General features: G+C 35.8%; 67 protein-coding genes and 2 riboswitches (1 of these 69 cut by a window edge). Of the genes, 22 read left to right on the top strand and 45 right to left on the bottom strand.

All coding sequences use genetic code 11. The annotated features are described in order from the left end of the window. Window positions 1-935: the 5' portion of an S-methyl-5-thioribose kinase gene (mtnK, locus tag NSS97_RS20565; RefSeq protein WP_105589699.1), read on the bottom strand. 244 nt of this gene lie to the left of the window's left edge; 935 of the gene's 1,179 nt are visible here — the first part of the coding sequence; it begins with the start codon at window positions 933-935; the stop codon falls past the left edge of the window. Between the two features lie 88 nt (window positions 936-1,023). Further along, a riboswitch (SAM riboswitch) is annotated at window positions 1,024-1,164 on the bottom strand. A gap of 71 nt (window positions 1,165-1,235) precedes the next feature. After that, complete coding sequence (locus NSS97_RS20570) at window positions 1,236-2,099, bottom strand: carbon-nitrogen family hydrolase (protein WP_341114668.1); 864 nt, start codon at window positions 2,097-2,099, stop codon at window positions 1,236-1,238. 14 nt (window positions 2,100-2,113) lie between these two features. Here NSS97_RS20570 and NSS97_RS20575 point away from each other — a divergent pair, with 14 nt between their 5' ends. The 6 genes from NSS97_RS20575 to NSS97_RS20600 all read left to right on the top strand — a co-directional run bounded on the left by NSS97_RS20575 (window position 2,114) and on the right by NSS97_RS20600 (window position 7,147). Continuing rightward, complete coding sequence (locus tag NSS97_RS20575) at window positions 2,114-3,304, top strand: aminotransferase class I/II-fold pyridoxal phosphate-dependent enzyme (RefSeq protein ID WP_107886391.1); 1,191 nt, start codon at window positions 2,114-2,116, stop codon at window positions 3,302-3,304. 52 nt (window positions 3,305-3,356) lie between these two features. Beyond that, a riboswitch (SAM riboswitch) is annotated at window positions 3,357-3,462 on the top strand. A 64-nt stretch (window positions 3,463-3,526) separates the two neighbouring features. Then, entirely contained in the window at window positions 3,527-4,771 is a 1,245-nt protein-coding gene (mtnW, locus tag NSS97_RS20580) for a 2,3-diketo-5-methylthiopentyl-1-phosphate enolase (protein WP_341113931.1), read from the top strand. Beyond that, window positions 4,768-5,427 carry a 2-hydroxy-3-keto-5-methylthiopentenyl-1-phosphate phosphatase gene (locus NSS97_RS20585; RefSeq protein WP_002128925.1) on the top strand — a complete coding sequence of 220 codons (660 nt, stop codon included), beginning with the start codon at window positions 4,768-4,770 and terminating at the stop codon, window positions 5,425-5,427. The genes mtnW and NSS97_RS20585 overlap by 4 nt, the downstream gene beginning before the upstream one ends. Beyond that, window positions 5,424-6,062, top strand: coding sequence for a methylthioribulose 1-phosphate dehydratase (locus NSS97_RS20590; protein ID WP_002128926.1), 639 nt, complete (start codon window positions 5,424-5,426; stop codon window positions 6,060-6,062). Before NSS97_RS20585 ends, NSS97_RS20590 begins: the two co-directional genes overlap by 4 nt. Continuing rightward, complete coding sequence (locus tag NSS97_RS20595; RefSeq protein ID WP_107886390.1) at window positions 6,040-6,552, top strand: cupin domain-containing protein; 513 nt, start codon at window positions 6,040-6,042, stop codon at window positions 6,550-6,552. The genes NSS97_RS20590 and NSS97_RS20595 overlap by 23 nt, the downstream gene beginning before the upstream one ends. A 319-nt stretch (window positions 6,553-6,871) precedes the next feature. Next, complete coding sequence (locus tag NSS97_RS20600) at window positions 6,872-7,147, top strand: hypothetical protein (protein ID WP_002014891.1); 276 nt, start codon at window positions 6,872-6,874, stop codon at window positions 7,145-7,147. Window positions 7,148-7,258: 111 nt separating this feature from the next. On the opposite strand, the gene NSS97_RS20605 is transcribed toward NSS97_RS20600, so the two are convergent. The 4 genes from NSS97_RS20605 to NSS97_RS20620 all read right to left on the bottom strand — a co-directional run bounded on the left by NSS97_RS20605 (window position 7,259) and on the right by NSS97_RS20620 (window position 11,052). Further along, on the bottom strand, window positions 7,259-7,591 hold the full coding sequence (locus NSS97_RS20605) for a DUF3909 family protein (protein WP_002014892.1): 333 nt from the start codon (window positions 7,589-7,591) through the stop codon (window positions 7,259-7,261). A 5-nt stretch (window positions 7,592-7,596) separates the two neighbouring features. Further along, window positions 7,597-8,475 carry an NAD(P)-dependent oxidoreductase gene (locus NSS97_RS20610; protein ID WP_044442761.1) on the bottom strand — a complete coding sequence of 293 codons (879 nt, stop codon included), beginning with the start codon at window positions 8,473-8,475 and terminating at the stop codon, window positions 7,597-7,599. Between the two features lie 4 nt (window positions 8,476-8,479). Beyond that, window positions 8,480-9,610 carry a serine hydrolase domain-containing protein gene (locus NSS97_RS20615; protein WP_044442759.1) on the bottom strand — a complete coding sequence of 377 codons (1,131 nt, stop codon included), beginning with the start codon at window positions 9,608-9,610 and terminating at the stop codon, window positions 8,480-8,482. Window positions 9,611-9,759: 149 nt separating this feature from the next. Further along, on the bottom strand, window positions 9,760-11,052 hold the full coding sequence (locus tag NSS97_RS20620) for a GGDEF domain-containing protein (protein ID WP_341113935.1): 1,293 nt from the start codon (window positions 11,050-11,052) through the stop codon (window positions 9,760-9,762). Window positions 11,053-11,362: 310 nt separating this feature from the next. On the opposite strand from NSS97_RS20620, the gene NSS97_RS20625 reads away from it, so the two are divergent. From NSS97_RS20625 to NSS97_RS20635, 3 genes are all read left to right on the top strand, one after another. Continuing rightward, a complete protein-coding gene (locus NSS97_RS20625; RefSeq protein ID WP_002192616.1) occupies window positions 11,363-11,980 on the top strand; it encodes a nitroreductase family protein in 618 nt (205 codons plus the stop codon). A gap of 237 nt (window positions 11,981-12,217) precedes the next feature. Further along, window positions 12,218-12,436, top strand: coding sequence for a hypothetical protein (locus NSS97_RS20630; RefSeq protein ID WP_002088422.1), 219 nt, complete (start codon window positions 12,218-12,220; stop codon window positions 12,434-12,436). A gap of 196 nt (window positions 12,437-12,632) precedes the next feature. Continuing rightward, window positions 12,633-13,007: a DUF3915 domain-containing protein gene (locus NSS97_RS20635; protein ID WP_002192615.1), complete on the top strand. Its 375-nt coding sequence runs from the start codon at window positions 12,633-12,635 to the stop codon at window positions 13,005-13,007. A 96-nt stretch (window positions 13,008-13,103) separates the two neighbouring features. Here NSS97_RS20635 and ptsP read toward each other — a convergent pair whose 3' ends face one another. The 4 genes from ptsP to glcT all read right to left on the bottom strand — a co-directional run bounded on the left by ptsP (window position 13,104) and on the right by glcT (window position 18,467). Continuing rightward, on the bottom strand, window positions 13,104-14,816 hold the full coding sequence (gene ptsP / locus NSS97_RS20640) for a phosphoenolpyruvate--protein phosphotransferase (RefSeq protein ID WP_107886389.1): 1,713 nt from the start codon (window positions 14,814-14,816) through the stop codon (window positions 13,104-13,106). After that, window positions 14,816-15,079: a phosphocarrier protein HPr gene (gene ptsH / locus NSS97_RS20645; protein ID WP_002033915.1), complete on the bottom strand. Its 264-nt coding sequence runs from the start codon at window positions 15,077-15,079 to the stop codon at window positions 14,816-14,818. The genes ptsP and ptsH overlap by 1 nt, the downstream gene beginning before the upstream one ends. Window positions 15,080-15,214: 135 nt before the next feature. After that, window positions 15,215-17,278: a PTS glucose transporter subunit IIABC gene (gene ptsG / locus NSS97_RS20650; RefSeq protein WP_002014901.1), complete on the bottom strand. Its 2,064-nt coding sequence runs from the start codon at window positions 17,276-17,278 to the stop codon at window positions 15,215-15,217. Window positions 17,279-17,618: 340 nt separating this feature from the next. Then, window positions 17,619-18,467 carry a glucose PTS transporter transcription antiterminator GlcT gene (glcT, locus tag NSS97_RS20655; protein ID WP_002033914.1) on the bottom strand — a complete coding sequence of 283 codons (849 nt, stop codon included), beginning with the start codon at window positions 18,465-18,467 and terminating at the stop codon, window positions 17,619-17,621. A gap of 165 nt (window positions 18,468-18,632) precedes the next feature. Here glcT and NSS97_RS20660 point away from each other — a divergent pair, with 165 nt between their 5' ends. Continuing rightward, window positions 18,633-19,451 (top strand): Cof-type HAD-IIB family hydrolase, encoded by an 819-nt coding sequence (locus tag NSS97_RS20660; RefSeq protein WP_002014903.1) that lies wholly within the window; start codon window positions 18,633-18,635, stop codon window positions 19,449-19,451. 73 nt (window positions 19,452-19,524) lie between these two features. Here the strand turns inward: NSS97_RS20660 and phnF are convergent, their stop codons facing one another. The 6 genes from phnF to NSS97_RS20690 form a co-directional block, all read right to left on the bottom strand. Next, entirely contained in the window at window positions 19,525-20,256 is a 732-nt protein-coding gene (gene phnF / locus NSS97_RS20665) for a phosphonate metabolism transcriptional regulator PhnF (protein WP_078172874.1), read from the bottom strand. Then, entirely contained in the window at window positions 20,186-20,974 is a 789-nt protein-coding gene (nagB, locus tag NSS97_RS20670; RefSeq protein ID WP_002033913.1) for a glucosamine-6-phosphate deaminase, read from the bottom strand. The genes phnF and nagB overlap by 71 nt, the downstream gene beginning before the upstream one ends. A gap of 4 nt (window positions 20,975-20,978) precedes the next feature. Beyond that, a complete protein-coding gene (gene nagA, locus NSS97_RS20675) occupies window positions 20,979-22,121 on the bottom strand; it encodes an N-acetylglucosamine-6-phosphate deacetylase (RefSeq protein ID WP_002088433.1) in 1,143 nt (380 codons plus the stop codon). Window positions 22,122-22,327: 206 nt separating this feature from the next. Further along, complete coding sequence (locus NSS97_RS20680; protein WP_002143023.1) at window positions 22,328-23,230, bottom strand: ComEC/Rec2 family competence protein; 903 nt, start codon at window positions 23,228-23,230, stop codon at window positions 22,328-22,330. A 78-nt stretch (window positions 23,231-23,308) separates the two neighbouring features. Then, the gene (scpB, locus tag NSS97_RS20685) at window positions 23,309-23,881 is read right to left on the bottom strand and encodes an SMC-Scp complex subunit ScpB (RefSeq protein WP_002128944.1); all 573 of its coding nucleotides are present in this window, start codon (window positions 23,879-23,881) and stop codon (window positions 23,309-23,311) included. A gap of 156 nt (window positions 23,882-24,037) precedes the next feature. Then, window positions 24,038-24,781 carry a segregation/condensation protein A gene (locus tag NSS97_RS20690; protein WP_002143025.1) on the bottom strand — a complete coding sequence of 248 codons (744 nt, stop codon included), beginning with the start codon at window positions 24,779-24,781 and terminating at the stop codon, window positions 24,038-24,040. Window positions 24,782-24,950: 169 nt separating this feature from the next. Here NSS97_RS20690 and NSS97_RS20695 point away from each other — a divergent pair, with 169 nt between their 5' ends. Together NSS97_RS20695 and NSS97_RS20700 are read left to right on the top strand one after the other, a co-directional pair. Then, entirely contained in the window at window positions 24,951-25,046 is a 96-nt protein-coding gene (locus tag NSS97_RS20695) for a YjcZ family sporulation protein (protein ID WP_000510194.1), read from the top strand. Window positions 25,047-25,145: 99 nt separating this feature from the next. Then, entirely contained in the window at window positions 25,146-25,664 is a 519-nt protein-coding gene (locus tag NSS97_RS20700) for a DUF309 domain-containing protein (RefSeq protein ID WP_044442747.1), read from the top strand. Between the two features lie 20 nt (window positions 25,665-25,684). Here the strand turns inward: NSS97_RS20700 and ribT are convergent, their stop codons facing one another. Both ribT and NSS97_RS20710 read right to left on the bottom strand, forming a co-directional pair. Further along, entirely contained in the window at window positions 25,685-26,053 is a 369-nt protein-coding gene (ribT, locus tag NSS97_RS20705; RefSeq protein WP_000908403.1) for a GNAT family N-acetyltransferase RibT, read from the bottom strand. 485 nt (window positions 26,054-26,538) lie between these two features. Then, complete coding sequence (locus tag NSS97_RS20710) at window positions 26,539-26,976, bottom strand: peptidylprolyl isomerase (protein WP_000853785.1); 438 nt, start codon at window positions 26,974-26,976, stop codon at window positions 26,539-26,541. A 187-nt stretch (window positions 26,977-27,163) separates the two neighbouring features. Here NSS97_RS20710 and NSS97_RS20715 point away from each other — a divergent pair, with 187 nt between their 5' ends. Beyond that, entirely contained in the window at window positions 27,164-28,030 is an 867-nt protein-coding gene (locus tag NSS97_RS20715) for a DUF1002 domain-containing protein (protein ID WP_107886387.1), read from the top strand. A gap of 31 nt (window positions 28,031-28,061) precedes the next feature. Here NSS97_RS20715 and NSS97_RS20720 read toward each other — a convergent pair whose 3' ends face one another. The 14 genes from NSS97_RS20720 to dacF all read right to left on the bottom strand — a co-directional run bounded on the left by NSS97_RS20720 (window position 28,062) and on the right by dacF (window position 38,679). Next, window positions 28,062-28,865: a Cof-type HAD-IIB family hydrolase gene (locus NSS97_RS20720; protein ID WP_002014913.1), complete on the bottom strand. Its 804-nt coding sequence runs from the start codon at window positions 28,863-28,865 to the stop codon at window positions 28,062-28,064. 95 nt (window positions 28,866-28,960) lie between these two features. Beyond that, complete coding sequence (gene spoVAF, locus NSS97_RS20725) at window positions 28,961-30,433, bottom strand: spore germination protein SpoVAF (RefSeq protein WP_105589647.1); 1,473 nt, start codon at window positions 30,431-30,433, stop codon at window positions 28,961-28,963. After that, complete coding sequence (locus tag NSS97_RS20730; RefSeq protein WP_002088445.1) at window positions 30,420-30,989, bottom strand: stage V sporulation protein AE; 570 nt, start codon at window positions 30,987-30,989, stop codon at window positions 30,420-30,422. Before NSS97_RS20730 ends, spoVAF begins: the two co-directional genes overlap by 14 nt. Window positions 30,990-30,994: 5 nt before the next feature. Then, complete coding sequence (gene spoVAE / locus NSS97_RS20735) at window positions 30,995-31,345, bottom strand: stage V sporulation protein AE (protein WP_002014916.1); 351 nt, start codon at window positions 31,343-31,345, stop codon at window positions 30,995-30,997. A 3-nt stretch (window positions 31,346-31,348) separates the two neighbouring features. Beyond that, window positions 31,349-32,365, bottom strand: coding sequence for a stage V sporulation protein AD (gene spoVAD, locus NSS97_RS20740; RefSeq protein ID WP_002165116.1), 1,017 nt, complete (start codon window positions 32,363-32,365; stop codon window positions 31,349-31,351). Window positions 32,366-32,378: 13 nt separating this feature from the next. Continuing rightward, window positions 32,379-32,837, bottom strand: coding sequence for a stage V sporulation protein AC (gene spoVAC, locus NSS97_RS20745; protein WP_002128953.1), 459 nt, complete (start codon window positions 32,835-32,837; stop codon window positions 32,379-32,381). 12 nt (window positions 32,838-32,849) lie between these two features. Then, window positions 32,850-33,266 (bottom strand): stage V sporulation protein SpoVAB, encoded by a 417-nt coding sequence (gene spoVAB / locus NSS97_RS20750; RefSeq protein ID WP_016092269.1) that lies wholly within the window; start codon window positions 33,264-33,266, stop codon window positions 32,850-32,852. Further along, entirely contained in the window at window positions 33,259-33,879 is a 621-nt protein-coding gene (locus NSS97_RS20755) for a stage V sporulation protein AA (protein ID WP_002067040.1), read from the bottom strand. Before NSS97_RS20755 ends, spoVAB begins: the two co-directional genes overlap by 8 nt. A 115-nt stretch (window positions 33,880-33,994) precedes the next feature. Further along, window positions 33,995-34,093, bottom strand: coding sequence for a methionine/alanine import family NSS transporter small subunit (locus NSS97_RS20760; RefSeq protein ID WP_000016829.1), 99 nt, complete (start codon window positions 34,091-34,093; stop codon window positions 33,995-33,997). Beyond that, on the bottom strand, window positions 34,093-35,619 hold the full coding sequence (locus NSS97_RS20765; protein WP_002143036.1) for a sodium-dependent transporter: 1,527 nt from the start codon (window positions 35,617-35,619) through the stop codon (window positions 34,093-34,095). The genes NSS97_RS20760 and NSS97_RS20765 overlap by 1 nt, the downstream gene beginning before the upstream one ends. A 141-nt stretch (window positions 35,620-35,760) precedes the next feature. After that, window positions 35,761-36,519, bottom strand: a complete 759-nt coding sequence (gene sigF, locus NSS97_RS20770) for an RNA polymerase sporulation sigma factor SigF (protein ID WP_002014922.1) — start codon at window positions 36,517-36,519, stop codon at window positions 35,761-35,763. A gap of 12 nt (window positions 36,520-36,531) precedes the next feature. Further along, window positions 36,532-36,972, bottom strand: a complete 441-nt coding sequence (gene spoIIAB / locus NSS97_RS20775) for an anti-sigma F factor (protein WP_001243400.1) — start codon at window positions 36,970-36,972, stop codon at window positions 36,532-36,534. Beyond that, window positions 36,973-37,323, bottom strand: coding sequence for an anti-sigma F factor antagonist (gene spoIIAA, locus NSS97_RS20780; RefSeq protein WP_002128957.1), 351 nt, complete (start codon window positions 37,321-37,323; stop codon window positions 36,973-36,975). It lies immediately after the preceding gene. Between the two features lie 165 nt (window positions 37,324-37,488). Then, window positions 37,489-38,679 (bottom strand): serine-type D-Ala-D-Ala carboxypeptidase DacF, encoded by a 1,191-nt coding sequence (gene dacF, locus NSS97_RS20785; RefSeq protein ID WP_002088461.1) that lies wholly within the window; start codon window positions 38,677-38,679, stop codon window positions 37,489-37,491. Window positions 38,680-38,845: 166 nt separating this feature from the next. Between dacF and NSS97_RS20790 the strand changes: the two genes are divergently transcribed. From NSS97_RS20790 to NSS97_RS20805, 4 genes are read left to right on the top strand one after another with little or no spacing between them, the layout of a single operon-like run. After that, window positions 38,846-39,265, top strand: coding sequence for a GntR family transcriptional regulator (locus tag NSS97_RS20790; protein WP_061689300.1), 420 nt, complete (start codon window positions 38,846-38,848; stop codon window positions 39,263-39,265). Beyond that, entirely contained in the window at window positions 39,231-40,112 is an 882-nt protein-coding gene (locus NSS97_RS20795; RefSeq protein WP_341113946.1) for an ABC transporter ATP-binding protein, read from the top strand. Before NSS97_RS20790 ends, NSS97_RS20795 begins: the two co-directional genes overlap by 35 nt. Beyond that, window positions 40,102-41,142, top strand: a complete 1,041-nt coding sequence (locus NSS97_RS20800) for an ABC transporter permease (RefSeq protein ID WP_341113950.1) — start codon at window positions 40,102-40,104, stop codon at window positions 41,140-41,142. The genes NSS97_RS20795 and NSS97_RS20800 overlap by 11 nt, the downstream gene beginning before the upstream one ends. Window positions 41,143-41,154: 12 nt before the next feature. After that, on the top strand, window positions 41,155-42,225 hold the full coding sequence (locus NSS97_RS20805) for an ABC transporter permease subunit (protein ID WP_107886384.1): 1,071 nt from the start codon (window positions 41,155-41,157) through the stop codon (window positions 42,223-42,225). 42 nt (window positions 42,226-42,267) lie between these two features. On the opposite strand, the gene NSS97_RS20810 is transcribed toward NSS97_RS20805, so the two are convergent. Further along, a complete protein-coding gene (locus tag NSS97_RS20810) occupies window positions 42,268-42,813 on the bottom strand; it encodes a hypothetical protein (RefSeq protein ID WP_002033896.1) in 546 nt (181 codons plus the stop codon). 100 nt (window positions 42,814-42,913) lie between these two features. Continuing rightward, complete coding sequence (locus NSS97_RS20815; protein ID WP_002088468.1) at window positions 42,914-43,333, bottom strand: MarR family winged helix-turn-helix transcriptional regulator; 420 nt, start codon at window positions 43,331-43,333, stop codon at window positions 42,914-42,916. Window positions 43,334-43,493: 160 nt separating this feature from the next. Here NSS97_RS20815 and NSS97_RS20820 point away from each other — a divergent pair, with 160 nt between their 5' ends. Both NSS97_RS20820 and NSS97_RS20825 read left to right on the top strand, forming a co-directional pair. Next, a complete protein-coding gene (locus tag NSS97_RS20820; RefSeq protein ID WP_107886383.1) occupies window positions 43,494-44,165 on the top strand; it encodes an SIMPL domain-containing protein in 672 nt (223 codons plus the stop codon). A 134-nt stretch (window positions 44,166-44,299) separates the two neighbouring features. Further along, window positions 44,300-45,589, top strand: a complete 1,290-nt coding sequence (locus NSS97_RS20825; protein WP_002143039.1) for an NCS2 family permease — start codon at window positions 44,300-44,302, stop codon at window positions 45,587-45,589. 33 nt (window positions 45,590-45,622) lie between these two features. On the opposite strand, the gene corA is transcribed toward NSS97_RS20825, so the two are convergent. The 9 genes from corA to spoIIM form a co-directional block, all read right to left on the bottom strand. Further along, window positions 45,623-46,585, bottom strand: coding sequence for a magnesium/cobalt transporter CorA (corA, locus tag NSS97_RS20830; RefSeq protein ID WP_341113953.1), 963 nt, complete (start codon window positions 46,583-46,585; stop codon window positions 45,623-45,625). A gap of 209 nt (window positions 46,586-46,794) precedes the next feature. Beyond that, window positions 46,795-48,099 (bottom strand): pyrimidine-nucleoside phosphorylase, encoded by a 1,305-nt coding sequence (locus tag NSS97_RS20835; protein WP_044442729.1) that lies wholly within the window; start codon window positions 48,097-48,099, stop codon window positions 46,795-46,797. A gap of 7 nt (window positions 48,100-48,106) precedes the next feature. Then, complete coding sequence (locus NSS97_RS20840) at window positions 48,107-48,928, bottom strand: purine-nucleoside phosphorylase (RefSeq protein WP_001078443.1); 822 nt, start codon at window positions 48,926-48,928, stop codon at window positions 48,107-48,109. 12 nt (window positions 48,929-48,940) lie between these two features. Next, window positions 48,941-50,125, bottom strand: coding sequence for a phosphopentomutase (gene deoB, locus NSS97_RS20845; protein ID WP_002014935.1), 1,185 nt, complete (start codon window positions 50,123-50,125; stop codon window positions 48,941-48,943). Between the two features lie 364 nt (window positions 50,126-50,489). Beyond that, complete coding sequence (locus NSS97_RS20850) at window positions 50,490-51,218, bottom strand: FixH family protein (RefSeq protein WP_002088470.1); 729 nt, start codon at window positions 51,216-51,218, stop codon at window positions 50,490-50,492. Window positions 51,219-51,362: 144 nt separating this feature from the next. Further along, entirely contained in the window at window positions 51,363-52,253 is an 891-nt protein-coding gene (gene xerD / locus NSS97_RS20855) for a site-specific tyrosine recombinase XerD (RefSeq protein WP_002014937.1), read from the bottom strand. A 6-nt stretch (window positions 52,254-52,259) separates the two neighbouring features. Continuing rightward, on the bottom strand, window positions 52,260-52,490 hold the full coding sequence (locus NSS97_RS20860) for a YqzK family protein (RefSeq protein ID WP_002088473.1): 231 nt from the start codon (window positions 52,488-52,490) through the stop codon (window positions 52,260-52,262). A 103-nt stretch (window positions 52,491-52,593) separates the two neighbouring features. Beyond that, complete coding sequence (fur, locus tag NSS97_RS20865) at window positions 52,594-53,049, bottom strand: ferric iron uptake transcriptional regulator (RefSeq protein ID WP_000392654.1); 456 nt, start codon at window positions 53,047-53,049, stop codon at window positions 52,594-52,596. Window positions 53,050-53,155: 106 nt separating this feature from the next. After that, on the bottom strand, window positions 53,156-53,803 hold the full coding sequence (gene spoIIM / locus NSS97_RS20870; RefSeq protein WP_107886382.1) for a stage II sporulation protein M: 648 nt from the start codon (window positions 53,801-53,803) through the stop codon (window positions 53,156-53,158). Between the two features lie 126 nt (window positions 53,804-53,929). Here spoIIM and NSS97_RS20875 point away from each other — a divergent pair, with 126 nt between their 5' ends. Further along, window positions 53,930-54,481, top strand: a complete 552-nt coding sequence (locus tag NSS97_RS20875; RefSeq protein ID WP_002033881.1) for a GNAT family N-acetyltransferase — start codon at window positions 53,930-53,932, stop codon at window positions 54,479-54,481. Window positions 54,482-54,504: 23 nt separating this feature from the next. On the opposite strand, the gene NSS97_RS20880 is transcribed toward NSS97_RS20875, so the two are convergent. Beyond that, window positions 54,505-55,044: an NUDIX domain-containing protein gene (locus NSS97_RS20880; protein ID WP_002014941.1), complete on the bottom strand. Its 540-nt coding sequence runs from the start codon at window positions 55,042-55,044 to the stop codon at window positions 54,505-54,507. A gap of 74 nt (window positions 55,045-55,118) precedes the next feature. On the opposite strand from NSS97_RS20880, the gene mciZ reads away from it, so the two are divergent. After that, the gene (gene mciZ / locus NSS97_RS20885; protein ID WP_000870295.1) at window positions 55,119-55,247 is read left to right on the top strand and encodes a Z-ring formation inhibitor MciZ; all 129 of its coding nucleotides are present in this window, start codon (window positions 55,119-55,121) and stop codon (window positions 55,245-55,247) included. Window positions 55,248-55,300: 53 nt separating this feature from the next. Beyond that, the gene (locus NSS97_RS20890) at window positions 55,301-56,215 is read left to right on the top strand and encodes an aldo/keto reductase (RefSeq protein ID WP_016096157.1); all 915 of its coding nucleotides are present in this window, start codon (window positions 55,301-55,303) and stop codon (window positions 56,213-56,215) included. Between the two features lie 57 nt (window positions 56,216-56,272). Here NSS97_RS20890 and NSS97_RS20895 read toward each other — a convergent pair whose 3' ends face one another. Further along, window positions 56,273-57,100, bottom strand: a complete 828-nt coding sequence (locus NSS97_RS20895; protein WP_341113956.1) for an aldo/keto reductase — start codon at window positions 57,098-57,100, stop codon at window positions 56,273-56,275. Between the last annotated feature and the right edge of the window lies 1 nt (window position 57,101).

Raw genomic sequence — 57,101 nt, forward strand, 5'->3', positions numbered from 1 at the left:
GGTAACCATTGTTTTTCTTTCGTATATGCTTCTACACCTTCTCCAATCCATAACTTCGTAAAGTTTTCTACAAAATAACTCCATGTCTTTTCTATATGGAAAAATAGTACACTTCTCTTTTCTTCTTCTCTAGATAAAGCATTTAATAATAGATTTGCAATAAATTGACCGATATCAAATCCAAATGGACCGTACGTTGCAAATTCTGGATCGATCACTTTCGTTTCAGAAGGTGATGAAAAAATACTACCAGTATGTAAATCACCATGAATAAGCGCTTCTTTTCTCGTTAAAAACTTATATTTATATTGTGCTACTTTTAGCTTTAAAGTTTTGTCACTCCAAAGTTCATCAATCACTGACTGTAAATCTGACTCATAATCATTCGTATCATAATGTCCAAATGGATCCGTAAAAACTAAATTTTCTGTAATTTTACTAAGGTCTGGATTTACAAATGTACCTTCTAGTACCCTTTTCTCTTCTGACTGTAAACCGAAATCTGAAGTATAAAACAAAACATGTGCTAGAAAACGACCGATATGCTGGGATAAAAGTGGATATCCTTCTCCATCTATTAATCCTTTTCTTGTAATTGTTAGTCTTGATAAGTCTTCTATTACTGTAACTGCTAACTCTTCATCATGACTGTACACTACCGGAACATAATCTGGCACATACTTCGCAAAAATTTGTAATGCTTTACTTTCAATCGTCGCTCTTTTTATAGACAGTGGCCAGCTCTCACCAACTACTTTCGCATATGGCAGTGCTTGTTTTATTATAATAGACTTCTCTCCATCATCTAATTTGAACACGTAATTTAAATTTCCATCTCCAATTTCATGACAATCTACATTTGCTTTCTTTTCAAAATAACCGTGTTCTTTCGCATATTGTATAGCTGTTGTTTCAGTTAATGAATAATATCCCATCGTCTTCTCCTCCTTTTCATTCAGAGGTTTTTCTAAAATAGAAAAACCCCTTTCCACAAAGAAAGAGGTTTGAAGTTTATCTTCTCCCCTCTTATCTGCCAGAAAGTTTACTTTCTGCTGGAATTAGCACCGTGCCTTTTGGCGTCATAAACGCCCCATTTCACAATGGTATTACGGTCGGTTGCTGGGCTTCATCGGGCCAAATCCCTCCACCTGCTCTTGATAAGAGTTTTATAATTTTTAGAATTTTTAACTTTATGATGAAGACTATACCAAGAATAAAAATCACTTGTCAACATTTTATTTGTATAATTCTGGACGACGATCTGCAAAAACCGGAATTCCTTTACGTACCTCTTTAATTTTCTCGAATTTAAGTTCTCCAAATAAAATTGATTCCTCTTCATTTGCCTCTACCACAACTTCACCCCAAGGATCCACAATTAGAGAATAACCTGCAAACTCATTATTCGGATCCTTTCCTGCTCTATTGCACGCAACAACATAACACTGATTTTCAACTGCTCTCGCCTGTAAAAGCAAACGCCAATGTGCTAAACGTACTAATGGCCATTCTGCTACAACAAATAAAACTTTTGCACCTTTAGCAGTATGAACGCGCATCCACTCTGGAAAACGAATATCATAACAAATTGTACCAGCACACTCTACATCATCTAACTTAAATTCACCTGTCTCATTACCAGCAACTAAATATTTATGTTCATCCATCAGCTGAAATAAATGTACTTTACTATATTCATTGACTAGATTCCCTTCATTGTTTACAACATACATTGTGTTTGTAACCCCTTGCTCTGTTTGCTTTGCTATGGAACCACCAACAATATGTACACCATATTGCTTCGACCATTCTTTCAACTTTTCTTTCGTTTCTAATCCATCCGTATCTGCAATTTCAGAAAGTCTCGTTAAATCATATCCTGTTGTCCATAGTTCTGGTAAGACGATAACATCTGGTCTTTCTTTCATCGCTTCACTTATTTTTTTTTTAGCGTTCTCAATATTTTTTTCTACATCTCCAAAGACAATATCCATTTGAATACATGCGACTTTCATTTTTTCAGCCCCATTCTCATTTTTTTCTTTACAAAATACTGGAAAGATTATATCATTTGTCACTAGAATTGTAACAACTTTCAAAAGAGGTGGAAAGTATGAAATTATTTCAACCTTCTGAGATAGTAACATCATTGCCAACACAATTTTTCGCTTCACTTGTTGCAAAAGTTAACAAAGTCGTTGCAGCTGGTCACGATGTTATTAATCTAGGTCAAGGTAATCCAGATCAACCAACACCGCAGCATATCGTTAAAGCTTTACAAGATGCTGTTGAAAAGACCATTCATCATAAATATCCGCCATTTCGCGGACACGAAAGCTTAAAAGAAGCCGTGGCAACATTCTATCAACGTGAATATGATGTAGTAGTAAATCCAAAAACTGAAGTTGCTATTTTGTTTGGAGGAAAGGCTGGATTAGTAGAATTACCAGTTTGTTTTACAAACCCTGGTGATACTATTCTCGTTCCAGATCCAGGCTATCCAGATTATTTATCAGGAGTTGCTTTAGCAAAAGCACAATTTGAAACAATGCCGCTTATTGCAGAAAATAATTTTTTACCGGATTATACAAAAATTGATGACTCTGTTGCGGAGCGAGCAAAGTTAATGTTTTTAAACTATCCAAATAACCCTACCGGTGCTACTGCATCAAAAGATTTTTTTGATGCAACCATTCATTTTGCTAATAAACATAGTATATTAGTTGTTCATGATTTTGCTTACGGTGCTATCGGATTCGATGGTCAAAAGCCTGTTAGTTTCTTGCAAGCAGACGGCGCTAAAGATACAGGTATTGAGATTTACACTTTATCGAAAACTTTCAATATGGCTGGATGGCGTATTGCTTTTGCAGTAGGAAATGCAAGTGTCATCGAAACTATTAACCTATTGCAAGATCATATGTATGTTAGTATTTTTGGTGCAGTTCAAGATGCTGCCCGCGAAGCACTATTAGGCTCGCAGTCTTGTGTGGTAGATCTTGTTAATAGTTATGAATCTCGGAGAAATGCTCTTATTTCAGCTTGTCACTCAATTGGTTGGAAAGTAAACATTCCAACAGGATCATTCTTTGCATGGCTTCCTGTTCCAAAAGGATATACATCTGAGCAATTTTCTGACATTTTACTAGAAAAAGCACACGTTGCAGTTGCTCCTGGTGTTGGATTTGGTGAGCACGGTGAAGGGTATGTCCGTGTTGGTCTCTTGCATACAGAAGATAGATTACGAGAAGCAATTAATCGAATTGATAAATTAAATTTTTTCAAAAAGTCATTGACAACATAAAAAATATCTGACAAAATTCAGTTATCTTAAAAATTTAAACATTTCTAAATACTTCTTATCAAGAGCAGGTGGAGGGACGAGCCCGACGAAACCCGGCAACCGATCTACAATTGTAGACACGGTGCTAATTCTCGCAGCGTTACGCTGACAGATAAGGAGCTGGTTGTAAAAAAACCTCTCCTTAGCTGAGAGGTTTTTTTATTTAACTAGGAGGTTATAACAATGAGCGGAATTATAGCGACATATTTAATCCACGATGATTCTCACAACTTAGAAAAGAAAGCAGAACAAATTGCAATCGGTTTAACAATTGGTTCATGGACTCATTTACCACACTTATTACAAGAACAATTAAAACAACATAAAGGCAATGTCATTCATATTGAAACGTTAGACGAACAAGAACATATTAACTCTTACCTTGGCAAAAAAGTATCACGTGGACTCATTAAAATTCATTATCCATCGCTGAACTTTAGCCCTGACTTACCAGCCATTTTGACAACAACATTTGGAAAACTTTCGTTAGATGGAGAAATTAAACTAATTGATTTAACATTCTCAGACGAATTAAAGAAACAGTTTCCTGGACCAAAATTTGGAATTGAAGGCATCCGAAACCTTTTACAAGTTCAAGATCGACCTCTTCTAATGAGTATTTTCAAAGGGATGATAGGACGGAATATTGGATATTTAAAAACTCAACTACGCGATCAGGCAATTGGAGGCGTAGATATTGTAAAAGATGATGAAATTTTATTCGAAAACTCATTAACACCACTTATAAAAAGAATTGAATCTGGGAAAGAAGTTTTACAATCTGTATACGAAACTTACGGGCATAAAACTTTATACGCAGTAAATTTAACAGGTCGAACTTATGATTTAAAAGAAAACGCGAAACGTGCGGTGGTAGCTGGAGCAGACATTCTTTTATTTAATGTATTTTCTTATGGATTAGATGTACTGCAAGCACTTGTAGAAGACGATGAAATTCCAATTCCTATTATGGCACACCCTGCTGTAAGTGGCGCATATTCATCATCGAAACTATACGGTTTCTCTTCTCCATTACTACTTGGAAAATTACTACGTTACGCTGGTGCTGATTTCTCTTTATTCCCATCACCATACGGCAACGTTGCATTAGAAAAAGAGGAAGCTCTTCTCATTACAGAAGCATTAACTGAGGAAGACCACTATTTCAAGAAAAGTTTTTCTGTTCCATCTGCTGGAATTCATCCTGGTTTCGTTCCCTTTATTTTACGAGATTTTGGTAAGGATGTTGTTATTAATGCCGGCGGCGGGATTCACGGGCATCCAAATGGAGCCCAAGGTGGTGGCAAAGCTTTCCGTGCTGCAATTGAAGCTACTTTACAAGGTAAATCACTCCATGAAGTGGATGAAATAAATTTGCATAGCGCACTACAAATATGGGGAAATCCTTCTCATGAGGTGAAATTATGAGTATTCAAGTATTTTGTGATTTCGATGGTACGATTACAAATAACGATAATATCATGTCCATTATGGAAAAATTCGCACCACCAGAAGCAGAGGAAATAAAGCAAAAAATTTTATCGCAAGAACTTTCTATTCAAGAAGGTGTTTCTCAATTATTTCGATTAATACCTATTAATCTACACGATGATATTATTCAGTTTTTACAAGAAACTGCTGAAATCCGTACAGGTTTTCATGAATTCATACAATTCATTAATGAAAATAACATTTCCTTTTACGTTATATCAGGTGGAATGGATTTCTTCGTCTATCCACTCTTACAAGAAATAATCCCTAAAGAACAAATTTATTGTAATGCAACTGACTTTTCAGGAGAATTTGTTGAAGTGAAATGGCCGCACCCTTGTGACGAGCAATGTCAGCATAGTTGTGGTCTCTGTAAATCATCATTAATTCGTAAACTAAGCTCTAAAGATGATTTTCATATTGTGATTGGAGATTCTATTACTGATTTACAAGCAACAAAACAAGCAGATAAAGTATTCGCCCGTGACTTCCTTATTACAAAGTGTGAAGAAAATCGTATTGCTTATACACCGTTTGAAACATTTCACGATGTTCTAGCTGAACTAAAACATTTGTTGGAGGTGAAATTATGAAACAACTTTTTCGTCAATGGTATGACTTAAGTGAAATTAAAAAAGAATTAACAACTCGGAATTGGTTTCCAGCAACGAGTGGAAATATTTCTATAAAAGTCAGTCATGATCCCCTTACTTTTCTTATTACAGCAAGTGGCAAAGATAAAACCAAAACCACTCCAGATGATTTTTTATTAGTAAATCATCAAGGAGTTCCCGTTTTAGAAACTGAGTTACGCCCTTCGGCAGAAACAATATTGCATACACATATTTATAACAATACGAACGCCGGGTGCGTACTTCATGTTCATACAACTGATAACAATGTCATCACAAATTTGTATAGTGATGCAGTCACCCTTCAAAATCAAGAGATTATTAAAGCTCTTGATATTTGGGAAGAAGGTGCAACGATTAACATTCCTATTATCGAAAATGATGCTCATATCCCGACGCTTGGAGAGAAATTCCGAAAGCATATACAAGGAGATTCAGGAGCAGTATTAATTCGAAACCATGGCATTACCGTATGGGGCCGTGATAGCTTTGATGCAAAAAAAAGATTAGAAGCTTATGAGTTTTTATTCCAATTTCATATAAAATTATTATCAATTCAAGGAGGCGTTTCTAATGGCGCAAATTCGTATTCATGAGGAAAATACTCGTATTGAAAATGAAGTAGAAGTATCAAACTTTCTACAAGGAGAAGATGTTTTATATGAGAAATGGAATATTTCTAAACTTCCTACTCATTTAAAAGAAAATTACTCCTTAACAAATGAAAACAAAGCTGAAATATTAACGTTGTTTTCAAAAGAAATTGCTGATGTTTCAGAGCGCAGAGGTTATAAAGCATATGATGTGATTTCACTTTCAAATAGCACACCTAACCTTGACGAGTTATTAATTAATTTCCAAAAAGAACACCATCATACTGACGATGAAGTTCGCTTTATTGTCAGCGGTCATGGCATCTTCGCTATTGAAGGAAAAGATGGTCGATTCTTTGACGTTGAACTCGAGCCTGGTGATCTTATATCTGTGCCTGAAAATGCAAGACACTATTTCACCTTACAAGATGATCGCCAAGTTGTAGCTATTCGTATTTTTGTTACAACAGAAGGTTGGGTTCCAATTTATTAAGGTAGCTAGTTGAATAAAAGAACTTGGAACCCCTTTTCCAACCTTTTATTCACTCTACATATATACATCCTCCTATGGACCAGGCTTATTTCATAACATTGAAGTAAGCCTGATTTTTTATTTACTAAAATGATTTTTCCCTTTCGTTTGTTTAAATCAAATATCTCGAATCACAATTCCACTTTATCAAGTATATTTCGGAATTTTTTTTGAACATTTATTGAACTTTTTTTGAAATTTTTCTGAAAATTCTGTTTTACGTATGATATACTACAACTAATAAGAAGGAAAAGAATATTGCAAACAGAGGGGGATAATCATGAGTTTACTTATCGCACTTATACTAGGAGTTACATGCGGAGCTATTCCTGTCATTTTAGGAGCTATTATGGAAGAATTAGAAGTTGGTGTTTTAGGTTTTGTTGCATCATGTGTAAGCGCTTTATTTTTCGGTTTATATGGTGCTATTCCTGTTTCTATTCTGTGCGCATTCTATATACTACGCCATGCTCGCGCAAAACAGCTCGGCCCTAATCACATTGCCCAAGTTATTCCATTCCCAATTGAACGATGCCGCCGCGCTTCCAGCCTATAAAGTGAAACTTTAATCAGTGGGAGTTTTACTGCCCACAAATAGCGGGATAAATTATCCAACTTAAATATTATGCCTGCCTAAATAAATAAAAAGTCCTCAAATGAGGACTTTTTATTTATTTTCTTCTAGAAATTGAAACAATTCTTGCAAATGAAGTGCATCTTCACTGTAGCTAACGGATACATGACATGTCCCTTCAATCTCAGCATGCATATAAAGGACAATTCCATCCCGATCATATTTCAATGCCAAATAAAACTCCATTTCCTCTAACATCTTTTTCGAGCTTCGGATAACATAATGCCCTTTCTCATCTCTTCCATATTCAAAATCTGGTCCAAAATCGTATTTTTGTTTAAAAGCTTCTTTTTGCTTATCATTAATCTGTACACAAGTTGCTCGCTGCACAGCATCAATCATCTCGTCAAACTTTTGGAGATCCATTCCATTTACCCCCTTATATACTTTTTGTATAATACTTGTGTTCCGCTATTCTCTTTTCCATCTGCGATTAGCTCTTCATACAATTCCTTCGCTAGGGTTAAACCCGGTACTGGTAATTGTAATTTTTCAGCTTCATCTAAAGCAATCTTCATATCTTTCATAAAATGCTTTACATAAAAGCCAGGTTCAAAATCTCCTTTTAACATTCGAGGAGCTAAATTACTTAATGACCAGCTACCTGCTGCTCCTGTCGAAATACTCTCTAATACTTTATCTGCATTAAGTCCAGCCTTTTTCGCATATGCTACCGCTTCACATACGCCTATCATGTTAGAAGCAATTGCTATTTGATTGCACATTTTTGTATGTTGTCCACTCCCAGCAGGGCCTTGCAACTGAATATTTGTTCCTAGTTTTTCAAATAGAGGTAAGCAAATATCATATATTCTGTGCTCTCCACCAACCATAATTGCTAGTCTTGCTTCTTTAGCCCCAATGTCCCCGCCAGATACTGGTGCATCTAATGTATATATATTCTTGCTTTTCGCAACTTCATTAATACGTTTTGCCAATGTTGGTGTAGATGTTGTAAAGTCAATTGCTATCGTACCTTCATTTGCATGTTCTAAAATTCCATCAATCCCAAAGTACACTTCCTCTACATCATGAGGATAACCAACCATCGTCATAACAACATCAACTTGCTTTACTAACGCTTTCGGTGTATCACACCAAGTCGCACCCTCTTGCACTAAAGAAGCTGCCTTCGCTTTCGTTCTATTATATACATATACTTTATGACCGCCTTGCATTAAATGATGTACCATACTTTTTCCCATTACACCAATACCGATGAAACCTATTGATAAATTTTTATTCTCCATCTTCTCATCCCCTTTGTTCTAATAAATCATTTACCATCTTCCGAAATTCCTTATTAAAATCATCATCCAAACTATTCTTCACATTTGAGAATAAAATAACAAACGTTCCTTTTTCTTTATTGAAATTATTAAACGTATTCCAACCAGATAATACACCATGGTTATGGAAAAAATCAGGATATATGTAAAAGCTAAATGCATATTTCCTCTCTGCTGAAGGTGTAAACATCGCTTGTATACTTTGTTCAGAAAGAAGCTTCCCATTTATAATCGCTTCATCTAATTTTTTCATATCCCCTACTGTCGTATACATCTCACCCGATCCATATAACCAGTCCATTCCTAATTTTTGTGCTGGTACAAGATCTTGGTCTTTCTTCACATAACCCTTCGTGAAGCTTTTATCTCCAGGTACCATATTTCCCATACCCGATTCATGCATCTCTGCTTTTGTAAATATATTCTCCTTTATGTAATCTCCTAAAGGCTTTTTCGATATACTTTCTATAATAAAAGCAAGCACCATATAATTATAATCTGTATACCTCCAACCTGTTCCTGGAGGAAATTCTACATTTTGACGTCCAATCCAATTAATTAACTGTAAACGGGAGGCTGCATTCACATTTCCTTTGGCATGTTCAGGCAAACCAGAGGTATGTGTTAATAAATGATATAACGTGATATTTTTATCTGCTGGAAATGAAGGAATGTATTTATTTACATTATCTTGGATATTTAACTTCCCTTGTTCTTGTAACTGTAGAATGGATGTAGCAACAACTGTTTTCGTAATAGAACCGATACGATATTTTGTTTGAGGCGTATTTTCTATTTTATTTTGAACATCAGCATATCCATATCCTTTATTCAATATAACATGCTCTTTATCTGTCACCAAAACGGTCCCATTAAATTGCTTTCCTACTAAATACTGATCTAACTTTTGAGATATACTAGCATAATCAATTTTTTGTACTTCTTCTATATTATCCTGTACCTCTGACTCAATAGCAGGAGTTACCTTTGTTGTTAATACTGCTTGTTCCTTTGGATCGGGACTATAGAGAAAATAGTATACTCCGCCGCAAACTACAGCAGACAGTGAAGCCATAACCATTATTTTTTTTATCATATTGTTCCTCCGTAATTACTTCATGTGAACTACCCACCACTTAGTCTCTCTTGCGAGCTTACTTGAAGTGGGAGCTTCTCGGTTAAAATGGTCCCACATATTCTATTATCAAGTAATAAAAAAAAATCGCAACAATTTGTTGCGAAAAATCACATTTTTTCTTTTCTATATATACATACTTGATTTTTCCCATTTTTTTTCGCTTCATATAACGCAATATCCGCTCTTTGCATTAACTCTTCTCTTGTAATCCCTTGCTCATATAACGCAACTCCAAAACTCGCTGTTAATTTCGAAATTCCAGAGAAATGCTTTGTTTCAATGAAAAATCGCAATGATTCCGCAACTTGAAACGCTTCTTTTTCTACCGTATTTGTCACTAATATTATAAATTCCTCTCCTCCCCATCTTGCAAATACATGTTGATCTTCAACTTTAGATTTCATAAGATCTGCAAGTTGTACTAATGCTAAATCGCCAAAATCATGACCATATGTGTCATTTACTGATTTAAAATTATCTATATCAAACAAAATAAGTGCAACTTTTTCATCATTACGTAATACATTCTCCCACTCTGTCTCCAATATTTGTTGGAATTTCAAGCGATTATATATTTCTGTCAATGAATCTATCATAGCCAATCTTTCTTGCTCTTGATAGATTTCATCTAATTCTGTAATCTCTGTGCATTTTACTATAAATCGCGATAAATCTTCTGGTAATGGTGTCGCACGTAATAGAAAAGTAAATGCTTCTCCTTCATAATTGTACATTTTAATTCTTCTTCCATTTGATAAAGTATCATCCAGCCATGTTATATCGTGAGTCGTCGAATAATATCCGTTCTCTCTAATAAGATGTTCTGCAAACACTACATGTTGTTCACGATACGTAAATAAATTATCATGTCCGAAGAATTGTAAAAAATTCGTATTACAATCAACAATCTCATCATCTTCTACTATAAACAATAAATCATTTTGAAAATCAAACATCGTTTGAAGCAATTCTTGTTGTAAACCTACTTGCCGCACTAAAGAAAGTTGATATAAACTCTTATTCACTTCCTCTAGTACCACTTGTGGAGTTACTGGTGCTATAACAATATTACGTATTCCTAACAGTAGTAAATCTGCAAACTGATTGTCTATCTGTTGATCCCAAATGATAATGAATGTGCTCTGTGAATTATATATATTCTTTATATATTTTATTTGAGCAAAATCTGTTACATACATAATTACAATATGCGGTCTAGTTCTATGAAACAATATTTCTCCTTCTTCAAAACTATTTGCTATAAACATACATTTTGGATGGACGTTTTCTATCGTTTGTTGATGTGTACATCCATCTTCTATATAAAGGACATTCAACTGAAGATCTTGTAATACATTTTGGAAAACAGTATTCTCTAATAAAAAATGTAGTATGTTCATCACTAGTCTTCACTCACTTCATATATCTTGTTCTACTGAATTCCTCACAATCATTTTATAAAGAATTGTGAGGAACTCATATTAACAAGCTAATTGAGAATGTTATCTTCGCTTATCTGCTCTGGAAATTCCTTTTTTAGTGTATGATTATATGAATTGTATCGTTTGTATGAATGCCCTGCCTTACTATTTAAAACTTGACAATTAAAATAAAGGTATTATATTCTTAAATTCAATAACTTACAAAATGTAAGTAGAGTATATTACATTTATTTTATATTAAGTTGATATGTAATTTGGAGGATATATAATGACAAACAATGACTTTTTTAACGTTTTATATGAACGCACATCTACACGTGCATTCAACCCTGAAAAAGAAATTTCATCTACAGAGTTACATGAAATTTTAAAAGCAGCTGCGCAAGCACCTTCTGCTTGGAACTTGCAACACTGGAAATTCCTTGTTTTCCAAGGCGAAGATGTACAAAAACGATTACACCCAATTGCTTATAACCAACAACAAATTCTTGATGCTTCTGCCGTAGTCGCTATTTTAGGTGATTTAGAGGCATATAAAAATGTTGAACCTGTTTACGGTCCAATTGTAGAACAAGGATTTATGAATGAAGAAGCAAAAGAGCGCTTAGCTAAAAATATTGAATCTGCATATACTCGTGAGCAATACCCACGAGATGCTGCCTTTTCAAATGCTGCTTTAGCAGCAATGCAACTTATGCTTGCTGCTAAAGCAACTGGCTGGGATACTTGCGCTATTGGTGGCTTCAATCCACAGGCATTAATGGAAGAATTCAATGTTTCATCTCGTTATGTACCAATTATGCTTATTACAATTGGTGAATCCACTTTAAAAGGTCACCCTGCACCGCGCATGAGCGTAGAACAAGTGAGTGAATGGGCAAAATAATAAAAAAACGAAGGTAATTTCATTACCTTCGTTTTTTTATTTTCCTGTCACACATCCGTAATATTACAATGTATTATGCGACATCTATACATAGAAAAATCGTAATTTTCATGCTATCCCCATAAACAAATATGACGTTTTGTGTCGAAATTTGTTAAAGCATCGGAATATAACCGTGTCTTTTTGTTACAATTGTGATACAATGATAACAAATAGATAACAAGAGAGGGATTTTCATTGAGTTCATACGGAAGCTTTATCGCACTTTTAAGTTACATAGTAACTGTACTACTGCTATATTTTATTGGCGATGCTGCAAACATATCAGTGTTACAATTCCCAAAAGAAGAAGCGTTACAATTAGAAGCAGAAAAACATACTGCACGATCCATTGCACCACTACTCTTAGCTCTTCCTGTATATATCATCGTTTTATATAAAAGTAAAAAAGTGTAAAGGCTACCTATTTCATTCATTTCGGTGGTCTTTACATTTTTTTGTGACATTTCCCCTATTTTAAACATCATTCCATACTAAATACCCATCTAGTCATTTAAAATGAGAAAATCCCCTAGAAAAATTTCCATTATCTGTCCAGTCACTAACTACCGAACTTACATAGATTATAAGTGTGAAGGGGGTGATGAGGATTATGTTTGGATCATTTGGATGCTGTGATAACTTTAGAGACTGTCATCATCGTGAAAGAGAGTGTGACCATCGCGACCATCGTGACCATCGCGAGAAAGAGAGAGAGGTAAAACCACAACAAACAGCTGTATGTAACGTACTTGCTAGCATTTCAGTTGGAACAGAGCTTTCTCTTTTAAGCATTAGAGGTAACGGAACATTCAATAATGTAATTTTTGAAGGTTTCGCTAACGGTGTTGCTCTTTTCTCTGCTTTAGCTCGTAATGACAAAGACAACAAAGATAACAATAAAGACGATAAGAACAATCAAAATCGAAATACTTTTACTGGCATTTTACGTGTTTGCCCAACTGATATCGTTGCAATCGCTATCTAATTCTGTTCCTTATTCTCTATAGTAAGAAAACAAGATTTACTTTTCTCATAGAAAAAACCTGAGACCGATTTCAAATCGACTCAGGTTTTTTTACTATTATATGCTTTTAACTAATTCAACAACTTCTTCAGCTGTTGACATTGTTAATGCTTTTTCTGCTAATGTTTCCATTTCTGCTTTTGACAACTTGCTTAGTTGTGTTCTTGCAGGAAGGATAGATGTTGCACTCATACTGAACTCATCTAAGCCTAATCCTAATAATAATGGGATAGCAAGTGAATCTCCCGCCATCTCACCACACATACCAGCCCATTTGCCCTCTTTATGAGCAGCATCGATAACCATTTTTACAAGACGTAAAATAGATGGGTTATATGGTTGGTATAAGTAAGCTACTTGTTCGTTCATACGGTCTGCAGCCATTGTGTATTGGATTAAGTCATTTGTTCCAATAGAGAAGAAATCAACTTCTTTTGCGAACTGATCAGCTAATACTGCTGAAGCTGGAATTTCAACCATCATACCAACTTCAATAGAATCAGAAACAGTTGTACCCGCTTGAACAAGTCTTTCTTTCTCTTCTAATAAGATTGCTTTCGCTTGACGGAACTCATCAAGAGTTGCAATCATTGGGAACATAATTTTTAAGTTACCGTATACGCTAGCACGAAGTAATGCACGAAGTTGTGTACGGAACACATCTTGCTCATCAAGACATAAGCGAATTGCACGGTATCCTAAGAATGGGTTCATTTCTTTTGGTAAATGTAAGTATGGAAGTTCTTTATCTCCACCGATGTCAAGTGTACGAACAACGACTGGTTGATCTTCTTTTACACCTTCAAGAACTGCTTTATACGCTTCGAACTGCTCTTCTTCTGTTGGAAGATTGTCACGGCCCATGTATAAGAATTCTGTACGGTATAAACCAACGCCTTCTCCGCCATTATCGATAATACCTTGTACATCATTTGGTGTTCCGATATTAGCAACAAGCTCAACGTGATGTCCATCACTTGTTACAGTTGCTTGGTCTTTTAATTTTGCCCATACAACTTTTTGCTCTTCAAATTTCGCTTTCTTTTCTTCAAAAGAACGAAGAGTTTCTTCAGATGGGTTTACAATTACTTCTCCATCTAAACCGTCAATGATTACGATATCGCCGTTTTGGATTTTCTCCATAACAACTTTCGTACCAACAACAGCTGGAATTTCCATAGAACGAGCCATAATTGCAGAGTGAGATGTACGTCCACCGATATCAGTTGTGAAACCTTTTGCATACTTACGGTTTAACTGAGCTGTATCAGATGGTGTTAAATCTTCAGCAATGATGATTACTTCTTCAGAAATTGTACCAGGGTTTGAGAAGTTAATTCCTAGTAAATGTGCAAGAACACGTTTTGTTACGTCGCGAATATCCGCAGCACGTTCTTTCATGTATTCGTTATCCATGTTTTCAAACATAGAAATAAACATTGATGCAACTTCATCCATTGCAAATTCAGCATTTACTTTTTCGCCATTTACTTTATCTTTTACTGGATTTACTAATTCTGGATCATTTAATACTAATAAATGTGCTTCAAAGATAGCAGCTTTATCAGCACCTAGCTCAGCAAAAGCATGGTCCTTAATAGCTTCTAGTTCAGATTTTGCTTTCTCAAGCGCAGCGTCTAAGCGTGCAATTTCAGCAGCTTCGTCTGTAATTGATTTCTTTTCAATGTTAAATTCAGGATTCTCAAGTCTGAAAGCCTTTGCAATAGCAATCCCACTTGATGCAGCGATCCCTTGAATGTTAAGAGTCATTATTCTCCTAATCCTTCGTTTTTCATAGTTTCTTCGATAGCTGCTAGTGCTTGAGCTGCATCATCACCATTTGCAGTGACCTTAATTTCCGCGCCTTGTTGAATTCCTAAAGACATAACACCCATGATTGATTTTAAGTTAACGTTTTTTCCGTTATACTCTAAGTTGATGTCAGAACCAAATTTGCTTGCAGTGTTTACAAGTAGAGTTGCTGGACGAGCATGAATTCCTGAGTCGCTAGTTACTTTAAAGATTTTTTCCATGATAATTTATCTCCTTCAAATACAGTATTTTTTTAGTTGTATAGACGTGAGTACTACATCATCTATTGTATATAATAGGCGATGTTCGGTCAACCACATCGCCTATTATAATTATAAACATTTTGCGTCAAATCCCTACTGAATGTCAATAATAGCGTTTTCGCCCTTCTTAACATTTCCATCTTTTTTCAATTCGACTTGTTGTCCTTGTTGTAAATTCGTAAAGACGATTGGTGTAATAATAGATGGTGCATTTTCTTTTACAAATGCAAGATCTACTTTTAATAATGGTTGTCCTTGCTTCACTTTATCACCTTGTGCTACAAGCGCTTCAAAGCCTTCACCATTTAATTTTACAGTATCAATACCGAAGTGGATTAAAATTTCTTTTCCGCCTTCAGACTGAATACCAATCGCATGTTTTGTAGGGAATACATTTACAATCTCACCATTAACCGGAGAAACTACTGTTCCTTCTGTTGGCTCAATCGCAAATCCATCTCCCATCATTTTCCCTGAGAATACTTGGTCAGGTACTTCTGTAATCGGTAAGATTTTCCCTTCAATTGGTGAAACGATTGTTTCATTTTCATCAACCTGTTGAGGAGCTTCTTCCACTTTTACAGGCGCTTCTTTTTCAACATGAGGTGTACGACCTGACATAATATCATGAATTTGTGATTTTAATGTGTCAGATTTCGGTCCGAAAATAGCTTGAATGTTATTTCCAACTTCAAGTACACCGGCTGCTCCAAGCTCTTTTAAGCGGTCTTTATTTACATTTTTTTGTTCGTTAACTTGAACGCGTAAACGAGTAATACAAGCATCTAACGAAGCAATGTTTTCTTTACCACCAAGTGCTACTAATACTTCACGTGGAAGTTCTCCTGCTTCTGTTTTCCCTGCGCCTTCATTAGCATTCGCTACTTCACGACCAGGTGTTTTTAAGTTCCATTTACGGATTGCGAAACGGAATCCGAAGTAGTAAATAACTGCTAGTACAAGACCAACAATAATTACCCACCACCATGCCGTACGACCTGGTAGTACACCGAATAATATGAAGTCAATTAAACCACCAGAGAATGTCATACCAATTTTAACACCTAAAATTTGCATTGTCATAAATGATAGACCAGCGAATACTGCATGAATTCCGAATAATACTGGTGCTACGAATAAGAATGAAAATTCAAGCGGTTCTGTAATACCTGTTAAGAAAGATGTTAATGCAGCAGATCCTAAAATACCAGCTGCTAATTTTTTATTTTCCGGACGTGCTTCATGGTACATTGCTAAAGCTGCTGCTGGAAGACCGAACATCATGAACGGATACTTACCAGTTGTAAATGTACCTGCTGTTAATTCTACGCCGTCTTTTAACTGTGCCATAAAGATTTTTTGGTCACCACGGATTAATTCGCCAGCTGCATTTGTATACTGACCGAATTCGAACCAGAACGGTGAATAGAAAATATGATGTAATCCAAATGGAATTAATGAACGTTCGATTAAACCGAATATAAATGCTGCTATCGTTCTATTTGCATCAATCATTTGATGTGAGAACGTATTTAAGCCACCCTGAATGTATGGCCAAATGAAGCACATGATAATACCTACCACTAAAGAGAATGTTGCAGTTGCGATTGGTACGAAACGCTTACCTGCAAAGAAACCTAAGTATGATGGTAATTCAATGTTAAAGTATTTATTATAACAATATGCCGCTACTATCCCGACGATAATACCACCAAACACTCCTGTTTGCAGCGTTGGAATTCCTAATACGTTTGCATATGCTGGATCTGAAAATCCAATTTTCACTGGATCAGTTCCAGTGCTTGTTACTTTCACTAGTTTATCTACTTCTAAGAACACACTCATCGTTTTGTTCATAATTAAGTATCCGACGAACGCTGCTAAACCAGCTACTCCGTCTCCACCAGCTAAACCGATCGCTACCCCAACTGCGAATAATAGCGCAAGGTTAGCGAAAATAATATCGCCAGATTGTTCCATAATTTTTGCAACCATTACGAACCAATCTGCTTTTAAAGCAGGGATAACATTTGTTAGTTGTGGATTTTGAAATGCATTACCAAATCCAAGTAAAATACCTGCTGCCGGTAAAATCGCTACTGGAAGCATAAGCGCTTTTCCGACTTTTTGAAGAACACCAAAGATCTTCTTAAACATGGAAACCCTTCCTCTCTTATCTATATTGATACTTTTCGACAAACGCCAAAAAGGCATGAGGAAAAAAAAGATAGAACGATAGCTATACAAAGGGTAGTATGTCCCTTTCTTTAGCTTACATTCCCAACTTTTCTCCACTCATGCCTGATCGAATCAGTAACACGTGTCAAAAATAGGATTACGTATAAGTTCACTATAATTAAAGCAAACGTTTTCGTTATTTACCTTAATGTGTTTGTCGAATTTTGTATAACTTTGCAATAGTTATTATACATAACTATTGTAAGCGATTCAATCATTTTTTTTAACGTTTTCATTTTAGACAAAAATATATGTCTTTTTACACATGTTCTGCTTTCACTAATCGTTGTAAATGCATCGTTAAATAAATACTCTCCGCTTCATAAACAGGAAGTTGTAATTCGTTCTGCATTACTTTGACTAGCTTCCATGCCAAATTGTAACAAACTGGATATTCTAATTTTAATAAATCAGCAAAACTTTGTGCTTCTTCTACTTTTTCTCCTTTTTTCACCCGTTCAATAGCATATTGTAAATGGCGAATAAGGCGTAAATAATGAATGCTTTCTTGGTCTAATGTAATTTGTAGGTTTGTCTCAATTAAAGACACAAGTTGTGCAATAAGACGAGAATTTTGATTAACAGAAGATAAATCAGAGTTTGTAAGCGAGCTATAAATATGGAGTGCGATAAAGCCAACTTCTCCTTCTGGCAATGTAATTTGCAAACGAGAATTTAAAAGTTTCACAACTCCTTCAGCAATTTCATATTCTTCTGGATATAGCATTTTCGTTTCAACTAAAAAAGGATTATCTATTGTAAGTCCTTGTTTCAGCCTTTTAATTGCAAAAGAAATATGATCTGTTAAAGCGATATGAATATGTTCATTTAATGGAGACTCCGCTTTTTCTTGAATGTATAACATAATATCATTCATCAATTCAATTAGCTTTTCACTCACATGCGGCACTAAAAGTTTGTATTGTTCTCGATCACGTTCATTTTTTAAAACAAACATTTTCTCAATTTGTTCTTGCTCCAACACATCTTCAGCCTTTTTTCCAAATCCAATTCCTTTACCGATCACTACTACTTCCTCGTGTTCAGGATGGCTAGCAATGATGACATTATTATTTAAAACTTTTTTAATTTCTAGATAATTACTCATATAACACCACCCTCGTACTTAAATAGCCTACTTTTATGTTACAGAACATTCTTCTTTGTCGTCAATGTAAAACATCTACCATTTGATAAAAATTCATTTTTTAGACATGTTTGTATATGATGCGTATAATGTAAGAGCAACTGTACATAGAAAGGAGATAGCAACATGATTAAAATGTTTGTAAGTGATATTGACGGTACAATGATGCAGCATGGAGGTCTGATTGATGAACAGGATGTTGCGGCACTTCGCAGTCTTGCTGAGCAAAATGTTATTCTTTGCTTCGCTTCTGGACGACTTGATAATGAAATCGCAGACTTAATGAAAGCTGTAAATACAAATTTCCATCGTATTAGTGTAAATGGTGTGTTTGTATACACTAATGAAAATAAGCAACTATTATCCGCAAATTTTGATTCCAGCATTCTTCCTGATTTACTAGCTATGACAAATCAAGACCCTTATTTCCGTTATGTAAGTGATGAGCATAATTACTATATTGAAGAAAAGACACCTTTTATTCATGAACTCGAAAAACAAGTAGCAATGACTTCTGTTGAAGAACCAAATTTATTACAGAAAATCGATGATACAATTTTTCCAAATAAAATTTCTATCGGTGGAACAAAGGAAAACTTACAACTCCTTCAAAAAAAGATCGATGAAAAATTCCATGGAAAAGTTAGTACTTTCATTTCAGCTGAACAATGTTTAGATGTAATGCCACCAAATATTAGTAAAGGTTCTGCTATTTCTGTTTTATTACAAGAGTTTCAAATACAACCAGAGGAGGTTGCATGCATAGGGGATTCTTACAATGATATTCCAATGTTTTCCTTAACTCCTCATAGTTTTGCTATGTCTCAAGCTGATGATGCGGTAAAAGAGCACGCTCACTATGTAGTAGATGCTGTCAAAGATGCCGTTAACCAAGTACTTGTTTATAATGAAGAAGCAAATAAAAATACGACTCGATCCTTATAAGGATGAGTCGTATTTTTATTTCTTTACATGTTGAAAACATCAAAGTTCACTGTACTTCACAAACTGAAATATATTACTTGTTACGTGCGATGTTCGTAATAAACTTGTAACGATCCCCACGATAAATACATTTCACATACTCTAACGGTAACTCACCTTCTGAATATGACCATTGACGCATTACAAGTACAGGCGCCTTTTTAGGAATATGCAGATGTTCAGCTTCATTATCCGTTGCAATTGAAGCTTCAATTGATTGAGTAGCGCGAACAAGCTTAAAGCCCAGTTTTTTCTCTAAATGTTCATATAAAGATTGTTGTAATATTTCTTCGTTAATATCTTTCACAAGAGTTGGCGACAAATATGTCGTCTCAAATGCAATCGGTTCGTCATCAGCTAAGCGCGTACGCCTCACTTCATAAACCGATTCTCCCTCTTGTATTCTCAGCCGGTCTGCTATTTTAGCAGTAGCTGGAACTAGGCGGAAACTTAATAACTGGCTGCTCGGTTTCATACCACGAGAAATCATATCTTCTGTGAATCCCGTCATTCCTTGCAACTTTTGCTCCACTTTCGGAAGTTGGACGAACGTTCCAATCCCACGTTTCCGGTATAAATAACCTTGTTCCACTAAGTTATTAATCGCCTGTCTGATTGTCATACGACTCACTTCGAACTTATCACAAAGTTCATTCTCAGATGGAATTTTATCTCCCGGCTTCCATTCGCCTTCCTCAATTAGCTGTTTCACCCACTCTTGAATCTGATAATAAATCGGAAATGGTGAATACTTGTCGATGTTCATCAGCAATCGCCTCACTGCATAAAGATAGAGCTTCTGGATCTGCGATTACGGTTACATTCGGATGACGTTGTAAAACTGTAGCAGGACACGCCTCACTATATTCACCTTGCAATAATTCTTTAATAGCTTCTGCCTTTTTAGATCCCATAGCAACAAGTAGAATTTGTTTTGCTTTCATAATACTTCCAATTCCCATTGTAATCGCATGAGTCGGCACATCTTCTTCATTTTCAAAGAAGCGAAGGTTTGCTTGGCGTGTAGATTCTGTTAATTCTACAATGTTAGTTGGAGAATTAAATGGTGTTCCTGGCTCATTAAATCCGATGTGACCGTTTTCACCGATTCCAAGAATCTGTAAGTCAACTGGGTTAGCTACTAGAATGCCTTCATAACGCTTGCACTCTTCCTCTAAATCACTTGCCATCCCATTCGGTACATAAGTTTGTTTAAATGGAAGATGATCAAACAACTGTTCTTGCATGAAATAATGATAGCTGTTTTTATCTTCGTGTGGTAAATTTACGTACTCATCTAAGTTTACAGTGGTTGCATGACTTGTATCAAGTTTATTTTTTCGCATTTCTGCATAAATACCTAATGGAGAGCTTCCTGTAGCCATTCCTAAAGTTGGATTTTCTTTTGATTTTACAACCTCTTTAATTAACTTATAACCTGCTTCTGCTAATTCTTCTGGAGTTTTTACAACAAGAATATTCATCTAATTACTTCCCTTCCTTCATATGAATTCCTAAACGAACCGTATCATATACATGTAATTCTTCAGTCATAACAACAAAGTCTGCATCTTTACCTACCGCTAACGCGCCTTTATTATTTAATCCAAATTCTTCTGCTTGGTTAACTGATGTCATTAACACTGCCTCCTCGATTGAACATCCTGTAAATTCAATTACATTTCGGAAAGCTTGATCCATTTTTAAAATACTACCAGCTAACGTTCCATCTTCTAATCGGGCACTGCCATCTTTTACATGTACTGGCTGTCCGCCAAGCTCATATAATCCTTCTTCAAGACCTTTTGCACGCATTGCATCTGTAATGACACTTACTTTTTTCGGTCCTTTTAATTTATATGCTAATTTCACCATATCAGGGTGAATGTGAATACCATCTGTAATTACTTCAACCATTACATCTGGATTTAATAACACATGACCAACAACTCCTGGTTCACGATGATGTAATCCACGCATTTGATTGTATAAATGTGTTGCATGTGTAATTTTTCTATTTTTCAGTTGTGCATCAATTGCATCTGTATGCCCCATTGTGCCAACAACACCTGTTTCAGCAAGATACTGTTCAAACTCTAACGCACCTTCTTCTTCCGGTGCATATGTTACTAATTTAATTAGATTACCGCTTGCTTCCTGCCATTGTTTAAATTGCTCGATACTCGCAGGAACGATATGTTCAAGTGGTTGTGCACCCGCACGTTTTTTTGAAACATATGGTCCTTCTAAGTGAATATATTCGAAATGTGCTCCTTTGTCTTTCGCTTCCTTCGCAGCACTTAGCGCCGCTTCAATCGCTTCTGGAGCTTGTGTCATTGTTGTTGGGAAGTAAGTTGTAACTCCTTCTTTTAACATTTCTTTACCAAGAGTTACTAATCCATCGCTATTTGCATCCATCGCATCAATATCGTATCCACCATGAATATGAACATCAATCATACCTGGAATCACAATCTTTCCTGCCACATCTAACACAGTTTCATTTTCTTGTGATACATATTGAGCCATCAAACCAATTTCTTTAACTGTTTCTGTGTAACGAATAAATCCGTTTTCCACTACTTCTTTACCTGTATAAATTTCGGCATTGATGACAACTTGCGTTTTCATTTTCATCGACCCTTTCCCATGAAATACCTACTTATTATTATTACCTTATTCGCCTAATTCCATCTTAATATACACACAAGTAGTTGTCTATACATTCTAATGAAATTTCCTCTTCGTTCAGCGAAAAAAGGAAATTGATTTCTTTTTCATTCTAATATATATTATCCATTTTTACCAAAATGGATAATAACCTCTTATATAATTAGTTACTTAAGTAATGGCATAAGACCGCTTGCCCCCATAGTAATATGTTCACCATCTGTTTCTATTTCCACAGTTCGCTTGTTTGTTCCATATATCATTATACCACGCTGTTTTAATCGTCTTACTACACTCTGATGAGGATGCCCATACGGATTTCTACTCCCGTACGAAAGAATAGCGAATTGTGGATCTACTTTTTTTAAGAATGTTTCACTCGTTGAAGTATACGAGCCATGATGCCCAACTTTTAATACATCTGCATGTACATCAAATTGCTTTAATATTTCATTTTCCGTCCGTATATCAGCATCACCCATTAATAAAAAGTCCGCTTTACCATATCGAATCTTTAACACAATTGAAGACTCGTTATTCTCGTCTTTCGATTTCCCATTGTTCAATACTTGTATAGAAACATGTGGATCTAACGGTATATATTGTCCTTCCTTCACTGAAATGAAAGGTATGCCCCTTTTTTTAATATTATTCCGATACGTATGATAAGTAAATGAACTATATGTTTTTCCACTATCTAATACGAGTGAAACCGGCATTTGTTCTACAATTGGAATAAGCCCCCCTATATGGTCCATATCAGGATGAGTACTTACAATCACATCTAAATGATTAATTCCTTTTTCAATTAGTTTTTGAATAATAACCTCTCCTGCTTCATAAGGGCCCCCATCTATTAACATCGTTTGACCATTTGGCAATGTAATAAGTGTCGCATCACCTTGTCCAACTTTTAAAAAACTCACTTTCATTTTACCAAAATGTTGCCGATGCATATGTATAGAAGACGCAGTATGAATAGACATCATATATCTTTTAGCCGATGCGCTGTTTAACGAAAAACATAATAAAACAGAAACCAACAATAGAATACTCCGTACACCTTTCATAACTCGTCTCCTTTTTTCATTTAGTATGGCACGCTCTGTAATTGATATACAAAAAAAGCTTAGCAAAATGCTAAGCTTTTATTTTGATAATTCCTGTAAAGAACCAAAGAATAAATCTGCTTCATTCATTTGTTCATTTTCTTCCGAAAGAGGTGGTAAATCATCTAATGTTTTCAATCCAAACGTATCTAAAAATTCTTTCGTCGTTCCGTATAAAATAGGGCGCCCTGGTCCTTCCGCTCTTCCCGTTTCTTTTATAAGTAAGTGTGAAACTAACGTTTGTAATGCCTTGTCCGTTTTCACACCTCTAATCTCTTCCATTTCTGTCCTTGTAATCGGTTGACGGTACGCAACGATTGCCAACGTTTCAAGAGCTGCTTGAGAAAGTGAAGCCGCGGTTGGAGTATCTATTAATTTTTGATAGTACGAAGCATGTTCTTTCTTTGTTGCAAAACGATACACTTTTGCATATTGTACAATTTGCAAACCGCGATTCGATCCTTCGCATTCTTTTTGCATTTCCTCTATACTGTTTATTACTTCTTCCACTTCAACTTCCAGAACTTTAGCTATCTGTTCCGGATAAATCCCTTCGTCACCTGCAACAAATAAAAGCCCTTCAATAATCGATTTTTGTTCTTTTCTATCCATTTTACGAACTCCTTCCTCCTATTTCCCATAAAAAACACACATAAAAAAACCGAATCACAGTAAATGCGTTCGGTTCAATATTTCTTCTCTCGTTCCAAACGATACATTAAAAACTAACATGAGATAAAATATTTCTATCCCATCTTCACATCAACTCTATACGGATTTATTAGAGCTTGATACGAAAATTTCATCAAAATTATGTTCCTGCTCAATTATGATTTGTTGATTTTTCATTAGCTCAAGAACCGCTAAAAATGTTACAACCATTATTTCACGTTCTTCATCAGCAAACAAATCATAAAAGCTTTGACGACCGCCTCTTACTTCTAACTGTTGTAGAATATCAGTCATTCGCTGTGCAATTGGTATTTCTTGGCGAGTAATTCGCGTTGTTACGGGGGTTTTTGCTTTTTTACGACGCATTAGCTTTTGAAATGCCGCTAACATATCATATAACGTAACATCAAGAGGCAAGCTTGTCTCCTCTTCTTGTTGAAATGATGTAAAATCAATTGGCGGACGTGTATATAGCTGTGCTCTTTCTTGTTCTCTTTCTTTTAACTCAGTAGCAACTTGCTTATATTTCTTATATTCAATTAACCTCTCCATCAATTCTTGACGAGGATCATCTATAAAGTCTTCACCGTTATCAGGTACATCTTCTTCTTGTTTCGGTAACAACATTTTACTTTTAATTTGTAATAACGTTGCAGCCATTACTAAATACTCACTGGCAACATCTAATTGTAATTCTTTCATCGTATGGACATAAGATAGATATTGCTCTGTAATTTTCGCTACAGGAATATTATATATATCAATTTCGTAACGATTTATTAAGTGTAACAATAGATCTAAAGGCCCTTCAAAAGCCTCTACTTTAAAATTATACTGCACAAAGCATCCCACCACATTTTTTCTATAACACCATAAGTATAGAGCATACTCATGTTCTATCCAACCTTTTTAAGAAATTTAATTAAAAATAGACCTATGCCCATGTCATAATGCCCACCGCTTCATATGATAACAATGTAGTAAGAACAATGTAGGAGGTCAAAAAACTATGGGTCACGTTGATTGCGGTTTTAGCGGTGGATTCGCATTACTAGTTGTACTGTTCATTTTACTAATCATTGTAGGAGCAGCTTGCTTCTGCTAATATGAAGCAATAAAGCGACTAGGGATATTTCCCTAGTCGCTTATTGTTAATATTTCTATGATACACTGTACATATAACCGTTAGACAGGAGCGAAAAAAATGTATCCTACCGAGTACATACAATTTTTAATTCATTTTCACGGAGACTATGATTATTTTGAATGTCATGAAATATTAGAAGAATATTGGAAATTAAAGCCTAGAGGAGAACGTGACAATTACTTAGTCGGCCTCATTCAAATTGCTGTTTCCTCATACCATCATAGACGATCCAATTGGAATGGTGCAGAGAAGATGATAAAAAGCGCAATAACAATTTTAGAAAAGAGCAGCGCGCAATTACATCAATTCGGAATAGATCATAAACAACTTACATTCTTATTAAATGAAAGATTACAATCTATCCACAAAAAGGAAAATTTCGCCCCGTTATTTTTACCATTATTAGACGTATCGTTAGAAAAACAATGCATACAGTTATGTAAGAAACAAAACCTCTCTTGGAAAGATGCGAACGTCATTCCTGGTGAATACATCATAAATAAGCACACATTGCGTGATCGAACAGAAGTCATTTCTGAACGACACGAACAACTACAAAAAAGAAAGCAGAGATAATAAACTACTTATCCCTGCTTTCATGAATGTATATTTTGTTCAAGCTCTTTACACTTTTTGCAAAAACTTGCTGTTTGCTCATTTCCGCAAATTGTAAACTCAAGAAATTTACTCTTAAGCTCTTGAACCATCTTCGTCCCAATCCCCATATGACGGTGAGACGGATTCACGCTCAAATGCTGAATTTCCAATACCTGATCTTCTTTTTTTATAATCCCCATTATCCCAACAAAATCTTCATTTTGTTTCCACAAATACAATTGCCAATCCTCTTTCGCCTCATACTCTTTCATTGTCAATTGTAATGTTTTCACATCTTTTTCAGTTGGCATAAATGAAAGAAGCCCCATTGCAATTTTTTCATAACTTTTTTTAAAACGAATTAACATAACCCTTATCCCTTCTTACAAAAGTTACAAACTATTTATCCCCTCAATCACTCTTTTCATATCACATTCATTCTACAATATTTTTACCAGAGTGAGAAGGGGCTGAAACAACTTGATAATCATACAAAGCGTTAAGAAGAAAGTCAAATATATGTTTCCACGCTATTTCTTTCTATTACACCGCTCAAAAAAGAGACAATACTATATAGGAACTAAAAGAAAAATCCCTTTCTCATCACATTTCACTTATTAACCACTTTTGAACAAAGTAGTTCTACTAAAAGCAATATGTTAAGAGAAATACATTTATTGAAGCATATAATTCGTACTCCATCCTATGTATTTTGTTAAAAGTGTGTTCTCATGAACAATATAATTTAACGTTAGTAGCCTTCCTATTTGTGTCATATACTTTAAAATATATACCAATCCCTGTTTATAGGAAATAAAAAAAGAGAGCAAAATCGCTCTCCTTTTCTCGTAACTTATTCTTCCCAAACTTTAACTTCTTTCATTACATCGCCTTGACGCATGTTTAATACTGTTTCAATACCGCTTGTTGCTTTACCGAATACAGTATGTACGCCATCTAAATGCGGTTGTGGCTCATGAACAACAAAGAATTGGCTACCACCTGTATTACGGCCAGCATGTGCCATAGAAAGTGAGCCAACAAGATGTCTATGAGGATTTCCATCAGTTTCACATGGGATAGAGTAACCTGGGCCACCTGCTCCTGTGCCTGTTGGGTCTCCACCTTGGCTTACGAAGCCAGGAATAACGCGGTGGAATGTCACACCATCATAAAATCCTTGCTCTGCTAATTTTTTAAAGTTTTCTACTGTTTTTGGTGCCTCTTCTGGGAAAAATTCTAAATCGATTTTTTCGCCATTTTCCATTAATATGTATCCTAAAGTTTTCATATGTATATGTCTCCTTTCAACTATCTCAGCACTATATTACCATATTCATGACGAGAAACAAAAAGAATCCGACAATCTGCATACTTCTTTTTTGAAATGTGGAAGAAGCTAGGTGACAAATAAGAAAAATATACTATAATAACTGTGTTACCCGAAAATTTAAGAAAGAGAAAGGGAGCGATTTTTCGTGAAAACGAAATTACTAGCTCTGCTATTAGCTGTAGCCGTATTTATTATGCCAACAGCTTCATTTGCAGACATCATTGAGGGAGAATCAATTGTTACACTAGGAGAAAACTTATCTGAACAACAAAAACAAGATCTTTTGAAAGAAATGAAAGCACCAAAAGATGCACAAATTATTACTGTATCTAATGCGGAAGAACATAAATTTCTAGAGGGCGTCGTTCCAAAAGCGCAAATTGGTACGAGAGCAATTTCCTCTTCTATGATTACATACACAAAACCAGGGTCAGGTCTCATTGTACGCTCAAAAAACATTAATTCGATAACAGATGCAATGTACACAAATGCACTTATTACAGCAGGTGTGAAAGATGCAGAGATTCAAATTACTGCACCATTTAAAGTTTCAGGAACTGCTGCTTTAACAGGTTTAATGAAGGCCTATGAAACAACATCAAACAAAGCCATTCCTGAAGAAGTAAAAAAAGTAGCCAATGAAGAAATGGTACAAACAGCCCAGCTTGGTGATAAAATCGGCGAAGAAAAAGCAGTTCAACTTGTTGCAAAAATTAAAGAAGAAATTGCAAAAGAACAGCCCAAAACCACTGAAGATTTACGTTCATTAATTAAAAAAATTGCTGATCAACTTGGCATTACATTAACAGATGAACAGTTGGATAACTTAGTATCGTTATTTGATAAAATGAAAAATCTTAATATCGATTGGAACCAAGTTGGTAGCCAATTAGAAAAAGCAAAAGACCATGTGTCTGCCTTCTTAGGATCTGATGAAGGGCAAAGTTTCCTAGATAAAGTAAAAGATTTCTTCTCTAGTATCATTGATTTCGTTAAATCTTTATTCAAGTAAAAAAGAAGCTCGCCAATGACGAGCTTCTTTTTTATACAAGTAACGGTAATTTCATAATAGCTTCTTCAACCGAACGGACAACATAATTTGCTTTCTCCTTCACATACGGATGAGCATGATGGAGGGTGAAGGAGTGCGGGGTTACTTCAAACATAGAAATATCATTGAAAGAATCTCCAATACATGCAACTTCATTTGCTTCAATTTGTAAATGTTCCATTAATCGCTTCAGAGCGCTTCCTTTACTTACACCTCTTGGCATAATGTCAACATATCGCTTACCCGATATAAAGACTTCCGCTTCGCTATGAAATGTATCTCTCAACTCTTGATCTAATGCTACAATTTTTTCTTCTTCGCCAAAAACAAATAATTTCGCAGGATGTACAGTCTTCCCAAATTCCTCTTCTAACTCTTCGATTTCAGCAATATGCACTCCCATATACTCTTCAAAAGTATGGTGATGTTCATTCTTCCTTTTTGTATATCGCTGCTCATTTGCACAAACAATATCTGCTAGTCCCTTTTTATGTATATATCGATATATTTCCTGGGCAACCCCATCTTCAAAACTCGATTCATGAAATACTTTTCCATCCGGTAGTATCATTGTCGCTCCATTTAAACTAGTTGTGTAATACGGGAACGAAAACCTTTTTACCGCCTCATCAATTCGGTGAGTAAAACGGCCAGAGGCAAAACAAATATTTGTCCCGTTTTCAGCTAGCCAACAAAGCGCTCGTTCATCTTCTTTTTGCATATCATTCATATTGTAAACGAGTGTATCATCTAAATCACTTACAAATAGTTTAATCATGTCCTCTTCCCCTTCCATACACAATATCTACTCTAATTGTACAAAAAAAATGTTTGATTTTTGTTAAAAAAACAATAAATTTTCAATAAAAAATAAGCGGAGCATAATCCCGCTTATTTTTGTCTTCGCACATTTTGAGGTCTTACAATACTTGGACGAACCTTTAAACTAGACATAGTTGGACGAAGTAAAATTTTCGTTAACGCGCCCCAATCAAACGGTAAAAACGGCCATAAATACGGTGTTTGCAAGCTTTTTATAGATGTTAAAAATAGAATCAATATCGTCATTCCAATGACAAATCCCATTTCATGAAATATGCCTGTTAAAATAATGACAAACAATTTTCCAATCTTATTCCCAAGCCCTAACTCATAACTTGGCGTTGCGTATGCTCCAATCATAGAAACTGCTACGTACAAAATAACTTCTGGTACAAACAAACCTACATCAATTGCAATTTGACCAATTAATATGGCAGAAATTAATCCTGCTGCCGACGACAATGATGTCGGTGTATGAATGGCGGCCATTCTTAAAAATTCGAGTCCGACTTCCGCCATCAAAATTTGTAATAAAATCGGTAAATGCGTCATCTTATTTGGTCCAATGAAAGCAAGACTTTCTGGTAAAAGAGTCGGATCAAAAACGAAAACTAGCCAAAATGGCAGTAAGAATAGCGAAAATATAACACCTACAAAACGTACCCAACGTAAAAATGTACCTACAGCTGGATTTTGTCTAAACTCTTCTGCATGCTGTAAATGGTGAAAATATGTTGTTGGAGTGATCATAGCACTTGGTGATGTATCAACGAGTACTAACACATGTCCTTCTAACAAATGATTTGCTGCTACATCTGGTCTCTCTGTGTATCGGATAAGCGGGAATGGATTATAACCTTGTTTCACTACAAATTCTTCTATCGTTTTATCCGCCATCGTAATCCCATCTACTTCAATATTATTTAATTCTTGTTTTATAATCTTCACTAAATCCGGATTTGCAACATCTTGTACATATGTAATACAAATATCCGTTTGCGATCTATCCCCTACTCGAATCATTTCATTTCGAAGACGTGGATCGCGTATTCTTCTACGAATTAACGCTGTATTTACAACGATATTTTCAACAAAGCCATCCCTTGCACCACGCACTACCTTTTCTGTATCTGGTTCTGTCGGTGTCCGGCCCGGATAACTACGAACATCTATTGCGAACGCTTCAGTTTCACCTTCCACAAATATAACAATGAGCCCTGATAATACTTGGAGCATTACATCATCCATCGTTTTTACTTTACTTACTTGTTGATGAATTAAACGATTCTCTAAAAGCTTTACTGTATCTTCTTCTACATCCCTTATTTCATTTGTATCCACCGCTTCTTCTAAAATAGGGATAATATAATTCGTATCACAAAGCCCATTTACAAATAACACACCAATTTCTTTATTTAAAATTTGAAATTTACGAATACCAACATCGTATGTAACACCTAGTCCAACTGTTTGCTTTAAATAATTTTCATTATCACTTAAAAAAGATGAAATCGGGATATTCACTTTTTTAGGCTTCGTCATAAAAGCCACTCCTTTCCAAAATTAATTGAATCGCTTTTCTAGTAATAGGTGATCCTCTCTCCCATTCATCATTTCCGCACATCTTGCCAATATCACCGACCCCCACTATGACAGGAACATTCAGACCATCTAAACAATAAATCGTATCCCCACTAATCCTGCCAATTTCACCATCTGGGAGTCCAAATTTATCAACGCCATATTCTGTCAAATTCCCATTCCGATCTACACTTACATCTACACGCGCCCATTCCCAATGATGTGTATTAGATGCTACTGCTAAAATACCGAGTACATCAACTTGTTTATGTGTTGCGACATACTTTAACGCCTTTTCACCAGATCCTTCTCCTATAAATCCGCTGTCATCAAACATGACAAATACAGGGTCATATGGCGTTTGCATAATAAGCTCAACAACTTTCTTCCCTGTCAATTTGGTCGGATTACTTTGCGATGCTGAAATACACCTCCCCCCAAATTCCTTTGTTAACAGCTCAATTGTCCGCTTTGCATATTCATCTCCATCTGTGACCAAAACAACCCTTCGTCTCATTTGATTTATCCTTTCGGTTTACATATAAGTGCAACAAAAAATGAAAATAATATCGCTGCTGAAATCCCCGCAGACGTTAAGCTAAACATACCGATTCCAATTCCTAAATATCCATGTTTTTCTGCCGCATGCATTGCCCCGTGCAATAGTGAGTGTCCAAAACTTGTAATAGGGACTGTTGCCCCAGCACCTGCAAATTTTATAAGCTTATCGTACAATCCGAATCCGTCTAAAATAGCTCCGGCGACTACAAAAGTTGCCATTAAATGTGCCGGTGTTAACTTTGCGAAATCTAGCAACACTTGTCCAATTACACAAATAGCTCCTCCTACAAGAAATGCATATATAAAATCCACAATTCACTCTCCTTTAACGCTTTCAAACACAACACCATGCGCAATCGTCGGAATCGTTTCCTTCTGTTGTATCATCATGGGGCTTAATAGAGCTCCAGTTGCAACGACAAAAATTCTTTGTAAATTCCCTTTTTGCATTTCACGCAATAAATGGCCGTATGTTACAACAGCTGAACAAGCACAACCACTGCCCCCTGCAAACACTTCTTCTTGATTTGAATTGTAAATCATTAATCCACAATCATTGTATACATTCCCCAAATCATACCCTTCCTCAAGTAAAAGTTGTTTCGCAATTGGTGTCCCAACAGCCGATAAATCACCAGTAACAATAAGATCATAATCAGCTGCACTTCTTCTCAAATCTTCAAAATGTTGTTGAATTGTATGAGCAGCAGCTGGTGCCATCGCTGATCCCATATCTAAAGGATTAGCAATTCCTAAATCTTGCACTTTACCAATTGTTGCTGCTGTTATTTTAATTGCACTCTCCTCATTGCTAATTAATATTGACCCCGCTCCGGTAACAGTTGAGTTTGCTGTCCCTGGCTTTTGTCCTCCGTATTCTGTTGGGGAACGAAATTGTCTTTCAGCCGTCGCATTATGACTACTTACTGTAGCTAAAATACGATTCGCAAATCCACCATCTATAAAAGCTGATCCAATCGCCAAAGTTTCCATTGACGTCGCACAAGCGCTGAACATCCCTAAAAAAGGAATACCATACTCACGAGCAACATAATTTGCTGTCACTGTTTGGTTTAATAAATCTCCCGCTAAAAAGAAATCAATTTGCGATTTTTTTATATTCCCTTTTTGCATCGCTTGTTGAATTGAGTCTGACATTAACCTTCGTTCAGCAAGTTCCCAGTTTTCCTCTCCGCAATGTAAGTCAGAATATGAAATATCAAAATCCTTTCCAAGAGGGCCTTCAGCTTCTTTCGGACCGACAGCAGTACCAGTTGCATTCACGAAGATATCATTTTGAAATACCCACGTTTGTTTTCCTGTCAATCTCATACCCACCCCTCCTTTAAGACATTAAAATTTGAAATGTATATCTTATTAACCCGATAATGTATGCACCGACGACTCCAAATACAATGACACTTCCTGCAAGCTTAAACATGTTAGTAGCGATTCCTAGAACAATCCCTTCACTCCTATGCTCTAGTGCGGCACTCGCCATAGAATTCGCAAATCCAGTAACTGGTACCGCTGATCCCGCTCCAGAAAACTGCCCGATTTTATCATATACACCACACCCTGTTAAAATCGCTGATAGTAAAACAAGAGTTGCAACTGTAGGGTTTCCTGCCTCTTTCTCACTAAAGTGAAAGTAATGTATATAAAATTTCATCAACACTTCTCCAACCGTACAAATGAGTCCACCAACAAGAAATGCCTTCACACAATTTATGAAATAGTTCGGTTTTGGATGGTACTCCTTCACTTTATTTATGTAATCGTCCTTCAATTTTCGCCCTGCCATATATATTGCCTCCTACTTTACGAAATAAATCCAGTGAAACAACGAGCCTATTACTTTCCCAAGTACAAGAGCAACGAGTAAAACAATAATTTTCTCCTCTACCCTTACTCGTTTCGCTAAAATAGGTAAAACGTTTAATACTTCCGTTAACGCCGCAGCGAGCATTCCAATGAATGTGCCACAAAATATCCCTAATATAACAAGCCAATATTGTGACGTTTGAAATGTAATATTTTTCAAACTACACCAAGCCCCTGTTAAAGTACCTGCAATGACCGCCCACTCAAAGTATTGAATATGCTTTCCACTTCTCGTTAATTGAGCTAAACGAGGGATTATACCAAGTACAGCTAAAAACGCGACATATCCGCTACCTACTGCAATCCCTCCAGCTAAGCCAATTAATACAACAAATGCACACTCAATCATCAGCAATCTGTTTCATATTATCCTTGTTTTCATGAACAATTACATATTGATCAAGCGACTGCTGATATTGAAACATCTCAACTTCTAACGGGCTCGGCTCTTCATTAATTCTCTTTTGAAATACATGATTAAAAAATAAGACCATACCTAATCCAAGACCTAATGAATAAGGAATTTGAAATAAAAGTGGTTGCGCCTTAAATTCTCCAGTAATCATGTAATATAACCGTTGGTGTACTTGTTGCATACTTACATCTTCATGGAAATAAATGATCGCAAGGGCCGCTCCAATGAAAAGTAACAACCATACAAGTCCGAAGAAAACCGGATGCACTTTCTTTTTCTCGTATATAATTTCAACAAGAGTTTGTCCAGAACCAAGTAAATTAATTTGTATGTGAGCCGCTTTTTGTTGAATAATCTCAATCACTTTCATAACATCAATTACAACATGTGTTTTATCATGCGCTGTTATTTTGTAGACTATTTCATTTTGTAACAACTCAACTACAAAAGAATCTCCGGCAAGTTGAGCAACATCGCTCAGCTTTACTTCATACGTAGGAGACACTTTTAAGCGATTGCGCATTTTAATATAAATCGTTTGTTCCAATTTTCATTCACCCCTTCACTCTTCCTCGTAGTTGTAGTATGGTTATTGGAATTTTTTCTAATACAATTTTTTCATAAAAAAACATCTGTACCATTTCGGTACAGATGTTTTTAGCTTATGCCTTTTTCTTAAATAAATTTGCAATACTTAATGCAAGTCCTCCCCAAATGACTACCATACCTATAACCATCATCATAATCGCTGATCCACTCATCATGAAACACCTCGGTCCTTCCATTCTTTTTCAAGCTGGACAGAGTCTGAATGTATTTGTGCATTCCATTTTTTCAGACCAATAACTAACGCGACTAGAAGGAATGCTGCCGCTATCGACCAACCATACGTTACAACAAACTCTGTTGGATAACCTCCGTAGTTCTTTTTAATGTTTTGGATTGTACCATCAATTAACATATACCCTAACATAAGTGGAGTAATAACGAGTAAACTCACTCTCCAAAACGTTCCTAACTTTATATCAGATACAAAGTTTGCATGATTTTGATAAACTGGTAAACGGCGCAAGATTAGTCCTATTGTAACTACTTCAACGAGTGCAATTGTAATCAATCCAAAATTGTTAGCGAAGTAATCAACAACATCTAGGAACATAAGTCCACCACGTGTTGCAAAAACAAGAGAAACTAATACTAATAGCGTTCCCATAATTCCAATCGTCTTTTGACGACTCAAGCTGAATTTTTCAGATACAGCGGCAAAGCATACTTCTGCAAGTGAAATGAGTGATGTAATTCCAGCAACAGTTAGAGATAAGAAGAATAATACACCAAATAACGGCGACATCGGTAACTCATTAATAATTTGCGGGAATACTACAAATGCAAGTCCTACACCAGCACTAGCTACTTTATCAACCGGTACCCCCATGTTATTCGCCATAAATCCAAGAGCTGCAAAGACACCAATACCTGCCAATAATTCAAATCCTGAATTTGCAAATCCTGTAATAAAAGCATTATTTGTTGTATCTGAGTTTTTCGGTAAATAACTAGAATACGTAATCATAATTCCGAATGCTAAAGATAAACTAAAGAAAATTTGACCGTAAGCAGCAAGCCATACTTTCCCATCAAAAATACGACTCCAATCTGGTTTAAAAAATGCATCTAGCCCCTGCATCGCCCCTTCCATCGTCACTGCACGAACAACGATAATAAGGAACATAACAACTAGTAAAGGAATAAAAATACGGTTAACAACTTCGATTCCTTTTTTAACTCCTTTAAACGCAACACCAAGCACAATAATCCAAACGAGAGCTAACGGAATTAATACTTCTGGTACGAGTCCCCCGAATTGTCCTGGCTTATCTGCAACATGTAAATATTCTTTAAATAAAAATGATTGCGTGTCTTTCCCCCATGCTCCAGTAATTGCAAAGTACGTATACGAAATAGACCAAGCAATGATTACAGCGTAATATGTTGAAACAATAAATGTCACACACATTTGCCACCATCCAATAAATTCAGCACGTCGATGAATACGGAAGAATGTAAGTGGCGCCGAACCACGATGGCGATGCCCAAGAGCAAACTCGAAAGCTAACAATGAAATACCAGTCGTTAATAATGCAAATAAGTACGGTAAAAAGAATGCGCCTCCCCCATTTTCATACGCTGTATAAGGAAAACGCCATATATTCCCTAGTCCAACAGCGGAACCGATTGCTGCAAAAATAAATCCAGCCCTCGTTCCCCATTGTTGCCTCGTTTCCATGTTTCCTTCCCCCTTTGTGACAAGTTCATACTTGGATTATAGTTTAAATTAACTGAATTATCAATAAATTCCGTAAATTTTTTTAGCGATAGTTGGAATCTTCTACTTTTCGTGACAATAAAAAAAAAATCGAATAGATAGCTATTCATCTATTCGATCTTTCATCTGTTTTAATATTTTCTTTTCAAGTCTTGAAACTTGTACTTGCGAAATGCCTATGCGCTCCGCTACTTCTGATTGGGTTTGGTCTTTATAATAGCGCAAATACACAATTAGCCTTTCTCGTTCATCCAATTCTCTAATTGCTTCTTTTAAAGCAATTTTATCAAACCATTTCGTTTCCGATTGATCTGCAATTTGATCTAAAATAGTAATTGGATCTCCGTCGTTTTCATACACGGTTTCATGTATCGACGAAGGAGCACGACTCGCTTCTTGCGCCAGAACAACTTCTTCCGGCGTTAGTTCAAGAGCCTGTGCTACCTCATTAATCGTTGGAGCCCTTCCAAATTCTTTCGAAAGCTCGTCTCTCATCTTTCGGACTTTGTTTCCTGTTTCTTTTAAAGATCTACTTACTTTCACTGATCCATCGTCACGTAAAAATCGTTGTATTTCACCGATAATCATTGGAACTGCATATGTTGAAAATTTCACGTCGAAAGATAAATCAAATTTATCTACCGATTTTAAGAGTCCAATACATCCAATTTGAAATAAATCGTCTGGTTCGTATCCTCGATTAAGAAATCGCTGTACAACCGACCATACGAGACGCATATTACTTTGAACGATTGTATCTCTCGCTTGTTGATCTCCATCTTGACTTTTTTGAATTAACGCTTTTAGCTCGTGGTCCTTTAACTGAGGTTTCTTCTTCTCATTTCTGACCTCTATGTCCATTGGCTATTCTCCTTAATTGCATAGAGCGTTACTATTTGATAAGTATTTTGTCAAATGGATTGTTGTCCCGAAAGATTCGTTTGAAATAACTTCTACTTCATCCATAAAATTTTCCATGATAGTAAATCCCATTCCGGAACGCTCTAATTCAGGTTTAGTTGTAAAAAGGGGTTGTCTTGCTTCATCTAAGTTAAAGATACCAATCCCTTCATCTCGAATCGTGAGTTTCACCATCGCTTCTTCCAAAATCACTGAAATATAAACAACACCTTCTGCATTTCCTTCATACCCATGAATAATTGCATTTGTAACCGCTTCTGACACAACTGTTTTAATCTCTGTTAGTTCTTCCATCGTCGGGTCTAATTGCGCAATAAAAGCAGCTACCGTAACACGAGCGAATGATTCATTCTGACTTAACGCTGAAAATTGAAGGTTCATTTCATTTCTCATCTACGCCACCCCCAACGTCGCGAGCGCATGCGCTTCACTTTCTTCTAAACGAACAATTTTGAATAGACCTGACATTTCAAATAAACGTTTAACGGGCGGTGAAATTGCACAGACAACCATCTCTCCACCTAATCCCTTTACATGTTTATATCGGCCTAATATAACGCCTAAACCAGAACTATCCATAAATGTTAAGTTCTCTAGGCTCAAAATAATATGATGAACACCATGTGTCTCAATCATATCTGTGACTTTCGTTCGCAACTCTTCAGCAGTATGATGATCTAACTCGCCCTCTAGCCTCACACATAAGACGTCACGTTTTACTTCTAAATGCATGGAAAGACTCACACGATTTCCTCCTTATGCTCAAACTTTACTCATTAACATAAGATTTTCGTGATATAAAATCAGAATCCTTCCTACTGACAAAAGAAGAACTATTTCGTCATAAAGTGAAACCTTTCAGCAATTATTTCAGTAAATACGAACAGAAAAACATCAAAATTCCCGCCGCTATTTTGATGTTGAAAACATCCCAAAACTTCTTTTAAATAACTCCCACCAGCTCGCTGCCTCAACATCTTCTTTCGCTACAATTGTTTGTTTTAATAAAACATCTTTATCTCTTTTAATAACAAGTGTGCCAAGTGCATCACCTTTTTTAATCGGTGCCTTCACTTTCTTTTCAGCAATCACTTCTTGTTTAACTTTGTCCATATTTTCGCCCTTCTTCATAAGAAGAGACACATTGTCTGACGCAACTAAATCTACTTTTTCTTCCTTACCTTTTCCTACTTGTACAGTCTTAATTTTCTCACCACGTGTATATAATTTCTTTGTCATGTATTGTCCAAATGCATAATCAAGAAGCTTCGTTACTTGATTGTTCCGCTCTTTTGATGTAGGTGCTCCCATTACAACTGAAATAACACGCATACCATTTTTCTCAGCCGATGCCGTTAAACAATATTTCGCTTCTGTCGTAAAGCCTGTTTTCACTCCATCTACTCCAGGATAAAAACGTACTAGCTTATTCGTATTAACAAGCCAAAACTTCTTATCCGTATTTTCACGTAAATAGTCTTCATATTTACCTGTGTATTTTCGAATAAGTGGATACTTCATCAACTCTTTCGCCATAATAGCCATATCATTCGCTGTAGAATAATGATCTTTCGCTGGAAGACCTGTCGGATTTTGAAAATGTGTATTTTTCAATCCTAGATCTTTCGCTTTTTTGTTCATCATATTTACGAAACCTTCTTCTGAACCAGCGATATGCTCAGCTACTGCAACAGATGCATCATTTCCAGATGCAATTGCAATGCCCTTTAACATTTCATTTACAGTCATCTCTTCCCCAGGTTCTAGAAAAATTTGTGATCCGCCCATTGAAGCTGCGTGTTCACTCGCTCTAACTTTATCGTTTAGTTTTAGTTTTCCTTTTTCAACTTGTTCCATAATTAATAGCATTGTCATAATCTTTGTCATACTAGCAGGTGGTAACTTTTCATTCGGATTTTTATCAAACAAAACTTTACCTGTATCTTGCTCAATTACGATCGCTGACGACGCTTGTTCCGCTAACTTCGGCGTGGTTTCTTCTGTTTTTTCCTGCTTCGTTTTCTCAGATTGTGCGAAACTAACTGAAGTACCAGAAAGCAATAACATGAAACAAACAAGTATTCCAAAAACTCGCTTCATGACTAACCCTCCATTCTATATCAAACTTATTTTTTCCAATTTATACATTTTTAATACCATATTTTTCTATTATTTTCAGTTGACAAATAAATTCATTGCCTATATTGTATTAAGTGTATTACACGTAGTAGTACACTTAATACTCATTAGGAAGGAGACATTGCTCTTGCATATTCAACTTGATCCAAGAAGCAACACTCCGATATGGGAACAAATTGTTCAAAATATAAAAGAGCTCGTACTAAAAAATATGTTAGCTCCAAGTGATAAACTTCCTTCTGTACGCGAGCTTGCTTCTTTGCTCGTTATAAATCCAAATACAGTAAGTAAAGCTTATCAAGAATTAGAGCGACAAGGGATTATTGAAACATTACGAGGAAAAGGAACATTTGTAGCCCAATCGATTACCCCAACATTAGACGAAAGGAAAATCACTATGGTTGAAAAGCAATTTCATCAATTATTACTAGAAGCCTCTTATCTTGGGATTACGAAAGATAAAATTCACGATTGGATAGATTCATACTATAAAGAGATTGGAGGAAATACAGATGTTGAAAGTGACAAACTTGAAGAAAACAATTGATAACCAAACGATTTTAGACGATGTTTCTTTCACATTACAAAAAGGTAGTATCGTCGGATTGCTCGGAAGAAATGGCGCAGGGAAAACAACTTTATTACGAACGATGGTCGGCATTTTAGACCCCGATGAAGGAACTGTTACATATAATAATACAGATATTCATATGCATCCTGAAATTAAACAAAAAGTTGTATACGTTCCAGACTCTACTAACATACTGAACGGATATACAATGAAGGAAATCGTAAAGTTTTATAAAGCGGTTTATACAGCATTTGATGAACAGTATTTTTATGAAATATTAGAACGTTTTAATTTACCAAACAAACGTATTCGTAGTTACTCAAAAGGAATGAAAGCACTGCTTGCGATCATTTTAGCTTTCGCTGCAAAAGCAGAATATGTCATTTTAGATGAACCGACAAACGGACTTGATCCTATCGTTAAAAGACAGATTCTACAATTTCTCGTTGAAGAAGTAGCAGAAAAAGAAATTACAATTTTCATCTCCACTCACCATTTAGATGAAGTTGAAAAAATTGCCGATACAATCATTATTTTAAAAGGACATACAGTAGATTCTATTACATCACTAGATGATGCAAAATCACGATTTGCCAAAATACAAGTTGCTTATGAACGTTCATTACCTCAAAAACTAGAAAACTTAAGCAATATTAAAATATTAAACCAAACAGGAAAAGTATATACAATCTTAATTGAGGAAAATGTGGCTACAACACTGGAGAAGTTTTATAAAGAGCAACCAATACTCATTGAAGAATTATCAATGTCACTTGAAGATGTCTTCGTTACGACACTTGAGGGGGATGGGTATGTTTCATAAGGCGTTGTGGATGTGGAATTGGAAGCGCGGGAAATACGCTGTATTAATAATGTTTTTAGTATCTATGTATGTTTTCCCTTATAAATACTATAAGGCATCCCAAACCCAGATGGATTTTTTCTATAAATATAACCCAACAGGAGAGTTTTATTACGACTATTACTTCTCAGATTACAATTCCATCATTATTCTCTCTATCATTGCACTAGCTTGCTTAATGATTGGATGGGAACGTAGCAATTTGAAGTTGAGTGATTCTTTAATGGTAATGCCTTTTAAACGTAGCACCATCTTTTTTTCGAAATGGTTATTTGGCATTATTCACATTGTTACATGTCTTTTACTATGCTGGGCTCTAATGTACCTTGTATATAGAACGACAATTCACTTTGAATTTCAATCATTCAACTTTTTCCATAGATATTTTTTCTATGCAATAATTACTTATATCGCTCTCTATACTACAGCTTTATGTATCGGAACTTTTACAGGAAGTATCATTTCTCAAGGTACCTTCTGTGTTTTATATTTAATTAAAGGGTTTGGAATTTTTTCTTTGCTCTTCTCTTTTTATAATGCACATTTAAATATGGATACAGAACATTCTTCAAATAAATATGAAGCAATCTATCATTTAGACCAGCAAACAAAAATTCTTGCTCCCATAAAAAATTTTCATATTCGATATAATTATGATATGAGGAACCAACCAACTAAAAAGGAAGGACCTGTATTCTATGACTATAGTTCTCCTAAAATATTACTAGTACCCATTCTATATACAATATGTTTCTTATTACTGGGGGTTATTTTATATAAGCATTCACCTAATGAAAATAATAAAAAAGTATTTTCATTTCAAAAAAAACAAAAACTATGGATTGTCGGGACAACTTTCTATTTTGCTTTAATCGGTGGGAGCATGTTACACTATTTTGATTTGATATTTAGCTATTATTTTGGGCTAATTTTATTTGGAACCCTCAGCTATTTTGCACTATCACGCCTTACAAATTATAAAGTTTTATAAAGGAGAGATCCTATGTTTCAAAAAGCATTATGGTTACAAAGCTATAAACAGGGAAAATATTTCATTTGGCTTTTTTGGATTACTAGCTTCTATACACTATCTTATAAATATTATTTAGATGCTGCAAAATCCTTTCATTTTTCACAAACTATCACGGAAAAAGTTAATTATCATTATCAATTTTCCCTTAGTCCTGAAGACCATTTGTTTATACAGGGAATTGTAATTATTGCGTTAGCATGTGTTCAAATTGGTTGGGAGCGCCATAACCAAACCATGGATGCTTTATGGTCAATGCCTTTTAAACGAAGATATATATATCTTACAAAATGGTTATTAGGGGTATTCAATATTATTGCTGTCTATGCAATAAATTGGGGACTTTTCGCAATTTTAAAAAAGACGACCTTTCATAATAAATACCAGTTATTCTCACCATTTCATTCTTATTTTCTTTATACAGTCATTGTATTAATTGCTATTTATACTTTGACATTATTTATGGGAACAATAACTGCTAATATACTTTCTCAAAGTATATTCACTGGTATTATGCTTATTTTACCATACGGATTGGCCTTACTTTTGGCTGGTTTTATTTCAGTTCACTTGTACGAAACTCATGAGAAAACTTATAAAATTGAAAATCAATACGTATCAATTTCATCACATACAAGTATACTTTCACCTATTGAGGACTTAGAGATTAGATTTGATTACGATCCACAATCAGCTTATACAGATAAAAACGGAAAACGCATAAACGAACCTAATTTTTCAAAAATACCTTCTGCTTGGAAATTATTAACTCCAATTGTGTACATACTTATCTTATTACCTTTAGGTACCTATTTATATACACAATCGCCTAATGAACAAAACGGTAAATTGCTTTTATTCTCAAAGCTCTACAAGCCTTTTATAGCATGTACTGTATTTTGTTTCGCCCTATTTGGAGGTCGCATAATAGGAGGAACACAATCAATTATTGGTTATTATATTGGCTTTGGTGTAATTGGTCTAATTTGCTATATCGTGTTATCACGCTTATTAAAGAAAAGGATTTCTTTGGGAGTAAAATAGTAAAATGTAATTTTTTAATAAATAACCTCCTTCAAAAGGAGGTTATTTCACATTCTCTCTCCTATCTCCATACACCATCTCTTCTTTCATCCCAAATCCATCACCATTTTTCACAATTTGCTCTGTCGGCGCGACTACACTTTCAGCAATTTTCCATTCACCGCGCTCTTTCACAAATACTTGCAGAAAATAGTTCATGCCATTTAATTGATACGCATTTTCTTTTTTCACATTATAGTGCACCGCAATGTAGTGCACTTGAATATTTTCTTTCCCTGCTTTTGATACGTATTGCGATAATCTTGGAATGTACATTGATGCTTTCTTAAATGGTAATTGCTTCGCTTTAACGAGCGATGAACTTGTTACATTACGCAAAGTGTCCTGATTACGAACATTATCGCTATGATGAAATAATACTGCGTTTTGCATAGAACGAACCCATAATTTCGAATACAAGACGGTATTATCATTCTCAATGTACTTCACTTCTTTTTGCACCACTTGGATAGGGGTATCAGCGTACATGAATGTATGAAAGCAGAAAAAACTTCCAAGTAAAATGGTAAGTGCAGCAATATATTTCATAATCTTTCCTCCGATCTGTTTAATTAAAGTATCGGAGTTTCAAAATATTTTTATTCAAAAGAAAAAGGATAGGAAAGCTCTCGCTTCCTATCCTCATTTATTATAATACGCGGCCAAATAGTTCTAAAACCATTTCTATCTCTTGGTCGCTCCAACCTTTAAATTTCTCTTTATAATATTCTTTACGCACAGCTTCAAGCTTTTCAGTTACTTCTCGTCCGTTTTCAGTAATTTCTAAGTATACGATACGACGGTCCGAATTTGAACGTTTTCTTTCAACAAACCCTTTTCGCACGAGACGATCTGTTACAGCTGTAATATGACTGGAGGTTACGTTTACTTCACTCGCAATTTGCGAAGCCATCTGTGGACTTTTTAAAAATAACGCACGTAATACAGAGAATTCATTATATGGCATATGCTCTGAAAAACGTGTATTAATATCATTTTGTAATAAACGTATCATCTTTCGAAATGATGCAGATAAATCTAAAATCAGTGTTTCTCTATTTTCGTTCACTAGCCTCGTCCCTTTTTTATCATATTTACACATATTATAATCTATAAATACCTATATTGTATATGCTTTCTTCCCTCAACATTCTCATTTATGTAACTTTTTTCATAAGATTTTCTTTTTTGTTCACACATATACATATAAAAAAGGATGGTGAGCATAAATGCAAAGTGGAATGAATCCGTATTTACATAATATCCGTACGACAAATACTGGTAAAGAAGCTACTATTACTGTACAAGGAGAAGGCATTATAAAGGCAAAACCAAATGTTGTCATATTAACACTGGGCATTCGAACAGATAGTAAAAATGTAAAACAGGCGCAAAAAGAAAATGCAGTGCAATCGAAACAATTGCTTGATGCACTCAAACAGCTAGGTATTGCCGATAAAGATATAGAAACCATTTCTTATACGATTACTCCTCAATACGAATATGTAAATGATAAAGCATTACTACAAGGCTACCGTGTGGAGCATTTGTATGAAATTACCGTTTTAAATGTGCAAAAAGCAGGGGAAGTATATGATATAGCCGTTACAAATGGGGCAAACGTAGCAAAAGGATTACGTTTTCGAATATCTCATCCAAATAAATATTATGAGCAAGCTCTCATTCAAGCTCTGCAACAAGCAGTAGACAAAGCTCGTACAATTGCGAGTACTTACAATTTAAATATTAATCCTGTTCCCCTCTCACTCGTTGAAGAATCTGCCCAATTACCACGGGAGATCGCATCATATGCTACTTTGCATGCGCAAGCAGCTCCGCCCATTCAATCAGGAGAACTAGAAATCATTTCATCTATCCGGGCAATTTTTACGTATTTATAAATAAACTCATTTATAAGTAACCGTTATCATTTTCGTTGTTGTAAAAACATGATGTTCTGATATAATAAAGGACGGTGAGCTCTTACATAAGAGATATCACGGGTGGGAGAGGGATATGAAAAAGAAGGTTTAACATGAAAGGAATACTTGAAAGAACATTTAAATTAGACTTACACCAAACATCACCAAAACAAGAAGTTTTAGCTGGAGTCACGTCATTTTTCACAATTGTTTATATTATGATTGTAAATGCGTCAATCTTATCAGATGCCGGCATTCCTCTTGAGGCAGGAATTTTGGCAACTGTTTTTAGTTCATTTGTCGGATGTCTACTCATGGCATTTTGGGCAAATGCACCTGCTATTCTTGTCCCTGGTATGGGTGTAAATGCATTCTTCACGTACACTGCTGTGCATACGCTCGGTTTAACTTGGCAAGAAGCATTGGCAGCTGTTTTTATCGCCGGTATTATTTTTACAATTGCTGCTTTTACACCGATTGCTCGCGTGCTTTCGGTATCGATTCCAAAGTCATTAAAGGAAGCGATCACTGTCGGTATCGGGTTGTTTTTAGCTTTCATCGGCTTGCAAAAAGGTGGTTTAGTCGTTTCGCATCCTAATACTGCTGTTGCAATGGGAAAATTAAGTAGTCCTGTCGTTCTTGCCACACTACTTACTCTTATTGTCGCACTTGTACTATTTGCGCGTAACGTACGTGGAAGCTTTTTATGGACGATTGCAATTGGAACTGGTATTGCATGGCTGTTTGGTCTTGTTGATACGAGTCAAATGGGAAATAGTTCGTTTTCATTCGCTAATTATGGCGATGTGTTTGGAGCTATGTCATTTGGGAAACTTTCTTCCTTGCCATTTTGGATTGCAACATTCTCCTTAAGCATGGTGCTTATTTTTGAGAACATGGGACTTTTACATGGTTTATTAGAAGATGATCGTAAATTCCCACGTGCTTACCAAGCAAATGCAATTTCAGCAATGACATGTGGTCTATTTGGCACAAGCCCTACCGTTTCAACAGTAGAGAGTGCCGCAGGTATTACTGCAGGCGGAAAGACAGGTCTGACGTCTATCGTTACAGGGTTGTTATTCTTCGCATCACTGTTTGCGCTTCCGTTTGTCAAAATAATTCCTGACAGTGCCATTGCACCAATCTTAATTATTATTGGCGGGCTGATGATTACAAGCATTCAACAAATTCCTCTGAACGACTTTTCAGAAGGATTTCCAGCGTTTTTAATTATCGTTATGATCCCGCTCACATATAGTATCGCTGATGGCATTGCGTTCGGATTTATCGCTTATCCTATCTTGAAAGTTGCACTTGGAAAGCGTAAAGAAGTCGCACCGTCCATGTATATTATTACATGCTTATTCTTAGCCATGTTCGTATTACACGCTATTGGCTAAGAAAAAAACACCGAGGAAATCCTCGGTGTTTTTTTACTTAAACCAACCTTTTTTATAAAACCAAGCCATCATTCCGCCGCCAATTAATGCCATTAAAATTAAGCAAATAAAATAACTATACTTCCCGCCAAGCTCTGGCATATGTGCGAAGTTCATGCCGTATACCCCTGCAATAAATGTTAACGGCATGAAAATAGTTGAGAAAACAGTTAATGTTTTCATAATATTGTTCATATGGTGGGAATTCAACGAAAAGTAACTATCTCGAATATCTGCTGTTAATTCACGGCTCGCTTCAATCATCTCTGTCAGTTTAAGCAAATGATCATGTATATCTTTAAAATAAATTTCATGATCGCTTATACCGTAAAAACGTGTTGAATTTAATATACGATACAATAAATCACGCATCGGAATAATCGTACGCCTTAGCTTAGATAAATCTGCACGAATATCAAATACTTCTTCTAGCACACTTCCTGCTGTCTCACCCGTTAAATTATCATCAATTGCATTTAAATGGTCTTCGATGTAATAAACAGGTGCGAAATAATCATCTACAATTTGGTCAATAATTGTATGTGCTACATGCAAAGGACTCTTCTTAATACGTTTCTTTTCACCGAGCGTTTTCCATACTCTTTCAATCGCATTGTTATGAGAGAAATGGAAAGAGACTATATATCGATCACTAATAAATAAATCGATTTCATGCGGTTCTAATCCGTCTTCTCCGAATGCATGAAGAACTAAAAAGTTATATCCATCATAAAAATCTACCTTTGGTCTCTGTACATACTCTACACAATCTTCAATTGCAAGGGGATGGAACTTGAAGTGATCTTGTAAAATATATGTATACTCCTCTTTCGTTGGCTTATATAAATCAAGCCAATACCATATGATGTTCTCTTTTTTCGTTTCTTCTAGCGAAACATCATATAAAACTTCATTTTTTTTCGTTATTGTACAAATTCTAATCATAATTTCACCCATTACTATTATAAACAAAAAATAGTAAAAAAAGCCAAGGAGAAATCTCCTCAGCTTTTTTTATCCCGCTATTTGCGGGCAGTAAGACCCCTACCTCAAAATTCAGCGAAAGCAAAGAAGTTAGGTCTGGGATCAACTGCCCGTAAATGCCCGATTGGTGAAGGCTAATAATCAGTGGGGATAAAGCCCCCACTGATTAAAGTTTCACTTTATTACTTCGTTACAATACCGTGTACTAAAGTTGGTGCATCTACGTGACCTTTAGCGATTTTCATGTTCTCATAAATTTTCGCTTTTACGTCTTCAACATTTTCGCGGTTTGCGTAAATTGTAACAAGAGAGTCACCTTTTTTCACGCTATCGCCTACTTTTTTGCGAAGCATTAGACCAACTGCTAAATCAATTTCAGACTCTTTCGTTGCACGCCCTGCTCCTAAAAGCATTGCTGCTGTTCCGATTTCATCTGCAACGATTTCCGATACGTAACCGTCTTCTTTCGCTTCCACTTCAATTTTAAATTGTGCTTGTGGCAATTTAGAAGGATCATCAACAACAGATGCATCGCCGCCTTGCGCGGATAAGAACGTTTTAAATGATTCTAGCGCTTTACCATTGTTCATTACTTCAATTAACTTTTCACGTGCATCTTCTAAAGATGAAGCTTGTCCAGCAAGGTACACCATCTGACTTCCAAGTGTTAAACATAACTCTTCTAAATCTTTCGGTCCCTTACCTTGTAATGTATCAATTGCTTCTTGTACTTCTAATGCATTACCAATTGCTTCACCAAGCGGCTGACTCATATCAGAAATAACCGCCATCGTATTACGACCAACGTTATTACCGATGCGTACCATTGCTTCTGCTAAACGCTTTGCATCTTCATCCGTTTTCATAAACGCGCCTGCTCCAGTTTTTACATCAAGAACAATTGCATCTGCACCAGCAGCAATTTTCTTACTCATAATTGAGCTAGCGATAAGAGGAATTGAATTTACTGTTGCAGTTACATCACGAAGCGCATATAACTTTTTATCAGCAGGTGTTAAGTTTCCACTTTGACCAATAACAGCGATTTTATTTTCATTTACAAGACGCATGAATTCATCATTTTCAATTTCCACATGGAATCCTGGTACTGCTTCTAATTTATCAATTGTACCACCCGTATGTCCTAGACCTCGTCCAGACATTTTCGCAACTGGTACACCTAAAGCAGCTACTAATGGACCTAATACAAGTGTCGTTGTATCACCGACTCCACCCGTTGAATGCTTATCTACTTTTACCCCTTCAATGGCTGATAAGTCAATTGTATCACCGCTATTTACCATTGCCATCGTTAAATCTGCACGTTCTTGATCATTCATATCTTGGAAGAAAATTGCCATTGCAAGTGAACTCATTTGATAATCTGGAATACTACCATTTGTGTATCCTTCAACGATAAAGTTAATTTCTTCTGTCGTTAATGCATGTCCATCACGTTTTTTTGCAATTAGGTCCACCATTCTCATTGTGAAGTCACCCCTTCATTTGTTTTACAATTGCTTTTACTAATGCTAAGAAATTAGCTTTAACACGTTCTGTCGTTTCAATTACTTCATCGTGGTGAAGTGGTTGATCTAAAATACCAGCTGCCATATTTGAAATACAAGAAATACCTAGTACTTTCATACCTGCATGACGAGCTACAATTACTTCCGGTACTGTTGACATACCAACTGCATCTCCGCCAAGTGTACGAAGCATACGAATTTCAGCAGGTGTTTCATATACAGGACCTGTCATTCCAACATATACACCTTCTTGTACTTTAATATTTAAATCTGCTGCAACTTGTTTCGCCATTTCGCGAAGTTCTGGCGTATATGATGTAGACATATCAGGGAAACGTACACCCATTTCAGAATCATTTGGTCCGATTAATGGGTTCGTACCCATGAAGTTAATATGGTCTGAAATTAACATAAGATCGCCTGGTTCAAATGATGTATTTACACCACCAGCTGCGTTCGTTACAACAACTGTTTCTACACCTAGTTCTTTCATAACACGAACTGGGAATGTTACTTTTTGCATATCGTATCCTTCATAGAAATGGAAACGTCCTTGCATTGCTACTACTGTTACACCTTGAAGTGTACCGAATACAAGTTGACCTGCATGTCCTTCTACAGTTGAAACTGGGAATTCAGGGATTTCACTGTATGGTACTGTTACTGCGTTCTCGATTTCATCTGCTAATACACCTAGTCCAGATCCAAGGATTAGTCCTACTTGTGGTGTCTCTTGAAATTTCTCTTTTAAGTATGAAGCTGATTTTGTAATTAGTTCACGATTCATCTGTTTATCCCCCTATTTCTTTAGCTCGTTTAAGAAGCTTGTTCCATGTTCTGGCATTTTAACATTAAAGTTTTCTGCTACAGTTGCACCAATATCAGCAAATGTTTGACGAAGTGATAACTCTTGTCCGCCTTCTTTCATGCTTGGGCTATATGCTAATAACGGTACATATTCACGTGTATGATCAGTACCAGGATGTACTGGATCATTACCATGGTCTGCTGTAATTAATAATAGATCATCTTCTTTTAGTTTTTCGAATACTTCTGGAAGACGTGCGTCATATTCTTGTAGAGCTTCTCCGTACCCTTGTGGGTCACGACGATGACCAAATAAGGCATCAAAGTCAACTAAGTTTAAGAAGCTAATACCTGTAAAGTCCATATTTAATGTATCTACAAGCTTGTCCATTCCATCCATATTTGATTTCGTACGAAGTGATTCAGTTACACCTTCTCCATCATAAATGTCAGCAATTTTACCAATAGCAATTACATCATAATCGCTATCTTTAAGTTCATTCATTACTGTGCGACCAAATGGTTTTAACGCATAGTCATGACGATTTGGTGTACGTGTGAAGTTTCCTGGCTCTCCAACGAACGGACGAGCAATAACACGCCCTACCATGTACTTCTCATCTAATGTTAATTCACGTGCGATTTTACAAATTTTATATAGCTCTTCAAGTGGTACTACTTCTTCATGAGCTGCGATCTGTAATACACTATCAGCAGAAGTGTAAACAATTAAAGAACCTGTTTCCATTTGTTCTTGACCAAGCTCCACAAGTACCTCAGTTCCAGAAGCTGGTTTATTACCGATAATTTTACGACCTGTCTTTTCTTCTAATTCATCAAGTAATTCTTTCGGGAATCCTTCAGGAAACACTTGGAATGGTGTATCAATGTAAAGGCCCATGATTTCCCAGTGACCTGTCATTGTATCTTTACCTGTAGATTTCTCTTGCATTTTTGTATAATATCCAAGCGGTTTCTCTACTTTAGAGATTCCTTTCATTTCACGAATATTACCAAGGCCTAATTTCACCATGTTTGGCATGTGTAGTCCATTCATATGTTCAGCGATATGACCAATTGTATCAGAACCTAAATCACCAAACTGCTCAGCATCTGGTGCTTCACCGATTCCCACAGAGTCCATTACGACTAGGAAAATACGTTTATATTTATTCATAACTGCAACCTCCTATATGTTCAGTTCTACTTCTTGTAGTATGTTCAAAACGCTATAAAGTGAAACTGTTATCAATGGGAATTATCTTTCGTCCTCATTATTAAACAGTACTGCTTTAAATCATTCTCTAACTTTTTCGTTTTACTTTCAAACGAATCAAAAACATTTCTAGGTTTTTCCAAGTCAGATGTCAGACATCTGATATTGATATCATAACATGTTTACGCTTTCTTTTTAATACATTTTCGTAGAATTCCTCATTTTCTTTACCCTTCTATTGTAATCCATTCTGCAAAGAAGTGCTAATCATTTTATAACATATTTCCTAATATAAAAATAAAAAGCAGCTCTAAAGAGCTACTTTTTATTTTACTTCTACTGTTTCTTCTTTATGTTCATGTAGTTCACCTTTTTTAACATGAACTTTCACTTTGTAAGCACCGTTTTCTTTGAAAGTATGTTTCGTTTCATACTCTCCTTTATTTCCTTCTTTCGCTGGAATAAATTCGTGCTTTTCAACACCATCTTTCCAAATCTCAAGTTGTACTTCAGCACCAGTTAACGCTTCTTCTTTTTGCTTCAAATGAACTTTCATTGTTGATTCAGCATTTGCTTTAATATCACCAGCCATAAGATGTATCATCGTATCACTTTTATGATCCCCATGACCTTCTTCTTTTTTCGCATCTTCTACTTTTGCATTTCCTACAGCGACTTTTGTTTCTGGCATAACATGCATTTCACGTGCATTTGTATGAGGAATAATATGATATACTCCATCAGTTTCAAATGTTTTCTCTACTGCATAAACACCTTTTCCTTTATGCTTACCATCTAACATCTCGTGTTTCTCGTCGCCATCTTTCCAAATCTCAAACTTTACATCATCAGCATCCGTTACTCTTTCTTTTCCTTGTGTAACAAGTGCTTGTACTTCTGTTTTTTCACCAGGTTTAATTTCTTTCGGATTCGTTTGAACCGCTACTTTTATAGCTTCCAGTTTCTGTTCTTTTTTCGGTTCTTCTTTGTTTGTATTACAGCCAGCCAATGCTAGCATCGCGATAAATAAAGTCATAATAAGTTTTTTCATCATCATTTCCTCCTTCATACCTTATTTAGTATAGAGGAAATACATTGTAATATTCTAGTCTTCTGCTGAAAACAATGTACGAAATGTTTGTGAAGTTTTTGTGAAGTACTATAGCCTTTTGAATCTATGAAAAAAAGAGCATAGTAACTATGCTCTCGGATGAAACTGTTTATATACATCTTTTAATCTAGCTTTTGAAACGTGCGTATAAATTTGCGTCGTTGAAATATCTGCATGTCCAAGCATTTCTTGCACAGCACGTAAGTCTGCCCCATTTTCTAATAGATGCGTAGCAAAAGAGTGACGCAACGTATGCGGTGTAAGCTCTTTTGCAATATTCGCTTCTTTCGCTAGCCGTTTTAAAATTTTCCAAAATCCCTGTCTCGATAATCGATTACCATGATGGTTTAAAAAGAGCGCATCTACTGCTTTTTTACCCATCAATTCTCTTCTTCCTTTTTCAATATACTTTTGAATCGCTTCTGTCGCTAAGCTTCCTAGTGGAATAATTCTTTCTTTGTTCCCTTTCCCGATACAGCGAACAAATCCCATCGTTAAGTGCACATCTTCTAAATTTAATGCAATTAATTCTGAAACACGAAGTCCTGTTGCATACAACAACTCTAACATTGCCTTATCACGAATCCCAAAAGCACTTGCCGTTTTCGGTGTTTGAAGCAATGCTTCCACTTCGTCGATCGATAATACTTTTGGTAATTTCCGTTCCCCTTGTGGCGTTTCAATATGTACCGATGGGTCATGCTCCACTGCCCGTTCACGAAGTAAAAATTGATGAAACGAACGAATCGATGCAATATGACGCGCCAATGTTTTTGAAGATTTCCCGTTTTCTTTTAAATGCTGCAAAAAGTTAACAATATGCAAGCGTGTCACTTCATGAAACGTCTTCGTTTGTTCTACATTTTGCAAATACTTCACATAGCTTTTTAAATCGCGTTCATAAGATACAACTGTATTTTTCGCTAAACCTTTTTCAACAATCATATAATGAATAAAATCTTTTAATTGATCTTCCAATCTACACTACTCCCCATTTTCATAGAAAAACATCATTCTATTTACGAAAGCATCCTTTTCCGGCTCCTCATTCCCTGATACTTTTTCTACAGTCTCTTCTTTTGGCTTTTCATAACGATGGTAACTTTCATATTCTTCATTTATCCATAGTATAGCGAAATAAAACAAAATCGTACAACTTGTAAATAATAAAAATACTTTCATCCCATCAAAAGTTAATTTTAAAGCTCGGCGCATTGTAAATTCCTCCAAAATATAAGTTATTACAACATATGCCAAGCTTTCACCAATTTATACCTTATTCAAATAAAAAACCTCTTCCTAGTTAAATAGGAAAAGGTTATTTTTCATCCGTTTCATTTTCTTGACAATTTTTACAAATCCCATGGAATGTTAAACGATGATCTTTCACCTTAAAGCTCCAGTCTCGTTCCACTTTATTCTCCACTTCACCAAGTAAATCTTCTTGTATTTCTTGTACAGCACCGCATTGTGTACAGATTAAATGATGATGGAAACGCTGTGCACCTTCTTGGCGTAAGTCATAACGCGAAACACCGTCTCCAAAGTTAATTTTATCGACAACTTTCAACTCAGACAATAACTCTAAAGTTCGATAAACGGTTGCTAATCCGATCTCTGGCGACTTTTCTTTTACAAGGAGGTATACATCTTCTGCGCTTAAATGATCTTCTTCATTTTCTAGCAGCACACGAACTGTTGCTTCACGTTGTGGTGTCAATTTATAGCTCGCTGCATGTAATTGCTTCTTAATTCGTTCAATTCTTTCTTCCATTCGGTACTACTCCCTCCTCGCCACTCTTACACCATTATATCAGAAGAAGGGCTCCTGTCAAAAGAAAAACAATAAAAACAAATTGATAATTATTCTCAAAAAATATTTATTGTTTGTTAATAGCCTCCACAACTTCTTTCATTAAAACTGGTGATGCATACACTTCGACACTGGAAGCAATAGCTAATACCGCTCCAATCACGAGAAAAAAGCATGTATAGCGAATTAATAACGGTAATAGTGGCTCAGTTATTTTCCGAATAAATTGATGCCTAATCATGCGTAAGGAAAAGCTTGCAGCAATTGTTGTCATTACGAGAAATACAGGAATTATAATTAAATTTTGTGGCAATACAGATACAAATGCTAATAATAGTCCATTCCATCCGTGCTGACTTACTAAAAAACCTACTGTAAATCCAACAACTACCCCTTTTAAAAATAGTAAGATAAAAATGAGCGGCAACCCAATAATTGAAATCCCCAAAATCCAAATAAAGCCGATATATTTTAATTGCGAAAAGTAACTTTCTCGAAACATTTCGCCTGCGACAGCAAATTCTCCTTTAGAAACTTGTCCAAAAAAACGCTGTAAATAAAATGATAAATCTTGCTTTTGGTTTATTTGTAAACTATTCACAAGAATCGCTCCAAATATTACTCCCATCATTAATAAAACCGCATTAAATATATATAGTGAAGAATTTTCCTGTATGTGAGACATTACACGGTCTTGCCACGTTTTTCGCCACATTTTCCTTCCCTCCGTTCACACTCTTACTAAAAATGTATGAAAGAAAGAAAAAAAGTATGACGAATTAGCATTGAAATTCCGCTCTACTTTGCTAAACTAAAAAGTAGAGAATAGGAGGGATTTCTCTTGAAACCATTATTATTAGATTTTCCAACATTATTTCAAACTGAGCGCTTGCAAGTACGTAAGCCGTTTCCAGGTGATGGAACAGAAGTATATGAAGCAATCCAAGCTTCGCTAGAAGACTTATTACCATGGATGCCAATTACAGCTGAAACAGAAGAACGTGCTGAAGAAATTGTTCGCGAAGCTCACGGACAGTTTTTACTTCGTGAAACACTTGATTTCCACTTATACGATAAAGTATCTGGTACATTCATCGGAGCTATTACGCTCAAGCCTGAAAACTGGGATATTCCAAAGTTTTCACTTCACTTTTGGCTACATAGCGCTTATACAAAGCATGGCTATATGACAGAAGCCATTAAAGGTGCGATTCAATTTGCATTTGATAAACTAGGTGCTAGAAGAATTGAAATTCGTACTGATGCAACAAATATAAACGCATGTAACTTAGCAGAACGTCTAGAATTTATTTTAGAAGGTACAATGGAAAATGATTTCCTAGCACCCGATGGCAGCTTACGCGATGCACGTGTATATGCAAAAATCAACTAAAAACACTCGCCTTAGGCGAGTGTTTATTTTTGTAATTGTAAATATTGTACTGCAAACATCGTCTTAGCATCATGTATGCGAAGGTCTTTCATAAGATCAATCGCTTCTTCTAATGACACTTCCATTAATTCCACAAATTCATCTTCATCTAAAGCTGCTTTATTTTCTTTTTGTTTTAATCCTGTCGCTTTATATACATATAAAATCTCATCTGCAAAACCAGGTGATGTATAGAAAGATGTAATAAGTTCCATATTTTCACATACATATCCTGTTTCTTCTTCTAATTCACGAACTGCTGTTACCTCTGGCTTTTCCCCAGGTTCTAACTTCCCAGCAGGAATTTCCACAATTGCCTTTTCGAGAGCTTTACGATACTGCTCAACGAGTACAATTTTCCCCTCATCAGTAATAGCAATAATAGCAACTGCCCCAGGGTGATTTACGATTTCACGTTTACTCATTTCTCCATTTGGTAATACTACATCATCAACACGAACTTTTATAACTCTACCATCAAAAATCGGTTCAGTTTTTACTGTTCTTTCTGCAAGATTACTCATACTACTTCATCTCCCTGTTCTATTTCCTAATCGTTCTTCATACATTTTACCACATTGAAAGGAGCGTGATAGAAATGAAAGTTTACATTTTACCAAATCGCGTCACTTTAGTCGGCAAAGCATGGCAAATTCGTCATAAGCTAAAACAATATGGAAAAGAGTATACAACTGTACAAGAGTGGATTACAGCAAATAAAAAGTAAACGTTTGTCAACCTCCTTCCCCTTTCGTACAATAAAGGTAAGGAGGTTGACCTATGAAAAAACGTCAATTAGGAAACTCAGATTTATATGTTACGGAAATTGGATTTGGCTGTATGTCTCTCGGTGCATCTGAGGCTGAAGCTATGCGTATTATCGATGAGGCAATCGATTTAGGAATTAATTTTTTTGATACAGCGGACTTATACGATTATGGATTAAATGAAGAATTTGTTGGAAAAGCTCTGAAAGGAAAACGCGACCAAATTGTTCTTACAACAAAGGTTGGAAATCGATGGACAGAAGAAAAAAACGGTTGGTCTTGGGATCCTTCTAAAGCTTATATAAAGACCGAAGTAAAAGAGAGTTTACGTAGACTTCAAACAGATTATATTGATTTATATCAACTGCATGGCGGGACGATTGAAGATCCTATAGATGAAACAGTTGAAGCCTTTGAAGAATTAAAAAAAGAAGGGATTATTCGTCATTATGGTATCTCTTCTATACGTCCAAATGTCATTCGTGAGTATGCAAAACGATCAAATATCGTTAGCATATTAATGGAATACAGCCTTTTAAATCGTCGCCCTGAAGAATGGTTCCCGTTTCTTAATGAACAGCAAATTAGCGTTATTGCTCGCGGACCACTTGCAAAAGGGATTTTAACTAACAATAATGCAAGAAAGATAGAAAGAGTAAAAGAAAAAGATTACCTCTCTTATTCTTACGATGAGTTATATTCGACACTCGCGAGTGTAAAAGAAATAATCGGAGAAAGCTCTTTAACAGGAACAGCTATTCAATATTGCTTACATAACGAAACTGTTGCAGCTGTTATACCTGGTGCAAGCTCTATTCAACAATTGCAAGAAAATATACAAGCTAGCCAACAGTTATCTTTAACAAAAGAAGAATATGTACAACTTCAAAAGATTGTTAAGTATGATTCATATGCTTTGCATCGCTAAAATATTGATACCGATAAAAGTAAAAGACTGCCCCCAACACTAGGCGGCAGTCTTTTTTTATAACGTATCATATTTATCAGGATTCGTTCCTACATGTAAATTACGATTTAACGTATTAATTTGATCCATCTCTTCTTCAGTTAATGAGAAATCAAAAATAGTAAAGTTCTCTTTAATACGAGATGGCGTAACAGATTTAGGAATAGTCACAATCCCACTTTGAATATCCCACCTTAATATAACTTGTGCAGGTGACTTTTCATATTTTTTAGAAATAGCCTGAATAATTGGATGCTGGAATACTTCGCCGCCTCTCATTAAAGGACTCCATGCTTCCATTTGAATTTGCTCACCTTGACAGAAATCACGCAATTCAAATTGCGCTAACATCGGATGAAGTTCCACTTGGTTGACCATCGGCTTCACTTTACAATTTGGTAATAACAGTTCTAAATGATGTTTATGAAAATTAGAAACACCAATCGCGCGCACTTTACCTTCTTCATATAGCTTTTCTAAAGCACGGTACGCATCAACATACTTCCCTCTTATCGGCCAATGGATTAAATATAAATCTACATACTCCATTTGTAATTTCTTTAAACTTTTTTCAAACGCCTCGAGCGTCTCCTCGTACCCTTGATCGTCGTTCCAAACTTTTGTTGTAATAAACAAGTCTTCTCGCGGGATTCCAGATTCACGAACCGCTTCTCCGACACCGCTTTCATTTTCATATACAGTTGCTGTATCAATCGAACGGTATCCAAATTCTAATGCTGTTTTTACTGCTTGTTTAACCTCGTTGCCTTCTTTCGCTTTATAAACGCCTAGACCAATCATCGGCATTTTCACACCATTATGAAGTGTAGTTGTTGGAATATGCACA

Origin of the sequence: Bacillus sp. FSL R12-0074 (assembly GCF_038005725.1) — a bacterium.
GTDB lineage: Bacteria > Bacillota > Bacilli > Bacillales > Bacillaceae_G > Bacillus_A > Bacillus_A mycoides.

Bases quoted from the DNA above. Each gene is read 5' to 3' on its own strand.
- ribT (WP_000908403.1), bottom strand. From the start codon at position 26,053: ATGTTAATTCGTTTTAAAAAAAGTTATGAAAAAATTGCAATGGGGCTT.
- NSS97_RS20795 (WP_341113946.1), top strand. From the start codon at position 39,231: ATGTTGAAAGTGACAAACTTGAAGAAAACAATTGATAACCAAACGATT.
- nagA (WP_002088433.1), bottom strand. From the start codon at position 22,121: ATGAAAACGCAAGTTGTCATCAATGCCGAAATTTATACAGGTAAAGAA.
- NSS97_RS20615 (WP_044442759.1), bottom strand. From the start codon at position 9,610: ATGATAAAAAAAATAATGGTTATGGCTTCACTGTCTGCTGTAGTTTGC.
- NSS97_RS20800 (WP_341113950.1), top strand. From the start codon at position 40,102: ATGTTTCATAAGGCGTTGTGGATGTGGAATTGGAAGCGCGGGAAATAC.
- NSS97_RS20600 (WP_002014891.1), top strand. From the start codon at position 6,872: ATGAGTTTACTTATCGCACTTATACTAGGAGTTACATGCGGAGCTATT.
- glcT (WP_002033914.1), bottom strand. From the start codon at position 18,467: ATGAGTAATTATCTAGAAATTAAAAAAGTTTTAAATAATAATGTCATC.
- mtnW (WP_341113931.1), top strand. From the start codon at position 3,527: ATGAGCGGAATTATAGCGACATATTTAATCCACGATGATTCTCACAAC.
- NSS97_RS20835 (WP_044442729.1), bottom strand. From the start codon at position 48,099: ATGAGAATGGTGGACCTAATTGCAAAAAAACGTGATGGACATGCATTA.
- NSS97_RS20620 (WP_341113935.1), bottom strand. From the start codon at position 11,052: ATGAACATACTACATTTTTTATTAGAGAATACTGTTTTCCAAAATGTA.
- NSS97_RS20730 (WP_002088445.1), bottom strand. From the start codon at position 30,989: ATGAGACGAAGGGTTGTTTTGGTCACAGATGGAGATGAATATGCAAAG.
- spoVAD (WP_002165116.1), bottom strand. From the start codon at position 32,365: ATGAGATTGACAGGAAAACAAACGTGGGTATTTCAAAATGATATCTTC.
- NSS97_RS20700 (WP_044442747.1), top strand. From the start codon at position 25,146: ATGTATCCTACCGAGTACATACAATTTTTAATTCATTTTCACGGAGAC.
- NSS97_RS20575 (WP_107886391.1), top strand. From the start codon at position 2,114: ATGAAATTATTTCAACCTTCTGAGATAGTAACATCATTGCCAACACAA.
- dacF (WP_002088461.1), bottom strand. From the start codon at position 38,679: ATGAAGCGAGTTTTTGGAATACTTGTTTGTTTCATGTTATTGCTTTCT.
- spoIIAB (WP_001243400.1), bottom strand. From the start codon at position 36,972: ATGAGAAATGAAATGAACCTTCAATTTTCAGCGTTAAGTCAGAATGAA.
- scpB (WP_002128944.1), bottom strand. From the start codon at position 23,881: ATGGATAGAAAAGAACAAAAATCGATTATTGAAGGGCTTTTATTTGTT.
- phnF (WP_078172874.1), bottom strand. From the start codon at position 20,256: ATGAACATCGACAAGTATTCACCATTTCCGATTTATTATCAGATTCAA.
- NSS97_RS20840 (WP_001078443.1), bottom strand. From the start codon at position 48,928: ATGAATCGTGAACTAATTACAAAATCAGCTTCATACTTAAAAGAGAAA.
- NSS97_RS20635 (WP_002192615.1), top strand. From the start codon at position 12,633: ATGTTTGGATCATTTGGATGCTGTGATAACTTTAGAGACTGTCATCAT.
- corA (WP_341113953.1), bottom strand. From the start codon at position 46,585: ATGGGTGAAATTATGATTAGAATTTGTACAATAACGAAAAAAAATGAA.
- NSS97_RS20890 (WP_016096157.1), top strand. From the start codon at position 55,301: ATGAAAAAACGTCAATTAGGAAACTCAGATTTATATGTTACGGAAATT.
- NSS97_RS20760 (WP_000016829.1), bottom strand. From the start codon at position 34,093: ATGAGTGGATCAGCGATTATGATGATGGTTATAGGTATGGTAGTCATT.
- fur (WP_000392654.1), bottom strand. From the start codon at position 53,049: ATGGAAGAAAGAATTGAACGAATTAAGAAGCAATTACATGCAGCGAGC.
- NSS97_RS20680 (WP_002143023.1), bottom strand. From the start codon at position 23,230: ATGAAAGGTGTACGGAGTATTCTATTGTTGGTTTCTGTTTTATTATGT.
- NSS97_RS20860 (WP_002088473.1), bottom strand. From the start codon at position 52,490: ATGCGCCGAGCTTTAAAATTAACTTTTGATGGGATGAAAGTATTTTTA.
- NSS97_RS20820 (WP_107886383.1), top strand. From the start codon at position 43,494: ATGCAAAGTGGAATGAATCCGTATTTACATAATATCCGTACGACAAAT.
- NSS97_RS20880 (WP_002014941.1), bottom strand. From the start codon at position 55,044: ATGAGTAATCTTGCAGAAAGAACAGTAAAAACTGAACCGATTTTTGAT.
- ptsP (WP_107886389.1), bottom strand. From the start codon at position 14,816: ATGACTCTTAACATTCAAGGGATCGCTGCATCAAGTGGGATTGCTATT.
- NSS97_RS20710 (WP_000853785.1), bottom strand. From the start codon at position 26,976: ATGAAAACTTTAGGATACATATTAATGGAAAATGGCGAAAAAATCGAT.
- spoVAB (WP_016092269.1), bottom strand. From the start codon at position 33,266: ATGATTGAGTGTGCATTTGTTGTATTAATTGGCTTAGCTGGAGGGATT.
- NSS97_RS20610 (WP_044442761.1), bottom strand. From the start codon at position 8,475: ATGGAGAATAAAAATTTATCAATAGGTTTCATCGGTATTGGTGTAATG.
- NSS97_RS20720 (WP_002014913.1), bottom strand. From the start codon at position 28,865: ATGGAAGGGGAAGAGGACATGATTAAACTATTTGTAAGTGATTTAGAT.
- NSS97_RS20850 (WP_002088470.1), bottom strand. From the start codon at position 51,218: ATGATGAAAAAACTTATTATGACTTTATTTATCGCGATGCTAGCATTG.
- NSS97_RS20605 (WP_002014892.1), bottom strand. From the start codon at position 7,591: ATGGATCTCCAAAAGTTTGACGAGATGATTGATGCTGTGCAGCGAGCA.
- NSS97_RS20660 (WP_002014903.1), top strand. From the start codon at position 18,633: ATGATTAAAATGTTTGTAAGTGATATTGACGGTACAATGATGCAGCAT.
- ptsG (WP_002014901.1), bottom strand. From the start codon at position 17,278: ATGTTTAAGAAGATCTTTGGTGTTCTTCAAAAAGTCGGAAAAGCGCTT.
- NSS97_RS20825 (WP_002143039.1), top strand. From the start codon at position 44,300: ATGAAAGGAATACTTGAAAGAACATTTAAATTAGACTTACACCAAACA.
- NSS97_RS20590 (WP_002128926.1), top strand. From the start codon at position 5,424: ATGAAACAACTTTTTCGTCAATGGTATGACTTAAGTGAAATTAAAAAA.
- NSS97_RS20810 (WP_002033896.1), bottom strand. From the start codon at position 42,813: ATGAAATATATTGCTGCACTTACCATTTTACTTGGAAGTTTTTTCTGC.
- mciZ (WP_000870295.1), top strand. From the start codon at position 55,119: ATGAAAGTTTACATTTTACCAAATCGCGTCACTTTAGTCGGCAAAGCA.
- NSS97_RS20595 (WP_107886390.1), top strand. From the start codon at position 6,040: ATGGCGCAAATTCGTATTCATGAGGAAAATACTCGTATTGAAAATGAA.
- spoVAF (WP_105589647.1), bottom strand. From the start codon at position 30,433: ATGACGAAGCCTAAAAAAGTGAATATCCCGATTTCATCTTTTTTAAGT.
- spoIIM (WP_107886382.1), bottom strand. From the start codon at position 53,803: ATGTGGCGAAAAACGTGGCAAGACCGTGTAATGTCTCACATACAGGAA.
- NSS97_RS20695 (WP_000510194.1), top strand. From the start codon at position 24,951: ATGGGTCACGTTGATTGCGGTTTTAGCGGTGGATTCGCATTACTAGTT.
- NSS97_RS20765 (WP_002143036.1), bottom strand. From the start codon at position 35,619: ATGGAAACGAGGCAACAATGGGGAACGAGGGCTGGATTTATTTTTGCA.
- NSS97_RS20805 (WP_107886384.1), top strand. From the start codon at position 41,155: ATGTTTCAAAAAGCATTATGGTTACAAAGCTATAAACAGGGAAAATAT.
- sigF (WP_002014922.1), bottom strand. From the start codon at position 36,519: ATGGACATAGAGGTCAGAAATGAGAAGAAGAAACCTCAGTTAAAGGAC.
- nagB (WP_002033913.1), bottom strand. From the start codon at position 20,974: ATGAATATTCTTGTTGTAAAAACTCCAGAAGAATTAGCAGAAGCAGGT.
- NSS97_RS20625 (WP_002192616.1), top strand. From the start codon at position 11,363: ATGACAAACAATGACTTTTTTAACGTTTTATATGAACGCACATCTACA.
- NSS97_RS20585 (WP_002128925.1), top strand. From the start codon at position 4,768: ATGAGTATTCAAGTATTTTGTGATTTCGATGGTACGATTACAAATAAC.
- ptsH (WP_002033915.1), bottom strand. From the start codon at position 15,079: ATGGAAAAAATCTTTAAAGTAACTAGCGACTCAGGAATTCATGCTCGT.
- deoB (WP_002014935.1), bottom strand. From the start codon at position 50,125: ATGAATAAATATAAACGTATTTTCCTAGTCGTAATGGACTCTGTGGGA.
- spoVAC (WP_002128953.1), bottom strand. From the start codon at position 32,837: ATGGCAGGGCGAAAATTGAAGGACGATTACATAAATAAAGTGAAGGAG.